This is a genomic window from Paenibacillus nuruki, assembly GCF_001721045.1.
In the GTDB taxonomy this organism is placed as follows: domain Bacteria; phylum Bacillota; class Bacilli; order Paenibacillales; family Paenibacillaceae; genus Saccharibacillus; species Saccharibacillus nuruki.
In genome coordinates, this window is record NZ_MDER01000086.1 from 346,028 (window position 1) to 403,698 (window position 57,671).

Annotated in this window: 56 protein-coding genes (2 of these 56 running past the window's edge); 15 read left to right on the forward strand and 41 right to left on the reverse strand. The window is 38.4% G+C overall.

The window, feature by feature from the left end; genetic code table 11:
- The 5 genes from PTI45_RS21600 to PTI45_RS21620 all read right to left on the reverse strand — a co-directional run.
- Nucleotides 1–329: the 5' portion of an SRPBCC family protein gene (locus PTI45_RS21600; RefSeq protein WP_069329646.1), read on the reverse strand. 133 nt of this gene lie to the left of the window's left edge; only the first 329 of its 462 coding nucleotides appear in the window; its start codon is at nt 327–329; its stop codon lies off the left edge, out of view.
- Nucleotides 330–364: 35 nt separating this feature from the next.
- Complete coding sequence (locus PTI45_RS21605; protein ID WP_139129304.1) at nt 365–829, reverse strand: SRPBCC family protein; 465 nt, start codon at nt 827–829, stop codon at nt 365–367.
- Between the two features lie 34 nt (nt 830–863).
- Nucleotides 864–1,721, reverse strand: a complete 858-nt coding sequence (locus tag PTI45_RS21610) for an aldo/keto reductase (RefSeq protein WP_069329648.1) — start codon at nt 1,719–1,721, stop codon at nt 864–866.
- Nucleotides 1,722–1,942: 221 nt separating this feature from the next.
- A complete protein-coding gene (aguB, locus tag PTI45_RS21615) occupies nt 1,943–2,818 on the reverse strand; it encodes an N-carbamoylputrescine amidase (RefSeq protein ID WP_069329649.1) in 876 nt (291 codons plus the stop codon).
- Nucleotides 2,819–2,863: 45 nt separating this feature from the next.
- The gene (locus tag PTI45_RS21620; RefSeq protein ID WP_069329650.1) at nt 2,864–3,892 is read right to left on the reverse strand and encodes an agmatine deiminase family protein; all 1,029 of its coding nucleotides are present in this window, start codon (nt 3,890–3,892) and stop codon (nt 2,864–2,866) included.
- Nucleotides 3,893–4,114: 222 nt separating this feature from the next.
- Here PTI45_RS21620 and PTI45_RS21625 point away from each other — a divergent pair, with 222 nt between their 5' ends.
- Nucleotides 4,115–4,738 carry a DJ-1/PfpI family protein gene (locus tag PTI45_RS21625; RefSeq protein ID WP_069329651.1) on the forward strand — a complete coding sequence of 208 codons (624 nt, stop codon included), beginning with the start codon at nt 4,115–4,117 and terminating at the stop codon, nt 4,736–4,738.
- 62 nt (nt 4,739–4,800) lie between these two features.
- Here the strand turns inward: PTI45_RS21625 and PTI45_RS21630 are convergent, their stop codons facing one another.
- The 8 genes from PTI45_RS21630 to PTI45_RS21665 form a co-directional block, all read right to left on the reverse strand.
- Nucleotides 4,801–5,658: a carbohydrate ABC transporter permease gene (locus PTI45_RS21630; protein WP_425415586.1), complete on the reverse strand. Its 858-nt coding sequence runs from the start codon at nt 5,656–5,658 to the stop codon at nt 4,801–4,803.
- A gap of 13 nt (nt 5,659–5,671) precedes the next feature.
- The gene (locus tag PTI45_RS21635; RefSeq protein WP_069329652.1) at nt 5,672–6,580 is read right to left on the reverse strand and encodes a carbohydrate ABC transporter permease; all 909 of its coding nucleotides are present in this window, start codon (nt 6,578–6,580) and stop codon (nt 5,672–5,674) included.
- A gap of 116 nt (nt 6,581–6,696) precedes the next feature.
- Nucleotides 6,697–8,058, reverse strand: coding sequence for an extracellular solute-binding protein (locus tag PTI45_RS21640; protein ID WP_069329653.1), 1,362 nt, complete (start codon nt 8,056–8,058; stop codon nt 6,697–6,699).
- Nucleotides 8,059–8,153: 95 nt separating this feature from the next.
- Entirely contained in the window at nt 8,154–9,470 is a 1,317-nt protein-coding gene (locus PTI45_RS21645; RefSeq protein WP_069329654.1) for a glycoside hydrolase family 125 protein, read from the reverse strand.
- A 176-nt stretch (nt 9,471–9,646) separates the two neighbouring features.
- Entirely contained in the window at nt 9,647–10,828 is a 1,182-nt protein-coding gene (locus tag PTI45_RS21650; protein WP_069329655.1) for a GntR family transcriptional regulator, read from the reverse strand.
- Between the two features lie 240 nt (nt 10,829–11,068).
- Nucleotides 11,069–11,287, reverse strand: a complete 219-nt coding sequence (locus tag PTI45_RS21655) for a cold-shock protein (RefSeq protein WP_069329656.1) — start codon at nt 11,285–11,287, stop codon at nt 11,069–11,071.
- Between the two features lie 106 nt (nt 11,288–11,393).
- The gene (locus PTI45_RS21660; protein ID WP_069329657.1) at nt 11,394–11,594 is read right to left on the reverse strand and encodes a cold-shock protein; all 201 of its coding nucleotides are present in this window, start codon (nt 11,592–11,594) and stop codon (nt 11,394–11,396) included.
- A gap of 366 nt (nt 11,595–11,960) precedes the next feature.
- Entirely contained in the window at nt 11,961–12,512 is a 552-nt protein-coding gene (locus PTI45_RS21665; RefSeq protein ID WP_069329658.1) for a DUF6985 domain-containing protein, read from the reverse strand.
- Between the two features lie 141 nt (nt 12,513–12,653).
- On the opposite strand from PTI45_RS21665, the gene PTI45_RS21670 reads away from it, so the two are divergent.
- Nucleotides 12,654–13,736 carry a GGDEF domain-containing protein gene (locus PTI45_RS21670; protein ID WP_069329659.1) on the forward strand — a complete coding sequence of 361 codons (1,083 nt, stop codon included), beginning with the start codon at nt 12,654–12,656 and terminating at the stop codon, nt 13,734–13,736.
- Nucleotides 13,737–13,810: 74 nt separating this feature from the next.
- Here PTI45_RS21670 and PTI45_RS21675 read toward each other — a convergent pair whose 3' ends face one another.
- Nucleotides 13,811–14,788 carry an aldo/keto reductase gene (locus PTI45_RS21675; RefSeq protein ID WP_069329660.1) on the reverse strand — a complete coding sequence of 326 codons (978 nt, stop codon included), beginning with the start codon at nt 14,786–14,788 and terminating at the stop codon, nt 13,811–13,813.
- Nucleotides 14,789–14,997: 209 nt separating this feature from the next.
- Complete coding sequence (locus PTI45_RS21680) at nt 14,998–17,715, reverse strand: copper amine oxidase N-terminal domain-containing protein (protein WP_069329661.1); 2,718 nt, start codon at nt 17,713–17,715, stop codon at nt 14,998–15,000.
- 365 nt (nt 17,716–18,080) lie between these two features.
- On the opposite strand from PTI45_RS21680, the gene PTI45_RS21685 reads away from it, so the two are divergent.
- On the forward strand, nt 18,081–18,635 hold the full coding sequence (locus tag PTI45_RS21685) for a hypothetical protein (RefSeq protein ID WP_069329662.1): 555 nt from the start codon (nt 18,081–18,083) through the stop codon (nt 18,633–18,635).
- Between the two features lie 153 nt (nt 18,636–18,788).
- Here the strand turns inward: PTI45_RS21685 and PTI45_RS21690 are convergent, their stop codons facing one another.
- Both PTI45_RS21690 and PTI45_RS21695 read right to left on the reverse strand, forming a co-directional pair.
- Entirely contained in the window at nt 18,789–19,208 is a 420-nt protein-coding gene (locus tag PTI45_RS21690) for a universal stress protein (RefSeq protein ID WP_069329663.1), read from the reverse strand.
- Nucleotides 19,209–19,245: 37 nt separating this feature from the next.
- Nucleotides 19,246–20,226, reverse strand: a complete 981-nt coding sequence (locus tag PTI45_RS21695) for a magnesium transporter CorA family protein (RefSeq protein ID WP_069329664.1) — start codon at nt 20,224–20,226, stop codon at nt 19,246–19,248.
- Nucleotides 20,227–20,431: 205 nt separating this feature from the next.
- Between PTI45_RS21695 and PTI45_RS21700 the strand changes: the two genes are divergently transcribed.
- A complete protein-coding gene (locus tag PTI45_RS21700) occupies nt 20,432–22,030 on the forward strand; it encodes a peptide ABC transporter substrate-binding protein (RefSeq protein ID WP_069329665.1) in 1,599 nt (532 codons plus the stop codon).
- A 78-nt stretch (nt 22,031–22,108) separates the two neighbouring features.
- Here PTI45_RS21700 and PTI45_RS21705 read toward each other — a convergent pair whose 3' ends face one another.
- Nucleotides 22,109–22,819, reverse strand: a complete 711-nt coding sequence (locus tag PTI45_RS21705; RefSeq protein ID WP_069329666.1) for a hypothetical protein — start codon at nt 22,817–22,819, stop codon at nt 22,109–22,111.
- A gap of 159 nt (nt 22,820–22,978) precedes the next feature.
- On the opposite strand from PTI45_RS21705, the gene PTI45_RS21710 reads away from it, so the two are divergent.
- The 3 genes from PTI45_RS21710 (at nt 22,979) to PTI45_RS21720 (ending at nt 27,122) form a co-directional block, all read left to right on the forward strand.
- The gene (locus PTI45_RS21710; RefSeq protein WP_069329667.1) at nt 22,979–24,796 is read left to right on the forward strand and encodes an ABC transporter substrate-binding protein; all 1,818 of its coding nucleotides are present in this window, start codon (nt 22,979–22,981) and stop codon (nt 24,794–24,796) included.
- A gap of 120 nt (nt 24,797–24,916) precedes the next feature.
- Nucleotides 24,917–25,441, forward strand: a complete 525-nt coding sequence (locus PTI45_RS21715) for a GNAT family N-acetyltransferase (protein WP_069329668.1) — start codon at nt 24,917–24,919, stop codon at nt 25,439–25,441.
- 265 nt (nt 25,442–25,706) lie between these two features.
- The gene (locus tag PTI45_RS21720) at nt 25,707–27,122 is read left to right on the forward strand and encodes a family 43 glycosylhydrolase (RefSeq protein WP_069329669.1); all 1,416 of its coding nucleotides are present in this window, start codon (nt 25,707–25,709) and stop codon (nt 27,120–27,122) included.
- A gap of 96 nt (nt 27,123–27,218) precedes the next feature.
- Here PTI45_RS21720 and PTI45_RS21725 read toward each other — a convergent pair whose 3' ends face one another.
- Nucleotides 27,219–27,563, reverse strand: a complete 345-nt coding sequence (locus PTI45_RS21725; protein ID WP_175425246.1) for a type II toxin-antitoxin system HicB family antitoxin — start codon at nt 27,561–27,563, stop codon at nt 27,219–27,221.
- Nucleotides 27,550–27,816 carry a type II toxin-antitoxin system HicA family toxin gene (locus tag PTI45_RS21730; RefSeq protein ID WP_069329670.1) on the reverse strand — a complete coding sequence of 89 codons (267 nt, stop codon included), beginning with the start codon at nt 27,814–27,816 and terminating at the stop codon, nt 27,550–27,552. The genes PTI45_RS21725 and PTI45_RS21730 overlap by 14 nt, the downstream gene beginning before the upstream one ends.
- Nucleotides 27,817–27,986: 170 nt before the next feature.
- Here PTI45_RS21730 and PTI45_RS21735 point away from each other — a divergent pair, with 170 nt between their 5' ends.
- Nucleotides 27,987–29,723, forward strand: a complete 1,737-nt coding sequence (locus PTI45_RS21735; RefSeq protein WP_139129306.1) for a glycoside hydrolase family 13 protein — start codon at nt 27,987–27,989, stop codon at nt 29,721–29,723.
- Nucleotides 29,724–29,814: 91 nt separating this feature from the next.
- On the opposite strand, the gene PTI45_RS21740 is transcribed toward PTI45_RS21735, so the two are convergent.
- The 12 genes from PTI45_RS21740 to PTI45_RS21795 all read right to left on the reverse strand — a co-directional run bounded on the left by PTI45_RS21740 (nt 29,815) and on the right by PTI45_RS21795 (nt 43,152).
- Nucleotides 29,815–31,056, reverse strand: a complete 1,242-nt coding sequence (locus PTI45_RS21740; protein WP_069329671.1) for a DUF445 domain-containing protein — start codon at nt 31,054–31,056, stop codon at nt 29,815–29,817.
- A gap of 255 nt (nt 31,057–31,311) precedes the next feature.
- Nucleotides 31,312–31,503, reverse strand: coding sequence for a PspC domain-containing protein (locus tag PTI45_RS21745; RefSeq protein WP_069329672.1), 192 nt, complete (start codon nt 31,501–31,503; stop codon nt 31,312–31,314).
- A gap of 146 nt (nt 31,504–31,649) precedes the next feature.
- Nucleotides 31,650–33,047, reverse strand: a complete 1,398-nt coding sequence (locus tag PTI45_RS21750) for a sensor histidine kinase (RefSeq protein ID WP_069329673.1) — start codon at nt 33,045–33,047, stop codon at nt 31,650–31,652.
- Nucleotides 33,038–33,700: a response regulator transcription factor gene (locus PTI45_RS21755; protein WP_069329674.1), complete on the reverse strand. Its 663-nt coding sequence runs from the start codon at nt 33,698–33,700 to the stop codon at nt 33,038–33,040. The genes PTI45_RS21750 and PTI45_RS21755 overlap by 10 nt, the downstream gene beginning before the upstream one ends.
- 15 nt (nt 33,701–33,715) lie before the next feature.
- Nucleotides 33,716–34,483 carry a lantibiotic immunity ABC transporter MutG family permease subunit gene (locus tag PTI45_RS21760; protein ID WP_069329675.1) on the reverse strand — a complete coding sequence of 256 codons (768 nt, stop codon included), beginning with the start codon at nt 34,481–34,483 and terminating at the stop codon, nt 33,716–33,718.
- 1 nt (nt 34,484) lies between these two features.
- Nucleotides 34,485–35,240, reverse strand: a complete 756-nt coding sequence (locus PTI45_RS21765; protein ID WP_069329676.1) for a lantibiotic immunity ABC transporter MutE/EpiE family permease subunit — start codon at nt 35,238–35,240, stop codon at nt 34,485–34,487.
- Nucleotides 35,237–35,953: a lantibiotic protection ABC transporter ATP-binding protein gene (locus PTI45_RS21770; protein WP_069329677.1), complete on the reverse strand. Its 717-nt coding sequence runs from the start codon at nt 35,951–35,953 to the stop codon at nt 35,237–35,239. The genes PTI45_RS21765 and PTI45_RS21770 overlap by 4 nt, the downstream gene beginning before the upstream one ends.
- Nucleotides 35,954–35,997: 44 nt before the next feature.
- On the reverse strand, nt 35,998–36,483 hold the full coding sequence (locus tag PTI45_RS21775) for a NisI/SpaI family lantibiotic immunity lipoprotein (RefSeq protein ID WP_069329678.1): 486 nt from the start codon (nt 36,481–36,483) through the stop codon (nt 35,998–36,000).
- 176 nt (nt 36,484–36,659) lie between these two features.
- Entirely contained in the window at nt 36,660–36,830 is a 171-nt protein-coding gene (locus tag PTI45_RS21780; RefSeq protein ID WP_069329679.1) for a gallidermin/nisin family lantibiotic, read from the reverse strand.
- A gap of 90 nt (nt 36,831–36,920) precedes the next feature.
- On the reverse strand, nt 36,921–38,255 hold the full coding sequence (locus PTI45_RS21785) for a lanthionine synthetase C family protein (RefSeq protein WP_069329680.1): 1,335 nt from the start codon (nt 38,253–38,255) through the stop codon (nt 36,921–36,923).
- Nucleotides 38,237–40,075, reverse strand: coding sequence for an ABC transporter ATP-binding protein (locus PTI45_RS21790; RefSeq protein ID WP_069329681.1), 1,839 nt, complete (start codon nt 40,073–40,075; stop codon nt 38,237–38,239). Before PTI45_RS21790 ends, PTI45_RS21785 begins: the two co-directional genes overlap by 19 nt.
- Nucleotides 40,066–43,152 carry a lantibiotic dehydratase gene (locus PTI45_RS21795; RefSeq protein ID WP_069329682.1) on the reverse strand — a complete coding sequence of 1,029 codons (3,087 nt, stop codon included), beginning with the start codon at nt 43,150–43,152 and terminating at the stop codon, nt 40,066–40,068. The genes PTI45_RS21790 and PTI45_RS21795 overlap by 10 nt, the downstream gene beginning before the upstream one ends.
- A 158-nt stretch (nt 43,153–43,310) precedes the next feature.
- On the opposite strand from PTI45_RS21795, the gene PTI45_RS21800 reads away from it, so the two are divergent.
- On the forward strand, nt 43,311–43,814 hold the full coding sequence (locus PTI45_RS21800) for an antibiotic biosynthesis monooxygenase family protein (protein WP_069329683.1): 504 nt from the start codon (nt 43,311–43,313) through the stop codon (nt 43,812–43,814).
- Between the two features lie 51 nt (nt 43,815–43,865).
- Here the strand turns inward: PTI45_RS21800 and PTI45_RS21805 are convergent, their stop codons facing one another.
- Both PTI45_RS21805 and PTI45_RS24300 read right to left on the reverse strand, forming a co-directional pair.
- Nucleotides 43,866–45,800, reverse strand: coding sequence for a TcaA NTF2-like domain-containing protein (locus tag PTI45_RS21805; protein ID WP_175425247.1), 1,935 nt, complete (start codon nt 45,798–45,800; stop codon nt 43,866–43,868).
- 30 nt (nt 45,801–45,830) lie between these two features.
- Nucleotides 45,831–46,622, reverse strand: coding sequence for a hypothetical protein (locus tag PTI45_RS24300; protein WP_069329685.1), 792 nt, complete (start codon nt 46,620–46,622; stop codon nt 45,831–45,833).
- Between the two features lie 291 nt (nt 46,623–46,913).
- Between PTI45_RS24300 and PTI45_RS21815 the strand changes: the two genes are divergently transcribed.
- The 3 genes from PTI45_RS21815 to PTI45_RS21825 all read left to right on the forward strand — a co-directional run bounded on the left by PTI45_RS21815 (nt 46,914) and on the right by PTI45_RS21825 (nt 48,254).
- Entirely contained in the window at nt 46,914–47,258 is a 345-nt protein-coding gene (locus PTI45_RS21815; RefSeq protein ID WP_069329767.1) for a TM2 domain-containing protein, read from the forward strand.
- Nucleotide 47,259: 1 nt separating this feature from the next.
- Nucleotides 47,260–47,745 (forward strand): NINE protein, encoded by a 486-nt coding sequence (locus tag PTI45_RS21820; protein ID WP_069329686.1) that lies wholly within the window; start codon nt 47,260–47,262, stop codon nt 47,743–47,745.
- Between the two features lie 146 nt (nt 47,746–47,891).
- A complete protein-coding gene (locus PTI45_RS21825) occupies nt 47,892–48,254 on the forward strand; it encodes a DUF1304 domain-containing protein (protein ID WP_069329687.1) in 363 nt (120 codons plus the stop codon).
- A 26-nt stretch (nt 48,255–48,280) separates the two neighbouring features.
- Here the strand turns inward: PTI45_RS21825 and PTI45_RS21830 are convergent, their stop codons facing one another.
- Genes PTI45_RS21830 through PTI45_RS21840 form a run of 3 tightly spaced genes read right to left on the reverse strand, consistent with a single transcriptional unit; the run spans nt 48,281 to nt 52,606 of the window.
- Complete coding sequence (locus tag PTI45_RS21830; RefSeq protein WP_425415589.1) at nt 48,281–50,101, reverse strand: ABC transporter ATP-binding protein; 1,821 nt, start codon at nt 50,099–50,101, stop codon at nt 48,281–48,283.
- A 28-nt stretch (nt 50,102–50,129) separates the two neighbouring features.
- Nucleotides 50,130–51,908 carry an ABC transporter ATP-binding protein gene (locus tag PTI45_RS21835; RefSeq protein WP_069329689.1) on the reverse strand — a complete coding sequence of 593 codons (1,779 nt, stop codon included), beginning with the start codon at nt 51,906–51,908 and terminating at the stop codon, nt 50,130–50,132.
- On the reverse strand, nt 51,905–52,606 hold the full coding sequence (locus tag PTI45_RS21840) for an FHA domain-containing protein (protein ID WP_069329690.1): 702 nt from the start codon (nt 52,604–52,606) through the stop codon (nt 51,905–51,907). Before PTI45_RS21840 ends, PTI45_RS21835 begins: the two co-directional genes overlap by 4 nt.
- A gap of 193 nt (nt 52,607–52,799) precedes the next feature.
- Here PTI45_RS21840 and pbp4 point away from each other — a divergent pair, with 193 nt between their 5' ends.
- Together pbp4 and PTI45_RS21850 are read left to right on the forward strand one after the other, a co-directional pair.
- The gene (gene pbp4 / locus PTI45_RS21845; protein WP_083243673.1) at nt 52,800–54,851 is read left to right on the forward strand and encodes a penicillin-binding protein PBP4(5); all 2,052 of its coding nucleotides are present in this window, start codon (nt 52,800–52,802) and stop codon (nt 54,849–54,851) included.
- A 170-nt stretch (nt 54,852–55,021) separates the two neighbouring features.
- Nucleotides 55,022–55,246 carry a hypothetical protein gene (locus PTI45_RS21850; RefSeq protein ID WP_069329692.1) on the forward strand — a complete coding sequence of 75 codons (225 nt, stop codon included), beginning with the start codon at nt 55,022–55,024 and terminating at the stop codon, nt 55,244–55,246.
- Between the two features lie 145 nt (nt 55,247–55,391).
- On the opposite strand, the gene PTI45_RS21855 is transcribed toward PTI45_RS21850, so the two are convergent.
- The 3 genes from PTI45_RS21855 to PTI45_RS21860 form a co-directional block, all read right to left on the reverse strand.
- Nucleotides 55,392–55,745 (reverse strand): hypothetical protein, encoded by a 354-nt coding sequence (locus tag PTI45_RS21855; protein WP_083243674.1) that lies wholly within the window; start codon nt 55,743–55,745, stop codon nt 55,392–55,394.
- A 255-nt stretch (nt 55,746–56,000) separates the two neighbouring features.
- Nucleotides 56,001–56,174 (reverse strand): hypothetical protein, encoded by a 174-nt coding sequence (locus tag PTI45_RS24305; RefSeq protein ID WP_161594288.1) that lies wholly within the window; start codon nt 56,172–56,174, stop codon nt 56,001–56,003.
- A 198-nt stretch (nt 56,175–56,372) separates the two neighbouring features.
- Nucleotides 56,373–56,618, reverse strand: coding sequence for a DUF6953 family protein (locus PTI45_RS21860; RefSeq protein ID WP_069329693.1), 246 nt, complete (start codon nt 56,616–56,618; stop codon nt 56,373–56,375).
- Nucleotides 56,619–56,756: 138 nt separating this feature from the next.
- Between PTI45_RS21860 and PTI45_RS21865 the strand changes: the two genes are divergently transcribed.
- Nucleotides 56,757–57,200 (forward strand): DUF6376 family protein, encoded by a 444-nt coding sequence (locus PTI45_RS21865; RefSeq protein ID WP_069329694.1) that lies wholly within the window; start codon nt 56,757–56,759, stop codon nt 57,198–57,200.
- 141 nt (nt 57,201–57,341) lie between these two features.
- On the opposite strand, the gene PTI45_RS21870 is transcribed toward PTI45_RS21865, so the two are convergent.
- Nucleotides 57,342–57,671 carry the 3' portion of a DUF4870 domain-containing protein gene (locus PTI45_RS21870; protein ID WP_069329695.1) on the reverse strand. Its footprint extends 6 nt past the window's final position, so 330 of the gene's 336 nt are visible here — the last part of the coding sequence; its start codon lies off the right edge, out of view; the stop codon is at nt 57,342–57,344.

Here is a 57,671-nt window from a genome sequence, read left to right on the forward strand (position 1 = left end):
TGCCAGTTGTAATGTAAGCGAGTGTATGCTCCGCTTTCTTGCAAACGAAATACGCCCTGTCCGCTCAAATCGCCATACGCTTCCAGACAAATCAGTGTCTCTTCTTGCTTTTCAGTCACAACGAAATCAAGCGAAATAGTGTACCATAGCTTGGTTCTCATATTCATTCTGTATTTATCGCCTATTCCATTTTTGCTTGTGCCTTCTTGTAAACGTTGAAAGGATACCCCTTGCCAGCAACGAAGTTGTTCAAAGTCTTTAATCAAATTCCAGACTTCATGTCTACTCGCTTCCAATAACCAGCTTTCTGTAAATTGGTATTTCCCCATAATGATGCCCCCTGTGTGCAAAAATGATTATATGATCAACGATAGATTTTGGTTGTATGAGAAGCTTCAGATACATGGGCTTGTAAATGGCGACCTACTCCTGCTACTCCTTCATCCATTACTTTATTATGACTCCATACATAGACAGGGCGCATCACAGGATTGGTCACTCGTAACATCGAATGATCCAGACGTACTTCCCAGATACAACGAATCAATGTCGCACGTCCATCATCCAATTCTTCCAAATAACAGGTACCTTCTCCAGCCAGAGGGCCTTCAACCCTTAATTTAAACGTAGTTGGTTTACTTTTATCCACGACTTTCAGAAAAATTTTGAGCTTAAATAGCATTTTAGTCCGAAAAGTACATTCGTACTCATCCCCTATTCCCTGTGCATCATCGGTTTGCTTTACTTTAGCAAAAGTGACGCCTTGCCAGAAATCGATATCTTCGAAATGATCTACAAGTTCCCATAATTTTGCTCTTGGCGTCTCCATCTTCCAGCTACTGGTGAACCGATAGTGGTACATATCAAATCATATCCAAAGAAACTTTGTGATCTGGAGCCGGGAAAGCTTGATTCAACTGGTTGATCTCATCTTCACTTAACATCAACTCTGCTGCTTGCGCATTGCTTTCCACATGACTACGACTAGATGCTTTGGGAATCGCCAGTACATTGCCATCGCGAATACACCATGATAGTAACACTTGGAAAGGGTGAACTCCATGTTGTTCTGCAATCTGTTGTACCGTAGCATCGGTCGTCAGTTCACTTCGTAATGATCCTGCTTGAGCTAATGGAGAATACGCCATAACAGGCATTCCTTGCTCTTGTTGCCACGGTAACAAATCTACTTCAATACCTCGTGATCCCAAATGATACAATACCTGATTGGTAGCACAATGATCTCCATTAGGTAATTTGATCAGTTCCTGCATTTCTTTCGTGTCTAGATTAGATACACCCCAACGGCGAATCTTACCATCTTGCACTAGCTTTTCCATTCCTTGAATCGTATCTTCCAGAGGAATACGTCCACGCCAGTGCAACAGATACAAGTCTAGAACATCAGTACCCAGTCGATTCAAGCTTTGTTCACAGCTACGAATCAGAGAATCTCCGCCTGCATTGTGAGGATAGACTTTGGATACTAGAAATACTTGATCTCTTATCCCTTGAATCGCTTCACCGACTAACAACTCGGAACGTCCTTCACCATACATTTCTGCGGTGTCGATCACTGTCATGCCTAACTCTACACCATATTTCAACGCGTCGATCTCTTCTTGTCTGCGAGAAGAATCATCGCCCATATTCCATGTGCCTTGTCCGATTGCAGGTAGAACGGTTCCATCTTTAAGTGTAATTTGTCGTTTGTGGGTCATCTGTAATCCTCCTTAGCAGTCTGTTCATCCTTTAATTTATTATTAACCGTTATTAAGGTATTAAGAACAATTCATTGACTTGGCATCTATTATAAAAAGAGTTACACCCCATATCAAAGTCTGGATAGCACAAAAAAACACCTTGTGATCTACAAAGATCACAAGGTGCTAGTATCAGCTAATACTTTAAATTGCTTTACATCATTACATCTATAAGTGAATTACAGTTTTTTCTCGCCATCATACGTACCGATAATACCGTACAATTCAGGACGACGATCACGGAAAATGCCCCATTCCAGACGTTGTGTTTCCAATTGATCCAGATCAAATTCAGCAACCAATACGCCTTCGCTGTTACGATCTGCTTCTTGAATTTTGTTTCCTTGCGCTCCTGCAATAAAGGAAGAACCGTAGAAGTTGATTGAAGAATCTTCGTCTTCTTCTTTACCGATTCGGTTCGATGCGATCACAGGAATCAAGTTCGCTCCTGCATGGCCTAGCATACATGCTTGCCAGTGATCTTTGGAATCGATCGATGTATCTTGTGGCTCAGAACCGATTGCTGTCGGGTAAAATAATAATTCTGCACCCATCAATGCCATACAACGTGCCGCTTCAGGGTACCATTGATCCCAGCAAATACCTACGCCGATTTTGGCATATTTGGTATCCCATACTTGGAATCCAGTATCTCCCGGGTTGAAGTAAAATTTCTCTTCATATCCTGGGCCATCTGGAATATGACTTTTGCGATATTTACCAAGAATCTCACCATCTGCATCGATCACAGCAAGTGAATTATAACGAGCATAATTTTTCTTTTCATAAAAGCTAATTGGCAAAACGACATCTAACTCTTTAGCCACTAGACGGAAATGGTTGATCGCTTTGTTTTGCTCAAGTTCAGTCGCGTATTGATAATATTCTGCTTTTTCTTTCTGGCAGAAATATGGAGTCTCGAACAATTCTTGTAGCAAAATAATCTGTGCACCTTGTGCCGCCGCTTCACGAACCAATTTGTCTGCTTTGCGGATGTTGTCATCGATATCCCAAGTACAGCTCATTTGAGTAGCCGCTACTTTTACATTTCTCATGATATTGTAGTCATCCTTTCTATAGTACGGTTATTGATTATGCTATTAAGCTTGAGCTGGAATTTGTTGCGTTGTACAGTGAACATTACCGCCTTCACGAATAACAGCCATACCATTAATCGCACGAATCTTACGATCCGGGAATGTCGCTTGTAATACATTCATCGCATGTTGATCTGCTTCTTCTGCTGTGCCACCGAATACCGGTAGAATAATACCACCATTGACGAAATAGAAATTCAAATAGCTTAGCGTCAAACGCTGTTCACCATGCATAACCATTGGTGGTTGCTGAATTTCGATAATTTCTAATTTGCGTCCTTGAGCATCGACAGCATCATTTAAGATACGTAGATTTTCTTGCGTAATCTCATAATTATCATCGGCAGGATCATGACACACTTGAATAATCACTTTACCCGGAGCTGCAAAACAAGCCACATTATCTACATGTCCGTCTGTCTCATCTCCAGCAAGTCCACGATTAAGCCAGATGATTTGCTCCACATTCGTAAAATCTTTAACATGTTGTTCAATTTCTGCGCGCGTTAGATCAGGGTTACGGTTCGTATTCAGCAGACATTCTTCTGTCGTTAACATTGTTCCTTCACCATCGACGTGAATTGAACCGCCTTCAAGCACAAGTGGTGCATCGAATTGACGAATATTAAGATGTTTGAGAATCGCTGGAGCCACTGCATCGTCCAGATCCCACGGCTCGTATTTGCCACCCCAAGCGTTAAAGTGCCAATTTACCCCTGCACGTTCACCTTTATCATTCACTACAATCGTAGGTCCATTATCACGTAACCAAGCATCATTATGTTCAAGTGGCAAAAAGTCTACCGCTTGACCTTCAAAGCGTTGGCTTACTTTTTCTAGATCATCTGGATTAACAATCAGTGTAACAGGCTCAAATTCAGCGATAGCACTGACTAATTCTTCATATCCATCACAGACTGTAGCATAATCATCAGGATAGACCATCGAATCCAAAATCGGCCATGATAATAATGTACGTTCATGTTGTTCCCATTCCGCAGGCATCTTATATTGCAAATCTATTGGTTTCATTGTATTTATTCACCTTGTCCATTCATAAGTATTAGGATGATTTCACAACCTACATCATACAATACCTGATCCTGTTGTACCAAGTGATTTCAGTAAATTTTATGTAAACACTCTAACAATCTTTTAGAATCTAATGAATACATTCAAAAATCACTGACATACTGTTGTCAGTATTAGAAAGCTATGATGAATTAAGAAAACATAGATTACTAGGAGGAAAAAATGAAATACGCTTATGCTTATATACTCGATTCGATGGCAGATTGGGAACTTGGTTATGTGATAGCTGAACTTAACTCAGGTCAATATTTTAAAGATAAAGGAAGTCGTATTCCTGTTAAATTGGTAGGAGCCTCCAAACATTCGATCAAGACAAAAGGAGGGATGACTATTGTTCCTGATCTACTTGTAGAAGATATCACACATGATACTTCAGCCATACTACTTCTACCTGGAGCAGATACATGGAAAGACCCCATACACTTACCGATGATCGAAAAAGCAAAACAATTGCTAGATAAAGGTGGCAATGTTGCTGCAATATGTGGAGCGACCACAGCGCTTGCCGATTCAGGTCTATTAGATGATCGTGCACACACAAGCAACGGGTTGGAGTATTTGACTATGTTCTGTCCTGATTATAGAGGAGCTGCCCATTATAGAGACGAAAAAATCGTTGTAGATGGTAATCTTATTACTACGAGTGCCGCAGGTGGTATTTTGTTAGCACGTGAAGTGATTGCCTTGCTAGATGTATTTAAAAAGGAAACGTTAGAAGCATGGTATACCTATTTCACTACAGGCGACAATAAATATTTCTATACTATGATGGAAACATTAGCTTAATAAAAAAACATCTTCTATATTAAAAATAGAAGATGTTTTTTTAACTTTTTATCTGCCTACAATCAACCTTTATTCGCTCCACCAAAGCTAAATCCTTGAGACATGTAATGCTGTCCAATAATGTATAAAGCTACGGCTGGAATCGTATAAATGATCGAGAACGAAGCAAGCGTACCATATTGTACCAGACCATTTTGCCCGAAGTATTGATAAATCGTAACTGCGGCAGGCAATTTCTCTGGACTTTGCAATAAAATAAACGGAACAAGGAAATTTCCCCAGCTTCCCGCAAAAGCGAAAATACCTACGGTAAAAATACCGGGTAACATCAACGGTACAACAACTAGCCGAAGTGTAGTCCAGATTGAAGCTCCATCGACCCATGCCGCTTCTTCCAGTTCAAGAGGCACAGAGTCCATAAAATTCTTCATCATCCAGATCGAATACGGAAGCGCCGATGCTGTCAAAAATAAGACGGTAAAAAAGAGCGAATCCTGCATTCTAAAATAGATAAAAAATTGATACACAGGAACCATTACTGCTGTAATTGGCAAGCCTGTAGCGAACAGAATAATATACATAAATGAACGCTTGTACTTCAATTGATAGCGGGACAATGGATACGAAGCCAGTCCAGCCACAATCACAACCAACAAAGCTTGACCTACTGCCAGTATCAATCCATTGCCAAATGATTTCTGATTATCGGTATTAGTAACAGTAGAAACGTAATTATCCAACGTCAATGCACTTGGAATTTTGAGCGCTAATGTTGCATTTTGATCAAGCGATGCAAACAATAACCATAACAATGGTAATAGAAATAACAAACCAATTAGAGAGAGAATAATATAAGGCAACGTGCGCGCGATCACAAACCGATTCATTTTACGCCGTTTGCCAAGATTTAGACTGCTCATGGTCTCTCCTCCTTTATAACTTCACTTTCAACATTCTCATGTACAATAGACTGGCTACAATCCCGATCACTAGCAACATTAGCGAGATTGCTGTGCCATAACCTAACTGATAATTTACAAAAGCTTGATGATACATATAGATTGGCAACGTCTCAGTCGCCATACCCGGTCCACCACCGGTCAACGCATAGATTAATGTAAATGAACCGAGTGTCTGTAGCGTAACCAGTACCATATTGGTAGTCACTGATCCGATAATCATCGGTAACGTAATACGAATCATACGTTGCCATGCCGAAGCACCATCGATCATAGCTGATTCTTCGACTTCTTTAGGGACATCTCCTAATGCCGCTTGGAATACCATCATAGAAAAGGCTGTTCCATGCCAGATATTAGCGACAATCACTGATACCATTGGAAATGTATACAACCATGCCACTGGCTTCATCCCTAGCGATTCAATTGCCGCATTGACTGTCCCTGTATCGTTCAAAAAAGCAAACCATACAAACGCACATACCACTTCGGGAGCGACCCAACCAGCAATAACAATCGAACCAATCACACTACGGAACCACTGTTTGCGACCATTCATCAATACAGCGATAATAAAGCCCATCACCTGTTGCCCGATCACTGCGGAGAAGATTAGAAAGATAAGGGTATTCCACACAGAAGTCCGAAAGTTAGCATCCTGAAACATATATTTAAAGTTCTCGAACCCGATAAATTCCGTTTTGGCTGCTGTTGCACCTGTAAGTGCCATATTCGTAAATGCAAAATAAAAGGTTAAAATCGTCGGTACAAAAAAGAACAGCAACAAAAGCAACCAGCTAGGCGATAAAAATAAAGCTGCCCGCCACTGCTCACCACCTCCGTTGCGTTTGGGTTTGGACACACGCGGATGTGACGCTTCCATCTGGATTCCTCCTTTAAACACAGCCTTCTATCCTCACGAGCAGATCAGGCTGATCGGCTATACTCTGCCGTTACTCAACCTGATCTGCCAGCGGATAGATGAAATGATAGGTTACTTTATTTGGTCTCTGTTTTATCTGCGCCTACACTACGTTCTACACTTTGCGCATATTGAGTCATAGCGTCTTGAGGGCTAGCTCCTTGGGTAACTACTTTTTCAACCATTTCTTGAATAGCTGTAGAAACGACAGGATAATCAGCAGTACTTGGACGAACATGAGTATACGTAATGAAATCTGCGGCTTTGGCATACAACGTGCCCGGTTGCTCGCTATACTCTTTGTCTTTCGCTACATCAAGGCGAGGTGTTAAAGCACCGTCTAACATCGCAAATTCTTTATTGTGCTTTTCATTGATCGCCAATTGGATAAATTCCCAACCCAATTCTTTTTCAACAGATTTGGCGCCTACAGCAAGTGTCCATCCACCGGACATAGAAGTGAATCCAGGTGCTTGTCCATTTTCGGTTGGCATTTTTACAAAATCATAGACGTCTAATGCTTCTGGCCATGGTTTGCTTCCTGAAGCTGCCCATGTTCCTGTTAACCAGTTACCATTTAGCGCGATAGCTACTTTTTGATTTGGCATTAGATCCGTTTCTAACACTTGCCCTGCTTGTGCAGTCAGTACTTGAGACAGTGGTGGTCCAAAGCCATTGGAATAGATATTGTTAATAAAGTTAAGTGAACTTAAGATACCCGGACTTTGTGTGATCCATTTACCATTTTCATATAATGGATTGGCTGTACCGTATAACAACATTTCAAATGTCTGCATCGTTGTAGCTTCTTGCCCAGCTTTACCGGAGTTCATCCAGAACGGAATAATATCTGGTAATTTCTCATGAATCGTCTGGGAAGCTGTCAAAATGTCTTGCCAGTTTTTAGGTTCCCACGGTACGGGTAATCCTACTTTTTTAAATAGTTCTTTGTTGTAATACAATCCACGTACATCTGTCGAAAAGGGGACGCCATACGTTTTATCATCTTTTCCTTTCGCTGCGGCTTTGATCGCTTCGTTAAAATTACTCCAATCTGACCAGCTATCTACTTTAAGCGGTTCCAAATATCCTGCTTCGCTATCTGCATTGATCATAAAAGAATCTTCAGCCAGTACTTCAGGAGCGCTACTTGGATCAGACATCAATAAAGGAATTTTAGTCGCATATTGGGCTCCTTGAATCGGTTGCAGTTCAACGGTTACACCCGGATGTGCTTTCTCAAATTCTGTTTTCACACTGGTTAGCCATTTGCCCCAGTTATCCGTTTCATTCCATTTTCCATAAGCGACTTTAACGACTTTGTTAGAAGAGTCTCCACCTGAAGCACTCGTTCCTGCACTGTTATTCGAACAAGCTGCTGTTAAAACGGTCAGACTTACCAATAAACCTGTCATCCATTTGCGTTTGCCTTTTGCCATTGTTATCGCTCCCTTATCGTTGGTTCTGGGTACAACATCATGTGACATCTAAGGTGTAATTTAAAATATGGCTTGATACTGATCGCTGATCTAATTTAGGATGACTGAATTTTACCGCTCGGCACCGTATACCCGCAGTAGGTTAAGATCACTTCGCTAAATAACGAATTGGCCCATGAAAACCATTCACGTGTATACTCCTCCGGTCGATCCATATGAAAACCTTCGTGTAAAAAATCAGTACCTGCATCTGTCTGTTCCAACGTGTGTAATAAAGAAAGAATTTCTTGTTGATCTTGGGATGTTAAAGCTTGCATCGCTAATGAAATATGCCATATATAATGAGGAGGAGTGTGAGGACTACCAATCCCTTGAGCAGCTGTACCGCTGTAATAATAAGGATTGTGCTGACTGAGTATAAACTTTCTTGTATTTTGATACAGTGGATCATCAAGTGCGCAATATCCTAGATAAGGAAGTGACAGTAAGCTAGGTACGTTCGCATCATCCATCAGATTGTGATTGCCCAGACCATCTGTCTCATACGCATACATCCGTCCGAATTCTGGATGATCTACAATCCCATATTGCTCGATACCTGCTTGAATCTGTGTTTTTAACAAAGAGGCTTTGACGACCCATTCCTGATCTTGATACACTTCGCTTGCGATCTGTTCCATATAACCGAGTACCACGACAGCAAACATATTCGAAGGAATCAAATATCCGTACTGACAAGCATCATCACTTGGACGAAAACCTGACCATGTCATGCCTGTAAATCCTACTGGATTACCTTTACCTTCATGTGGAAGCGTATCTGATTCAGGGCAATCTACACGTTCAAAGGTGTAAGGTGACTGTTCACTATGCCTCTGTTCTGTATGCCATAATGTCATAATAATATGACAAGCTTTTTGAAAATGTTCTTCGAAATGATCGGTTCTTCCTGTCGTGCGCCAGAGTAGATAAGCTAACTGAATCGGGTAGCAAAGCGAATCAATCTCATATTTACGTTCCCAGATCCATGCGGTCATCTGTGTCTTGTCTTCTTGATGTCCATTGTTATTGGCTTCTTCGTTAAAAGCATTGGCATACGGATCAAGATGAATATAATGTATCTGCCGCTTGACTACATTAGTAACGAGATCGCTTAACGCTTCATCTTTATTCGCCAGTATCAGATAAGGTCTGACCTGAGCTGCTGAATCTCGCAACCACATCGCTGGAATATCCCCTGTAATCACAAATACGGTTCCATCTTCTAAAGGCTTGAGCGTCGTCGTCAATGTATTACTGATCCCATTTTTGAACATTCGTGCAAGCTTGGGACGTTCTTGTAAATGTTCTTCGACCTCTGTAATTAATTGCTGGACAGATAATGGCAATACTCCATCTCCTATATCATTCATTGCAATCCTCCCTTTTTTAAGCGCTTACATTTATAGCTATATAATAGATCACAGCTTATTAACATGTCAATACATTATATTATGTTATTAAAGAAAAATATTAAGAACTATAAATGTATAGATATACAAAAAAGATGTATCCTCTGTATAAGCAAGATACATCTTCTAAACATAACTTATAAACGAACAGACGCTTTGGTCACGGAATGACCATGAACCAGATTAGCTTGTAACGAAATTTTACTCGGTAATGTTGCTCCTTCGATCAGTGCGAGTACATTTTCGATCGCCAGTCTACCTAACGATTGTTGGTCTTGTTCCATATGTGTAAACGGATATAACGCCGCACTGGCTTGAGGACTATCAAAGCAGATAATCGAGATATCTTGCGGTATATGAAGTCCCATATGTTCTATCGCTTCTTTGGCAAATAACGCTAGTTCATACTGCATAGCAAAAAGAGCCGTAATCTGTGGATGAGCTTCAATCATTTGTTGAATCATATCTACATTGTGTTGTACCAATACTTGTTCATCTTCTTCTTGATTACTATTCCAGTGCATATCGGTAAGCCATGAAGAGCGATCCAGTACAACTCCACGTTCAGCATGAGCTTGTACAAATCCTTCTATTCGTTCTTCAATCGCTACATTATCAGTCACTTTGGAGGTTAATAATGCTATATGACGATGTCCTTGATCCAACAAGTAATGTGTGCCAAAGCTTGCTGCTGCTACATTATCGGTACTAATCGACGTCGAATCGATGCCTTTGACATAACGATCAACCAGTACATGTGGAAAACGATCAATCACTAATTTTAGAATTTCAGAATTAAAAATCTGTCCGCGAGTTGGATAAATAATCAAGCCATCGACACCATAATCTCTTAACATCCGAATCGCATTTTCTTCAATATCAGTCTGTGAAAAAGAAAGTCGTAACATCAAATACACACCCATTTTCTGAGCGGTTCTTTCCATCTCGACCAACATTTCTTTCCCATAACTGTCACTGAAATCTTCCATAATCAATCCAAGAACAATCTGATCACTTGCTGTACGTAATCTAGTGTTATAATCATGTTTGCCAGCTTCAGCAGGTTCAATAGCTTCTATATGATTGCCATTATGAATAACAAAAGAACCTCTACCCGGTTGCCGTACAATGTATCCATCTTGTACTAACATGTCCAGTGCTTTTTTGGAAGTAATACGACTCACTTCAAATTGTTCCATTAATTCTTTCTCTGATGGAATCTTATCGCCTATTGTATATTCGCCTGAATGTAGACGATCACGTAATGTTAAATACATCTGCTCATATCGAGGTTTGAGCGATATTGAACTATCTGCCATACGATCACCTTCAATTTAGATTTACTATTATCATTTAGTATACTATGTTATATCATTTATGCAAAGAGGGATAGACTAAATATTTGGAATCTAATTATTATTTTTGGTTGTTTATGTAAAAGTATCCTCTTTAGTAGTCATAATGTCTATTAAAAAAAGCATTAGTCTACCTCTGGATTATGATCATCCATCAGTAAACTAATGCTTTTTTATGATTCTTACATAAACGTTCCATAAGAATTAACGCTTTTTGTTGGGTCTACTATAGCTTGTATTATCCAACACCGGCAATTCTTTTTGAGCGCGGGTCATGGGCGACTTGCATTGTGAACAAACCGGTACATCTGCAAGTGCAAAGTTATCTCTCATCCATCCTTTGCAATCTGGATTCGTACATTCCCATATATCGGTCATTGCTGTAGGAATCTCTTGCGATGGATTTTTCCGTGAATAGTACATGTGTAGTCCCCTCCCAGTAGTAATATCTATTTGTTCTTGCACAAGTTGCAAATATTTGAATAAAAAAACACCCTTAACTAACGTTAAGGGCGTCTTATAAACTGAATTACAGTTTTACAACGTTCTCAGCTTGTGGACCACGGTTTCCTTCAACAACGTTGAATTCAACGCGTTGACCTTCGTCCAAAGTTTTGAAACCGTCGCCAGTGATAGCAGAAAAGTGAACGAATACGTCGCTTCCGCCTTCAACCTCGATAAAACCAAATCCTTTTTCTGCATTAAACCATTTTACTGTACCTGTTTGCATTGTAGTACCTCCAAAGAAATTAAATTTACATGACCTTCTTTATTCAGAAGATTAACATCCGATAAAATAGAATAATCACATATTGTACAAGGCTCTTTGCCTTCCCATATAACAACCCTCTACAATATGTGAGTACCAGTCACGTTTTCGTTACTCTTATTATAACCGATTGCACGAATAAATACAACGTCTTTATCAGGTAATTTTTGTAATTTCACTAAACCGCATCTTTCATCTTAGATGGTGACATTTTTCGTCAGCAATCGCTAAGGTCATAAGGCTCACTTTATACTTATACCAGAGCATACAGAACTGAATCGCTTTCAAGCAATAAATGTAAGCGTATACTTTTAAAGTCAATTGTCTTTAATCTATATCATAAGCTGTATAAAAACTGCTCACATGAACAGGTTGATGATTGACCATTTTGACTCCTAATCCATGTTCTGTGTCCCATGTGCAATGAAAATTAAGGTAATACGTATCCCCAGATGGTGAATCTCCGATCAAAAAGCCTTGAAGTGTAATATAATCTGCAATTTGATTAACATTTTGGATATACGGAATCGATTGATCTCTTTCTTCTATTGTTGCAGGATCTTGCGGATCAATTTGCCAGGCTTGACGATATTGTTCTTCGATGTGTTGATAATGGTTGAATATAGCTTGTAATACTGGCTCCTGAATAGATTCGCAATGTTCTATATAATGCTCCCATAACTGTTGCTGTACTATAGAAGGAGCTGTTAGATGCTCAATCTCCTCTTCATTCGCAATACTCTGTATAAATTCAACATGAATGGCTAGCTGCTGATTCTTTATGTGCAAAGAATATTCGCCTTCAAAAGTCACCTCTTCTGTTACATCATATGCATAATCTTCTAGGGTGAGTTGTGAATACCATGTAGAATCGATCATCTATGAATACCTCCTATTTCAATGATATTTTTTATTTTGGTAAAGCTTGTCTTTTCTTATGATCCTATAATGATTTATACTTGTCTTTACATGAATGTGCAAGATTGCACATCTTAAATCTTGAGGCTGTATGGTGATGTTATGAATAAACAGTCCAAATGGATACATCAGTTTTTCAAAGTATACTGGATTGTCATTGGTGTCCACTTTTTCTCTCAGTGGGGTTCTTTTGTCTTTTTAGATTATGACGATGATGCTTATCATTTCTATATCTATATTCTAATTATGCCTACTCTTTTGATGAGCTTAGTCACTTTGATTACAAGATGGATATATATCCGTTGGAATCATTTATCTTTTTACGTGTTATTCAGTGCAAGTACGCTAATCACATGGACGATTATTTATCTCAACTATGATATTCGTATTATTACAGCACTATGTTTGTTACCGATCTTATCAGCTGTTGTCTTTTTCAGACGTCGCTTGTTATGGATTCCTTCTGTATTACAGCTTATCGCATTCACTTCATTGTATCTAGCCGATTCACATTTTCGCAACTATCTCTCGTCCTTTGACGTTATCGCTGTCATTTCTTTTATTATTGTAAGTACGTTTATCGCTCATATTATTGTAGCTAGCGGTATAGAAATTCTAGCTGATTTGCAGTTAACCATGTCTGCCAAGCAAGATCTAATTGTCAAAAATGCTATTATGAGCAAGCTTTCCAAAACAGATGGTCTGACTAATCTGTATAACCAGATTTCGTTTCGAGATTATTATAATACGGCTTTTGATTATGCGACCAAAGGTGCTAAGCTTCATCTAGCATTGATCGATATTGATGATTTCAAAGTCATTAATGATACGTATGGTCATCAAGCAGGAGATACTATTCTTGGTAAAGTCTCTCAAGTGATTCAGCAACATATGTCTTCTAGCGATATAGCAGCTCGCTATGGTGGCGAAGAATTTGCACTGCTTTTGTTCGATCAGACATTTGAAGAAGCGTATGCACTGGTTGAAAGTATACGAAGTAGTGTTGCCGAATTACAACATCTTGAAATGAATGGGAAGTCCGTTACTGTCAGTATTGGACTGCAAAGTTATGGCTCGGAGAAGACCAAAGAGCAACTCTTTGAACAAGTCGATACGTATCTGTATGAGGCAAAGCGTACGGGTAAAAATAAAACAGTGACTGCTCCTCATACGGAAGTAAGTTAAGTCACCAAGGTATAATAAACAAAAACACTCCAATCCTTCTGTGCAAAAGGGTTGGAGTGTTTTTTTGATTTATATTAGAATCCTGTGACAGGATGCGGAATATATGATTCTTCCAGACGGTTGATCTCGTCTTCTGTTAATACTATATCTACAGCAGCCACAGCATCTTGTAAATGATGTAACTTGGTTGCTCCTACAATTGGTGCGGTAATCGGCTCTTTTTGCAATACCCATGCTAGAGCGACTTGTGCGCGTGGAATATCACGTTCCGACGCAATCTCTGCCACCCGTTCTACCACTTTACGATCGGCTTCAGCACTTGCTTGATAAAGACTTTGGCCAAAGCTATCACTTTCAGAACGTGAAGTCTCTTCTTCCCAATCCCGGGTTAAGCGGCCGCGTGCCAATGGACTCCACGGAATAACACCGATGCCTTCTTCTTTGCATAAAGGAAGCATCTCACGTTCTTCTTCTCGATAGAGCAAGTTCACATAGTTCTGCATCGAGACAAAGCGTGCCCAGCCATTTTGCTTGGAAATATCTAAAGCTTTCATAAACTGCCATGAAGCCATAGATGAAGCACCAATATATCTTGCTTTCCCTGCTTTGACAACATCATTAAGAGCTTCTAGTGTTTCTTCTATAGGTGTATTCGGGTCCCAGCGATGAATCTGATACAGATCTACATAATCGGTTCCCAGACGTTGTAGACTGTGATCAATCTCCGCCATAATGACTTTGCGAGAAAGTCCTCCACCATTAGCTCCCTGACGCATTTTGCCATGGACTTTGGTAGCGATAACGATCTCATCTCGGTTTGCATACTCTTTGAGCGCTTTTCCGACGATCTCTTCACTTGTACCATCTGAATACACATTGGCTGTATCAAAAAAATTAATCCCTGCTTCCAAAGCTTGCTTGATAAAAGGACGACTGCTCTGCTCATCTAAGGTCCATGGATGTGCTCCACGATCAGGTATTCCATAACTCATACATCCCAAACAAATTCGCGATACATCGAGACCGGTACGACCTAACTTTACATATTGCATCAATGTCCCTCTTTTCCGCCCTGAGGCAAGTTTGCATGATCTAGCGAATAGATAGATGTTTACTTACTTATCATAACCAAAAATAGACATATTGAGCCACATTATTTTGATATCGCTAGCGATCTTTATCCAATCTGGAAATAGGAAAAAAGCAAGCTCTTTCGGTGAATACCGATAAAAGCTTGCTTAAAAAATAATCTTTTTTTCTTTTATTGAGTGATCATTTGAGCTTCTCTAGAAGCTACAGAGAGAGCATTGATTGTAGCTGAACGTCCATCAGCAATCGATAGAACAAACGCTTTGTACGTCACTCCTGAGCGAATAGCAGCACCATTTACATCTACATCTGTGGTTGTAAAGGCCCACTCGCTATATACCCCTTGCGTTACTGTCTTATAATTGCGTTCACTCACACGATTCGCATCTGCCAATGAGAAATTACTTGAGCTTGCAGACGGTACTAACATTACAGCATAGTTAGCAATACCGTTTTCACCTGCTGGTTTGGAGAATGTCACTTTGATTCCTCCATTAGTTGCACTAGCATTAATATTAGTCACTGGAGCAACCGTTGATGACTTGATCGTAAAGTCATTAGATGCGCCAGATAAGGTGTTAACCGAGCGTACCGAACCATCTGCTACGCTTAATACATAGACACGATAAGCTACCTCTTTCACAATCGTATTTCCGTTGTAGTCTTTCGTACTTGTGGTTAAAGCTTGTGTCACTTTAGTCGCTGTTTTGGCAATACGTGTATAATTGGCTGCGGCTGTATTGTTAGCTGTAGTGAGATTAAATGAACCGGCTTGGTCTGCACGTACTACATAGACACGATATTCCGAAATACCTGTATCATTAGCCGGTACAAAACTAAATGTAATATCAGATGCTGTATTAGTCGAAGCGCTATTGGTAGTCGCTACGTTAGTTACAGCTGATGTTGCGCCATTCGATGTTAATGTAATAACAGAAGATGCACTAGATAATGAGTTATTGCCAGAAGCACTACCTGTACCTGTTGTTAAGACAAACACCTGGTAATTGGTACCATTTTTAATAAGGTCACCGTTTACATCTTTTGATCCGGCACTGAACGCAACCGTACGATTCGAACCATTTTTGCTGATTTGCAAATAGTTAGAACTGGATACGCTATTTGCTGTAGAAAGATTGAATTTGCTCGCATTAATTGATTTAACGACCATAACACGATAATTATTCACTAATCCTTCATCACTTGCTTTGTTAAATGTCACTTGTAGATCGCGTCCATCTCCATAATCGCTAATATCACTAACAGCGATGCCACTCACATTGCCTACCGTCCGATCACCTGTCTCTAGTGTCAGTGTAGAAGATGCGGAAGATAAGCTATTCGCATAAGAACCTGAACCAAGCGCCATCACATAGATACGATAAGGTACATCATTCACAATCGTGTCTCCACCACTGTCTTTAAGCGATGTTGCTAGCGTCACAGTGCGATCGCTACCTGTTTTGGATACATCGATGTATCGACTAGATGCCAGACCATTAGCAGTCGCAATATCAAAATCTCCAGATACTTTACTTCGAACAACAAATACACGATAGCCACTGATTTTGGACTCTTCAGAAGACTTGGTAAAAGTCACTTGAATATCGCGTCCGTCGGCAAAATTACTTACATCTTCTACTTTAGTGATAGAAGGTGCTTCTACTGTACGTCCTAATGTTAATGAATTAGAACCTGCGGATATTCCAATATTATCGCCACCACTTGTGATCGAGATAACAAATACAGTATAGGCTGTTCCTGTTGTAATCAACTCACCAGATGTATCACGCGTTGTGTTCGTCAAGCGTGTAGTCGGGTTAGAGCCTGTTTTGTTAATCGTTGTATAGTTAGAATTGCTTATTTTAGCTGCTTCTGTTGTGCTAAAGCTTCCTGCACTTGTTGTTTTTACAACAAACACACGGTAATTGCTTAATTTACTCTCATCGCTTGCTCTGGTAAAACTGACTGAGAAATCTCGTCCATCGCCATTGTCAGAGACATCACTTGCTTTAACATCTGTAGCTATCGCAGAAGCTGTAGCCACAACGCCCAAAGATACGTTCGGTGAACTTACAGATAACGAGCTGTTATATCCACTTGCGCCTACTGCCAATACATAGACACGGTAATTTACATTTTTCTGAATCAATGCGCCGTCTGTATCACGGGCTTGAGGCATTAATGTGATTGTATAATTACTACTGCCTTGCGGAATGCCTGTATAATTCGCCGCAGGCACTGCTAATGCTGTATTGACGTTAAATGTATTACTATTAGCTTTGACTACCAGAATTCGATATTGACTGATTCCTTTAGTGCTAGCAGAAGCCGGAAAGCTAATTTCTAAATCATTTCCATTTCCTTGTTGTCCTACAACTTTGGCATTTACATAAGGTACAGGTGAGATAGAAGTCGATGGAGTGGTTGGTGTAGTGGGTGTGGTCGGCTTGGCATTCGTAGTCGTAATACTCACGGTCTTCGTAGATGCGTTCCAGCCTACTTTCTCGCCTAACGATTCACTAACAAAGCGTAACGGTACAACCGTTCTTCCTTTAATCGACTTAGCAGGTACATCCAACGTAACCTTTTTGCCATTGATCGTTGCTGTTCTAGATCCTAGCGGTAATACAATGGTTGTGCCATCTTTGATTGCAGTGACTGTTTTGGTACTTTGCTTCCAAAGTACTTTCGCGTCTAACGCTTCGAAAACACCTCTTAATGGTACCATCGTCCGATTCGCTGACATTACAGGTGCCTGATCTGTTGTTAGCTGAACTCCATCAATTGTAATTTTAATAGGTGTTGCTGCGCTGACGGATGGTGTATGTAGACCTCCGCTTACCGTCAAAGCTGTAACTAATACTGCTGAACAAATCTTCTTTTTCATTTGTATTCATCCTCGTTCCCCCGAAATAGTGCCAAACGCTATCTGCCAAGCTTGTCTTTTATTCCCCGTCTATTAGACGCACACCGCTCCTGAAAAGTTTCCATGTTTGTTTATTTATTTTGGAATCCTTTCACATGGATAAGTAGGATCTGTGTGTGCATATCTATCGACTATATGTAAGTTATCATCGTTACCTCTATCGAACAACCAAATCTTCGTCATAAATTAGCAACAGTTTTTTAATGATTATCGAAGTTATGATCATTATTTACAAGTTGGATACAATTGGCATTTAAGTTAGATACATTTAACGAGTAAGATAAAGGCAAGACAAACAAACCACCCCACAGAGGAGATGTACAATAATGAACTATAGTAAATGGATCGCTACTTCCGTGATCGCAGGAGTACTATTAACAGGTGCTACGACTACACATGCGGCAACAACTTCTACAACAACGCCCAAAGCAACAACATCTAGTTCTACCACAATGAGTAAGCAATACCCTGTAACCAATGTGAATTACTCTACCGCTCAATTGAAAAAAATCACACAAGCTTTTGCAAATTTTGATGGATTTGAGACTCCCTATGTACCTACACGTATGATCGAAGGCGATGCTTTCCGCAAAGTCAGTGGCATGGGCGACGGTGTAACTTTTCTTTTTAAATATATGACGGTATCTGTCTCACCACGTGATTATTCATATAGTTATAAAGGCAAAACGGTAACTCTTCCTAATTCCAATAATGTAAAAGCAAAATGGTACAAACCCGATAAAGTAGATATGTTAACATTCAAATTAGATGATCGGTATGTAACGATTTCTTCACCCTATCATTTATTAGGTAAAGCGAAGTTAGAGCAGGTTGCTGTAGATGTTGCCAAATACGTTCCTGTATCTGTTCCCAAGTCATAATATCTGGTTACAATAGAAAAGTGACAATTCAGAGATATGTACGGCAATCGTTAGCATTTATCGCTTAATATTAGACTATCCAAACAACTTAAAAACACGTATACAGAACAGGAGTATTCTTTACACACTCCATCTGTATACGTGTTTTTGGTATTATTTCACAATCAGGACAGGGCATTTCACACCACGAGCGACTTTATGACTGACACTTCCAAGTACCATTTCTTTAAAAGAACCCAATCCTCTGCTTCCCATCACCACTAGATCGAATCCATGATCATTGGCATGTCTGATCAAGCTTTGCCCGGGTTCTCCATGTAATACTTTGATCGTATATGTCGTTTGTTGCTGTTTGAGAAGTTCTTCGATGGGAAAAAGCTTTTGTCGTCTCGAAAGTTCTAATTCATCTATATCGCCATAGCGTAAGACTTCATCACGACTTTTACCGAAATCAGCGACAAACACTACTTCGATCTCACCATATTGTTGTAACTCCATTAATTTGAGCGCTTCTGTTGTTGCTCGCAATGAATTGTCTGAACCATCTACCGCTAACAATATGTTCTGATACATAAATCAACGTCCCTTCTCTAAGAGATATCCTATATATCTATTCGCTAGGGTGCACAGTCTTTTTACGTGTTTTTTTAGAAGTATGTTCAAGATTCATATCCAAAATATCGCCAGTCAGCCCTTTTCGTTTGAGCCACCAGTAGGTTAAGCCAGTAAGTCCAAAGATTAAGATAAGTGAAGCGAGGTAGCCCCATTTCCACTCTAATTCAGGCATATTTTTAAAGTTCATTCCCCAGATTGCGCCTAATGCTGTCATTGGTGTCAGTAGAACTGTAAATACAGTTAATGTTTTCATAATATTATTTGAACGGTAATTAGCAACATTATCATCAATTTTGAGCAATGTATCAATTTCATGTTCATATGCTGTTTGAAGCATTTGAATCCGTGCTAATCTGACTTTTAAAGTATGGAATGTCTGAGCATCTTTGACCAGAGCAGGAAAGACTTCTTCAATCGCAAACCGAATTTCTTTCAAAGCGACCGTCTGCACATTCCAGCGTGTCATCTGATTGCGCAAATCTACAATTTCACGTAGCAATTTCCCACCGTTATTTTCTTTCATTTGAAATTCGATCTCTTTCAATTGCATCTCAATCTCATCCATCCGTCCGAAAAAAGCACGAATAATCGCATTAACGACAAACATAAAGCCATCTACCGGATAATCACAACCCAGAATATACTGATTCCATTCGTGATTGTCCATATTATGAAAGAGCCATGTAGGATCTCCGATCGTTACCAATCGCTTCTCATCAATATAATAATGGAGAATATGAACATCTTCCCAGTGATCTGGATTCATATTGATTGCTAATGTTCCGCTGATATAATTTTCATTCTTTTCTTTATAATAAACAGAAGTAATTTGATTATGTGTACACATCAGACTTTCCTGTGCCCATTTTTGTAAATGTTCATCAAAATCAGGATGCTCCATCAACAGCTTAGCATCTCTCATTTGATACCATGTCCATTTGTCTTGCCCGGCTTGCATCACTTCTACTTTCGCCATTGGATCAGTACCTCCTTACTCTTACTTCTATCATTATGGTATTACCCTATTTCAGTCGTCTGTGACTTACCATTTTGCTAAAGAGGGATAGATATCAATAGCAATCAAAAGATATTTTATATTATTTAGTTCATCACCTAAGTTGTAGAATAGTATGTTATAACTAGAAGGAACGTACTTATTCTGAAGGAGGAACTATCTATTTATGAGAAATACCTACATCACGCGCATATTCATTGTGCTTACATTTGTGCTATTGTTCAGTACGATCACTCCCAGAATGTCACACGCCGAAAGTGATCCATTGCAAACGTTCCGCTTTAATCTGTATTTAGAACCGGTTACTCTTGATCCTGCATTGTCTAGTGATGGAACGACCAGTACGATTATTGAAGCTATTTTTGAAGGGCTTGTTCGCACCAATGCAAATGGCAAAGTGGAACCTGGTGTAGCTGAATCGTGGACCCTTTCACCGGATAACAAAACGTACACTTTCACATTACGTTCGAATGCTCGTTGGAGTAATGGCGATCCACTGGTCGCTGCTGATTTTGTAAATGCATGGAAAAGAGTGCTTACCCCTGCAACCCGTTCTCTATCTGCTTCGTTGCTATTCCCTATCGCACATGCTCAAGATTATTATAAAGGAACGCTTACTGATCCCAGCCAGCTAGGATTTCAAGCATTAGATGATCATACATTACAAGTTGTGTTGCAACAGCCACTCCCTTATTTTCTAGAAACATTAACGTATCCTGCTTATTCACCTATACATACATCAAGCAATACATCTATTCAGAAGAAGAATACCTCTGCTAAGGATATGATCAGCAATGGTCCATTTACTATTCAATCCTGGGCAAAAGGTCATTCCATAACACTGGCTCGTAATCCTCAATATGCACAAGCCGAAAAAGTTCATTTTGATCATGTATTTATTCGCTTTATTAATGATCCTAACAAAGAGTACACCATGTACCAATCAGGCGCTATTGATCGGTCAGGTCTGTCAGAAAGCAATATTCCTACGTTTAAAATGACCGAGCAGATGAAAAAAGAAATCGTTTATCCAGATACTGCATCCTTATACTATTATGCTTTTAATGTGAAGAAGAAGCCGTTCAATAATGTAAATATTCGTAAAGCTTTTGCTATGTCGATTGAGCGCAAACTGCTGATTAGTCCTAAATCTGCATATGGATTTGTACCTCCAGCGATCAAAGGAGCTACATCTACTTTCCGCAAAGAGTATCCAGTGACTAATTTTGAGATCAGTTCTAAGCGTGCTCGTCAATTATTACAACAAGGGATGAAAGAAGAAAAAATCACTTCTTTACCTGCGATGACATTACTAACGAATGGTGATGGTAATCGATATGTAGCGGATCAGATTACGGATATGTGGAAAAGACATTTAGGTATTACCGTTAAAGTAAAAGAAGAAAATTTCTATACTTTATTACAAGAAAAACAAAAGAAAAATTATCAGATTGTACGTGGTGGATGGTCAGCCGATTATAACGATCCTGCTGCTTTTCTAGATTTGTTCACCTCATGGAGCAATGAAAATACATCCGGTTGGAAAAACAATGCCTATGATGCTCATATGAAGAAAGCGTACAGTTTGACCAATGCCAAAGCTCGTATGAAAGAATATCGTGCTGCCGAAAAAATATTGACCGAGCAGATGGTTGCGATCCCACTTTACTATTTTAATACGTATTTTCTACAAAAGTCGAATGTACACGATGTGTATACCGATTACTCGGGTGCTCTCCATTTTGTGTACGGGTATAAAAAGTAATACATGTCTGAATCTAAAAAGCATAACTGCGCTATCTATAGCAGTTATGCTTTTTAATTATTCTATATGGCTTATGAGCTAAATAGATCGTCTATCACTGGTTGCACGCCATGCAGCAGCTATCATTTTAACAGATTGTTCATCAGGAACATGATCATTATCTTCTTCTCTAGCATCTTCCCATTCGACCATTCGTCCTAGATCTCTAAAATCCAATTCTAACTGTATTTCTTCTAACGTTAATTTTCCTTCTTCCCAAAGGGGGTCTTCTGCTTGATCTATGTATGCATATGCACGTATTAATGTACCTGATACTGCTTTGGCCCAGGCGTAATACTGGACTGTCCGATGATTGCCGAAATAATGAACTTCTCCAAATATCCTACTTAATTCTTGTACCAATTGCTTGAGTTGCATCACTTTCTGGATATCATCAGGAAAGGGAATATCATAACTGCTAACCAGTACCCAATCTTCTACTGTCGTCAAAATCCATTGTTCTCTAGTCTGTGGCTGTGGTGGAGAAACGTTAGTTATTTGAGCTAAAATAATATCTATTTCAGATTGAACGGCGATAGAGTCTGTACTTTTAACCCGTAACCATATAGCTTTGTGACCAAAATCGATAACGGTATCTTCTGTTGTGTCTTGCCAAAAGAATAATGCAGGTGGCGGAATATCTAATCCTATTATGACTTTGACTGGTGGCTTCAATGGCTTTGGCTTGATTTGCTGATAGATCCAGTAGCTTAGATAAGCAATAGCTGTGATGAGTAATGCGATCCACATGTATGGGTCTCCATTCGAAATCAATATCAGATATCTATCTATTATATCTATTTTTCTAATCATAACTTACTTTTCTTTACAATTCTTTTTTTGCTACGATGTTGTACATTAGAATCTATAGAGTATCCATTTGAAGATTATCGAAAGGAGCGGTCAGATTTGCGAATAGCAGAAGATTATGTACAGCTTCGATTGGCTTTTCACCATTATCCAGATCAGCAATCATTTCATATAGCAATGGAAGAAGTAGCACAGGCTTTATTTTGTACAGCTCGTAATGCCAAAATCATCATCACCAAAATGGTAGATGCGCAATGGATACAATTCCGCTCCGGTCGAGGTCGTGGACATACTTCTGAGCTTACCTTTTTGTTGCCAGTGACGACTGTATTATTAGATGAAGCCAAGCAACGGGTGATACAAGGAGAGGTACAGTCTGCTTTTGAGTGGCTACAAGAACATGAAACACTAGCTGTGGTACGCCCACAGTTTTTGGAATGGCTTATTCGTTATTTTGGATATACGACTCAGCAGATCGGGCAAGATCGTATCATCGAAACGTTGCGGTTGCCGATTTATCGACCGATTGTCTCGTTAGAGCCTGCTAATGCGCTGTATGCTTTTGATACGCATCTGATCGGTCAGGTCTTTAGTAGACTGGTACATTACGATCCTGTTCAGCGTACATTTACCAAAGACATCGCTCATCACTGGGAAAGTAATTCAGATGCTACTTGCTGGACATTTTATCTGCTCAAAGGTATTTCATTTCACAACGGGCAAGAACTGACGGCACAAGATGTATATACCAGTCTGATACAACTACAATCACCGACTGTGGTTCATCACTGGTTAGGTCAAGATATCGCTCATATTCAAGTGATCACCAGGTATCAAATCCAGATTCAACTACACCGACCGAATACTCAATTTCTTTTTTATATGAGTCATAGTGCTGCATCGATCTTCCCTTTATCTGAGGGAGATTCGAATCATGAATTTTCTTTACCTATCGGTTCAGGTCCTTATCAGGTCGTATCACGTCATGCTGGAAAATGTACACTGGAAGTCTTTCCATCGTATTTTGGATACCGTGGTCAGATCGATCGGATCGAGATTATTATTGTACCTGAAAATGAAGCAGAAGCTTGTTTGGGTACTAGCCCCGGGGTACTGACTGTAGTGACAGGAGAGTTCTCGATCCCAGAAAATTTGAAAATGCCTTTAACACAAACGATCACAGGGATATCCACCCTTACTTTTAACCTGCGAAAAGAAGGCATTTTGCAAGATAAGACATTTCGCAATGTGTTAGTGCATGCTATCGATCGCCAGCATATGGTACAAGAATTAGGGGAAACCCGTCTGTGCCCTGCGCAAGGATTACAGATCCATACAAACTCTCTACCAACAGCATCTACAGAACATGTGTCGGAGTCAGAAGAATCCATTTCCCTGTCTACATCACTGCTAGAACAACTCCAACACACTACATATGCTGGGGAAACGCTACATTTGTATACTTTTAACCGTCATGCTCAGGATGCCTACTGGCTTCAACAACAGTATCAGAATTATGGAATAAAGATTGACGTACATATTGTAGAATGGTCAGAAACGATTCAACTGGCAACGATGGAACAAGCAGATCTAATCTTATTCGAAGCTATGGTTAGTGAAAATCCGCTGCATCTGCTTGAATATATTCAGTCGGATCGTAATTTTATAAGACATTCATTGCCTTTAGACATAGTTGCTCAATTGGATGAACTCACCTATCCTATGCTTGCTTCTACAGATCAACATGCGCTCTCACATTGGTCTACTGCTGTGAATCGGCTATTGAGTGATACATGCACAAGTGCATTTCTAGTGGTACGCACAGCCAGTACCATTCATCATCACTCTTTGCGTGGCGTGGATGTTAATCACAAAGGATGGGTCAATTTCGATACGCTCTGGTTCCACCAAACGTAATTTATTAAAGCGATAGAGTCTACTCCGTACTAAAAGTGGAAATAATGCGTGCTTATTTTGCTATTTTTATGCTTACAGCCAGGCGATAGAATAAAAGGTATAACACGACAGATTTTATACATGGAGGTGGATATCTTGCTACAGACTGTTGTTATCGAACAAGTAAACTCTATTGAACCTTATCTGGATGAAATGTCAGATATGCTCATACAGATTGTAGATGCGGGTGCATCTATTGGATTCCTACCGCCTCTGGAGTACAAAGAAGCTGTAGCCTATTGGGAACAGGTGTTGCAACCTGCAACTCTTTTATACGTTGCTAAGATTAATGATGTGATTGCAGGAACGATTCAATTGCATCTATGTACCAAGCCCAATGGCGATCACAGAGCTGAAGTTGCTAAATTAATGGTACATCTGGATTATCGTCGTCATGGTATAGCAAGGCTGTTAATGGAGCATGTCGAACAACAAGCACGCCTGGCACAACGAATTCTACTCGTGCTGGATACCCGGGATGGCGACCCTTCTAATCGACTATATCAGTCACTAGGATACAGCCAAGCTGGGCAAATCCCAAACTATGCTAAGTCTGGAACAAGTAGTCTGGATGCTACGAACTTGTATTATAAGAATTTGGTATGAAGGTAGAGAAAGAGTGTGATTATTCGTTGATAAGACAGAATGATTACACTCTTTGGTTTTTACAATAGGTTTTCCGATTGGAACTTCTAATTGAGCTACTGTATTTTTATGTCATTATTTCGTTATTATTTTATTGTAAACGCTTACAAAAATACTTAGGATTAATTTGAAGTCTCCCTTCTTTTGTAGAGAGACTATCTTAGAATGACCGAAGGAGGTTTTTATTATTTTACAAATCTCTTGGCAATTTTCACGTAAAACGCTGATGTTATGGCTTAGTCTGGTGCTTGTTATCACTGGCTTAGGTGTTAACGGGCAATCTGCTCAAGCGGCTAGTGCTACGATTACCAATGGCACCAACTGGACAGATACCGCGGGTAATCCAATCCAAGCCAACAGTGGTAATATTCTCAAAGTCGGGGCTACATACTACTGGTACGGTGAACATGCAACCAACGGTAAGTTTGATAAAGTTAACGTATATACTTCCACTGATCTTAAAAACTGGACATTTGGCAACAGCATCCTCACCAAAAATTCCGCTACTGAACTTAATTCCAGTAAGATTGAACGCCCCAAAGTGATCTACAATGCAACAACGAAAAAGTATATTCTATGGGCACATTATGAAAATGGTAGTGATTATTCGCTAGCTCGTGTAGCTGTAGCGACTAGTGATACACCCGATGGTAATTTCACGTATAAAGGAAGCTTCCGTCCGCTCGATTATGAATCCCGTGATATGACGGTATTTGTAGATACAGATAATAAAGCTTATCTCATTACAGCTTCTCGTCAAAATAATGGTGGTGCCAACAACTCGATGGCAATCTTCCGCTTAACCGATGATTATACAGGTGTCGCTTCTTTGGTCGGTTGGGTATTCGAAGGAGCTTATCGGGAAGCACCTGCGGTTGTGAAAAAAGGAAGTAAATATTATCTGTTCACTTCTCAAGCTTCTGGCTGGTATCCGAATCAAGGCGGTTATGCAACAGCTTCTTCGATAACAGGTACATGGTCGGCACTGTCTCCTTTTGGCGATCCTTCTGCTTATGCGACACAGATCCATTCCATCGCTACCATTACAGGTAGTGCAGGTACCAGTTATATTTATATGGGGGATCGCTGGAATCCGCTTAACCTCAGTGACCACAAGTTTATCTGGTTACCTTTAACCTTAAATGATAGCAACAGCACAGCTACATTGAATTGGTACAGCAGTTGGAATATAGATGCCGCTACAGGTACAGTGAGCTTGCCAACGTTGACCAACCATGCTCTGGGTAAACCCGCAACTGCCATTTCTACCGCTTCTTCTTCTGCAACAAGCAATGCCAATGATGGTAATGCTCAGACTTCTTGGGCGGCTGCTTCTGCAACATGGCCGGCATGGTGGCAAGTCGATCTAGGCGCTGCGAAAAAGATTAGTGAAGTGGATATTTCATGGTTTATGTACAAAGGTTCTGAGGCTTATTATAAATACAAAATTGAATACAGCACCGATGGCATAAACTATACGACGATTGATCGCACAACCAATACCACCTATGGCTTTACAACAGATGCAGTGTCATTTACGGCTCGTTATGTACGTATTAATATGGTAAATGCTGTACTCCATAACAATCCCAACAACTGGTATACTCCAACTTTGCACGAAGTCCGATTGATGGGTAGTTAAGAGCATTGAGAACAGTTCAGTAATATAACAAAAGAACCTTAATCCCTCAGCATGTATGGGGTTAAGGTTCTTTTTACTATCTTTTGCTTACTCCTTTTATATCAACGTACCCACTTCTTTTTCTGCATCTTGTTGAATATGTTCTGCAATCCATTGATTCAGACTTTTTCCAGCTTTGTATGCTGCAATCGTAATCAACTGATGATTTTCTGGTGATATCCTAAGTGTTAACTGACCCGAATATGGCTTACTCGGTTCTTCTCCTCTTTCTGCACAAAAGTCTAAATAATCATCTACCGATTCTTGAAAAGCAATTCGAAGTTCTTCGACAGAAGTAGCTTGAAAAGTAACGACATCTTTGATATTCATAACTTCGCCATGTAAAATTTCAGCTTCGCTATCATATTGAGCAACACCTACATACCCTTTATATTTCATCATGATTATATACACCTGCCTCTATTAAAAATTTACGTATTGATTTTACTGCACCTTTATCTGTTTCCTTTTTAGGATGTGGACGGTGAAAAACAGCTCTAACTCCATTTAAATAGAAATGAACACGCGAACCATTTCCTTCTGTAATTTCTGCACCACAAGCTTTTAATAACGATTCAATATCTGTCCATTCAATATTAGAACGTAGAGGATCTTCAAAAATATCTATTAATGTATTACGTTGCTTATTGTTCATATTATGATACCATTCTTTGATACCATTATACTTAACCTGTTTTTATTTTTCTAGTCATATATAGTGAGAGCTCATTATTTCTTTTGAACGTCCTGCGATTGTTGTCATGTATGAAGGGGTAATACTTAGTAAGTAACTAGATATGTTACATCAGAACAGGAGACTGACAAATGAAGACGATTATGAAGCCAGAATTCTGGAAAGAAAGTGTTGTTTACGAAATTTATCCTCGTAGTTTTAAAGATAGCAATAATGATGGCATTGGCGATATTCCCGGAATTCGTTCGAAATTAGACTACTTACAACAATTGGGAGTCGATATTTTGTGGCTGACTCCTGTATATGTTTCTCCTAATGTTGATTATGGATACGATATTAAAGAACACCGTGATATTCAACCCGAATATGGGACGATGGATGATTGGAAAGAGTTACTGGACGATGTGCATCGTCGTGGAATGAAGTTGATTATGGATCTAGTGGTGAATCATACATCAGATCAACATGAATGGTTCCAACAAGCGATCTCTTCTCCAGACAATCCTTATCGTGATTACTATATCTGGCAAGCACCCAAAGAAGATGGATCAGCACCTAACAATTGGATCTCTTACTTGGGAGATTCTATGTGGAAATTAGATGAAGCTTCTAATGAATACTATTTGCATTCTTATAGTGAAAAGCAACCTGATCTCAATTGGGAGAATCCTAAAGTCCGTCATGATATGAAAGAAATGATGCGCTTCTGGCTAGATCTAGGCATTGATGGATACCGGATTGATGCTGTTAATATGATCTCCAAAGATACTAGCTTCCCGGATGCACCCCCATCTGACAAACTTCAAGCCAATGCTGAAGGATTTTACAAAAATGGCCCACGGATTCACGAATATTTACATGAATTATATACCGATGTTTTTTCTCACTATAAAATGTTTACCGCAGGCGAAGCGGCAAGCGTATCTATCGATGATGTTAAAAAATACACCAATCCAGATCGTGAAGAAATGAGCATGGTCTTGATGATTGAAGCATCCAAAGTCTGTGATGCAGATAATGATATGTGGCAAAGTAAAGACTGGTCGCTTCATGATCTCAAAGAAATCATCGCTAAATGGGAAGAAGATATTTACGGACAAGGTTGGATGGGAATCTATCTCAGCAACCATGACCACCCGCGTCTTGTTTCTTATCTAGGGCATGAAGGGGAGTATCGTACAGATTCTGCCAAAATGCTAGCGATGTTCTTACTGACACTACGTGGTACCCCTTATATTTATCAAGGTGATGAGATCGGAATGACTAATGCTGAACATATGAAAACGATCGAAGATGTCAAAGAACAACAAGCTCAAGGATATTACAAACAAATGGTGGAAGAAAAAGGAGAAGATCCTGAAGTCATTATGGAGCGTATTCGTGCTAAAGCTAGGGACAATGCTCGTACCCCGATGCAATGGGATGACAGCGAACATGCTGGATTCTCTACAGCAACGCCTTGGATACCTGCTCATTCCAACAAAGTAGAGATCAATGTAGCTCAGCAATTGGAAGACGAAGACTCTGTTTTTCATTTCTATCGTAAAATGATCGGGATTCGCAAAGAAAGTTCGGCTCTGATCTATGGTAAATATGCTTGCGAACTTTCAGATGATCCGTATATTTTTGCATACACTCGTGAATGGAATGACGAACACTGGTTGATCATCCTGAACTTCTCCAAATCTTCTACAGATCTGCAATTGCCCGAGCAACTGGTAGAGCGTATTCAGCACTCTGAATTAATGATAGGTACACATGGAGAACACTCCGAAGAAGTTGTACAAGCATTGAAATCAGGTCAACAAACAACATTACATCCGTATGAATCGTTAGCTTTCCGAGGATTGTCGATTTTAGATCAATAAATATATCATCTAGCACCATCTGCATATGTATATAACCAAAAAGGTATCTTTCGCTGTAGATCACAGTGAAGATACCTTTTCTTATGAGACATTAGATTAATTGAACAAGCGATAAAATAATACCGACTAAGAAACCACAGACCGCACCATTTACACGAATCCATTGCAAATCTTGTCCTACTTTTTCTTCTAACATATAGACCAATGCAGCATCGTCCATCCGATCCAGATTTTCTTTAACCAGAATTCCGATACGATAATGATTTTTCTCAACGGTACGAATAATCCCTTGTAGTAGACGATCTTCCCACACCGCTACTTTTTGCGGGTCTTTACCTAGATCGCGGATAATCGAGCGATAGATTGCAAATACATGACGACCGCCACCATCTCGCTCTTGTTCTAGCATAGAGATCAATAGACGACGTAGTTCTTCCAGACGCTCCATCATGAATGCATTCGCAAATTCACCCTGGATCAACTCTGCGGTCCAGTCCTTGATTTTCAGCCAGTTATCTTCTTCATCCACTACTTGGAACATCTGGATACGCAGTTCACGGATAATGGCTTCACGGTATTCACTATCTCTTTCCTGTAATTTGCCAACACCGGAAATGATCATATTTTGCAAAATGCTACCTAGACTTTCTTCATTCATCATGCCTGCGAAAGCTTGAAAAGCAAAACCTTTCAATCCACCCATGTTGATGTTAGCTAATTGCTCGTGCGCAATTTTGCCCATCGTATCACGACTTTGTGGACGAGCCGCCCATGTGCGTACTTCTTTCAAAATATGATCTAATGCTTTCTCATCATAACGCTCGTTAAGTGCATTCGTTAATACGGTTGTTGCCGCAGACTGTAAATCTGCTTTTTGTGTATAGTTCGCCAACCCTTTACCAATAAATGTAGCTACAGGCTCAAGAGGCAAACGTTCAATCGGTGGAATCATCATATTTAACAGCTCACGCCGCATTTTCTTTTTGCCCAATTGACGAGTTAACATCGACAGTGCAAACGGGAAAATACGGAATTGACGCAATTTATTTTCGATACTTTCTTTGTTGAGCAATTCATTCTCCATCGCTGAGATTAGAGAGCGAATAATTTTATCTCGATTACGGGTCAAAAGTGATGTATGCGGAATCGGAATACCGAGTGGATGACGAAATAATGCAGTCACCGCAAACCAGTCCGCGATCCCTCCGACAAGACCGGCTTCAAAGCCGCCTTGAATAATCAACAATAACGTTGTTTTCGGAAAAAACAGAGTGACTATAAATCCAAGCGCCATAATCGCTAAAGATCCACCCGCCAAATATTTTGATTTCATAACTTTCCTCCTCTTGATGGTGACAGCGCATGAATCTGCCGGGGATTTCCATTCCATAGTATAGCATATGAGCTGGTACTATATTAAATTATCAGGCAGATAAATACATAGATGACATTAGCTACTTTATCAATAGAGAACATGGAGAAAGTTAGAATAAGCTTATTTACATTATAATAAGTACAAAAACCAAAAATCGCATTCTTCTACATGTAGAAGAAAATGCGACTTTTGATCATATGCAATTCATATACATCAATACGTTGATTCTTTCGGTACAAATAATAAAGCAAGTACATAAACCAGCAAACTAGCACCACTTGTAGCAAATACACTAATTACAAATAAAATCCGTAACAGACTTGCATCAATATTCCAACTTTCTGACAGTCCACCAATTAAACCAGTAACGTACTTATCCCGATTAGAACGATACAATTTTCTCATTATTGATCTCCTCTTTCTTATTCTCTTTCTTATATCATAGAAAATAAGAGCCTTCTTTCCAACCGCCTAAGGACGGTTTTATGGTTTGGACTTTAGTCGGGGATCATACTAGTCAGATTGGAATTAGAATACCGATCTATATTTAATTAGATTGCAGAACTTACATTTAGTTCAACTTTTACTTGTCCACTTCCTGTAACAGGATCATTTTGAAGAAGTAGAGTACCGTTGTGCAATTTGATCACGTATTCTGCAAAAGTTAAACCCATACCGTAGTGTCCATCAGAGTTGCGGCTTTTATCTCCTCTGTAAAATAATTGAACGCCTTTTTCTAATGCTTCAGACGAAAATCCATTACCTTGATCGGTAATAGTGAAAAAAATCCGCTGATTTTGGTAAGCCATATCAAGCATTATTTTACCTTGTTCAGGTGTATAATCTACTGCATTTGTTAAGATATTCATAAGTGCACGATGTAATAAAGATGGATCAATATAGATATCAATATCATCTTGGTGTTCTGTTTTATATACAATCTCTACAGATTTATATTTACTGTATGCTTTGGTATCTTCAATCAAGTTATATACCAATGCGGATAAAGACACATTATTTTTCTGAACAGTCAGTGCTTCTTCTGTTTTGGACATCATAATTAATAAACGAATATGTTGTTCAATTTTGTCACCTGCATTTAAGATGTACTTTGTATACAAAGACTGCTCTTCACTTTGGTCAGACAATGATAATAATTCTGCATTTCCTTTAATAATAGTAACTGGAATTTTAATATCATGAGCCAAAGCGGCAATCTGTTCTTTTTTGGTATGCTCTAACTTCCACTGTGTTTCTAAAGAGTTTTTAAGTGCATCTCTCATTTCAATCAAAGATACCATCACGTCATCGAACTCTTGAATAGTAGAATGTTGCTGTTCAAAGTCCAAATCTTGATTTTTAATACTGTTTGTCATTTTACTCAATATATTTAAGTTTTTGCTAAATTGCTTAGCAAAAATAGTTGTAATGATAAAAGAAGCAGTAATAATAAGACCGATTAAAATGACGATACTCGTCCACTCGAAATCTGGTAAATATTTTTTTAATACAGGTGAACTAAATTGTGGACGTAAGTATGATTGAATAACACAATAATCTTGTTCTCGTTCGATCACACTGTATACCTTTTGCCCATAATATGTTGGAACGTTTCCTGCAACGACTTTTCTAGCTATAGCAATATCTTTTTCTTCCATATTGCCATACCATTTATTTTCATTTTTTTTGTCTAACACGATATATGCCGAACCTGGCGGAATAACAGCTTCCGTAACAACAGCTACAGATTTCACTTTTGGTGCAATTTGATTAATATATTGTTCATTATAATTCGCAGGTAAAATAAACCCAATAAGCATCGCTGCCCATGTAAAAATTAAATACAATACAATCATAACAATACAACTAATGCCTAGCACAGAAATATACTTGAATAATTCTCTACGCATTGTTGTTTTGCGGTAATTTTGCTTTCTTTTTATTCCCACTTGTATCCTACACCCCAGACGGTTTTGATAGGGATCTCATTACAACCTTTACACTTTTTGCGTATAGCACGAATAAATTCTGTAATCGTAGAATGCAGTGCATTTCCATCTAGACCGTATACCTCATCATAAATTTCTTCTCGCGTAAATACTCTTCCTTTATGCCTAGCAAGAAATTCACATATTTTATATTCGTTTTTAGTTAGTAATAATTTTTCTTCTGCAAACCATACTTCTTTACTATCAAAATCAAATGTAAAACCAGAAATAGTTTGTTTTGAACCTGCTTTATCCCGATGCTCTCTTCTTAAATGTGCACTTACTCTAGCACTCAATGCTTGCACACCAAAAGGTTTGGTAATATAGTCGTCTCCACCATTCATTAGACCTTGAACAATATCTTCTTCATCAGATTTAGCTGTCAAAAATAAAATAGGACAATCTACAAAGGAACGGATCTGTTTACAAAACGTAAAGCCATCCATCTCAGGCATCATGACATCAAGTAAAATCAGATCATATCCTTGTACGTTATCAATCGTTAACATGTCAGCTCGTTCTTCAATAGACACAAGATGATGATCCCGTTGCAAAATATTACGAATCAAAGCAAGAATATCTTTGTCATCGTCAATAGCTAATATGTTTGCCAATTTTCTTCACCTCAATTATTCATAAAACTTTTTGCCTTCCCATTTGCGAAACCATAATAGGCTAACAATGAAAACAATAACTGTGATTATCATGAACAAAATTTGACCTTGTTGAAAATCAGAATGAACAGCAGACTTAATATTCGAGTTAAAATTTCCTAGACGTAAGACACCTACACTGTCTGCAAAACGAACGCCCCACGCCCACGGTATGTATTTCCATATTCCATCACCCAACCCTGTAATCATTAGAGCCGATACCAATAACCCCAAGCCACCACATAAACTGGAGGCTCCTAAACCAAATGTAAAACTTACCCATAAATAGATCATATATAGTATAACACTACTCGCAATCAACCACCCTGCCCCTTGAAAAAAAACGAGATAAGGGATATTAGGTATATTTAAAATATAGCGCATACCCATAAGAAATGTGAAAATAGCCAAACCGACAGAAATAATATTCCCTATTACTAAAAATAATAATTTGCTGATATAACTCATTTCTTTAAGTGCAGCACTTCCTAATAACACTTGAAATTTGCCTGCTTTTTCCTCTTGAGTAGCTACAATACCGCATAAAATACTAATAGCTAAAGGTAAAATAACACCAATCGCTTCAAGAAAATTTGAATATGTATTCAGTGGTTGTGAAACGCGACCACTGATGTATGCCAAAAAAAGACCAGAACCTACAATAGGAGCAATAAGGTGTACCCAAAGAAAAGCAGTATGTTTCACCTTTTGAAAATCCGCTATTAAAAGTCTCCATAATACCATATTAGATTCCTCCCTGCTTTTTCAAATAGGCAGTTGCCACACGATTAAAGCTACTTGCACTACACAAAGTCACTATCACAAAAAAGCAAATAGATAATGCCAGACCCACCGGAACCACTTGTAGATTCCATAATGGGCTACCTACAGGCAGAGGCACTCCATTAGGATGAACACCTACGATTGGACTCATCATACGAATAGACCAACTCCAAGGACTTATCCACCATTGCGATTGTGTCGCTAAAGCAATACCTAACAAAAATCCCCCTGCAATATTAACGACCAAAGTCACCACAAATCCCCAACGTTTCGCAAGAAATAAACAAAAAGGAATCTGCCATAACGTAGATAGCCATAATACAGCACTAGCCTCTATGATTTTAATATACGATATAGAATTGCCTGGAAGTACCATACTAATGACCATCATCATAACAACAAAAAAAGTCAGCATTATAAACATATATAAAGCGATAATAATCGTTTTGCTATACCAGATCGTCGATAATGATACAGGCAACGTAAAGATTCCGTTATAGTTAGCTGCTTTTTGTTCTTTTTGATGAGACAAAGCACATAAAATAGCAATAGTAAGGGGAATAAATAAAATAGACCACCAATTAAATGTATTTGTGATTAAAAAAGATGGATTCATAAAAAAAGAAAACCCAATATTAAATAAAGGAACAGCAATCAATAATTTACGCGAAAAGGTTCTTTTAAATTTAAGGTTTTCTGATTTCAAATATTGCATCATACGACGACACCTACTTTCTGTCTGCTTTCTTTAACCACATTCATAAATAATTGTTCAAGATCTTCATCTGGATTTACTATTCCTTGATAGCCCAAAATACCATCACTAATAATACCGATATGATCTGCTATTTGTTCAACTTCTGATAAAATATGACTGGACAAAATAACTGTAATACCTGCTTGTGGAAAAGAACGAATTAAAGCTCTGAGTTCTTGAATACCGATAGGATCAAGTCCATTTGTAGGCTCATCCAAAACAAGTAACGTAGGATGATTAATTAAAGCAATCGCGATGCCTAGCCGTTGTTTCATCCCCATCGAGAAATGTCCTGCACGTTTTTTGCGTGTATGCGTCATATCTACTTGCTCTAACACTTCAGCAATGCGTTGATCTGAAAGACCGAGCAGAGTAGCATGTACTTTCAAATTCTCATAGGCCGTCAAATTTTCGTATAGCGGAGGCGCTTCGATAAGTGCTCCAATCTGCTTTAAATCTTTTCGACTCCATGGATGTCCATCAAATATAATTTCTCCACCGCTAGGATGAAGTAAACCTGTTAGCATTTTTAACGTTGTCGATTTACCTGCTCCATTAGGGCCTAACAATCCAAAAATACTATTTTTTTGAACTTGTAATGAAACATCTATGACTGCTTTCTCTTTACCAAATGTTTTCTGAAGATGTTTAATTTCTAATAAAGGAGTTGTCATGGTCTCTACCTCTCTCTTATATCTATCGTTTGACAGAAGAAGTTTTACGAATGTGTAATTAAAGTAGCACGATACAATTGGTGGTTAAATTCTACAATGATTTCTTCTTTGTCTTGTTTATTTTGGGATTTGATACTATACACCGATCCATAGACCATTGGTTTTTTTTCTCTTATTTTTTTGGGATCTTTGTACACATATGGCTGTTTAAGTTCATTAGCTGTCCATCGTTTTCCATTTTGATCCACATAGTAACTTTGACTTATTGTTCCGATCAATAACCCTTTACTGTTGTTATCCACTTTGTTTTGTAATTGATACGTTTTGTCTTCATATACAAACTGATCCACTTTTCCTTCATCAATCAATTGTTGAATAGTAGTCGTATGAGCAGAATCTGAATCCACAGTAAAATGTGCTGTTTTTTGCGTTTCTGTCACTACCTTGTGTGTGAATTCATCTATGCTTTGACATGCTGATAAAGTAAAAATAGCAGTCATTGCCAAAAAGTATAATCCTTTTTTGTTCATTGCTATGTCTCTCCTTTATCGAAAATTAAGATAAAAAAGCGAGTGAAGATAAAAGACCACTCCCCTAGAAATCTGGTTCGTATTCTTCCTCTCACTCGCTATCTGATAGAGTATAATTCGGGAATGATATATTCTATCGCTTATGTGTATACATATGTATGTATACCTGTACTATATTACTTACTGATATGACAGTTACATGTTGCAGTTTGAATGAAACATGTTTGCAAAACACCAGTTACACAGCCAGGCGTACAGAAACTTTGACTTTTCCATTGTGGTTCGATTTGATTCGATTGTTTAGGAGTTTGTACCAAATCAAGATCGAAATCATTAAATTTAGCCATTAGGGTTAGCTCCTTTCCTTTGGGATACCTTTATTATAAGAGCGATTTATCAAGATTCTATCAAGATTTCATATATTTACTAATTTGTAATTATAATGAAAACGCTTGATCCCACGGAGTCGCTTGCTTAAGTTCTAAGCCCAGTAAAGTTAGACATACCCCTGTAGCACCATCCAGCAACCCTACATAATCTACAGGGACTAACCCACTATTTTGGAAATGTTCATAGTTGTGAAATCCCAACAAATACTGTTTATCATAAAACACAGTAATCATGTTTTTTAGCAAACTGATTTCTGCTTCAAAATGGGGTACACTTGACTGCCTATCTATCGTTTGTAGAATTTGTAAAATGCCTGCATAGCCATGGCAAAATGTAGGTGAGAAAATACTGTGAATATCTTGAACCGTTTCTTTGAGGTTGGTAATTGCGAGATCGCTATATAATGGTTCCTCCAAGGCGTTGCCAGCATACCACAAAGCCAGTCCTATACCAGGATTCCCGTAACACCAAGCATCTCTTCTAAAGCTTTCTTCTGTTGATGCATGCCCAGACTCAAATTCTTTCCAGCTAATAAATCCTTTCCAAAATAAATGATGATCTTCTTCACTAGCAAATTGTAATAAAAAATCTGCCATTTTACGGATAGCTTGATCTTGTCCTTCTCGCTTAATTCCCTGTTTCCATGCTTTGGATAATAGTAATAATGGTCCTGAAATGCCATGAGATAATCCTAGATTGAAATTACCATCTGGATAGAGTTCACTTTCTTGTGCTGTAAATTGATGTGCAGAAGGAATATACCATCCTGGTACTTTTATGCCTTTCACTTCTTTGTCTTTACTTAATTGGATCAGATAATCTATAACATTGATTTGTAATTGTTGAATACGTTCCTCTTCAGGATGCAATAATAAATAATTAGCAATTCCACTTAATCCTTCAATCACATCATAATCACTAATAAAAGCATCTCTTTGCTGACATTCTGTAATCATCAAAGGTACATGTGTGCATAAATAATCATCAATACGCTCAATAAATTTATGATAGTATTGGAAATTTTGTGATAAACAAATAGCGGTTAAGCCAATTCCTGCTGCTCCAGAAAACATAGAGCTACTCTGGATGCCTTGCTCTGTTATTTCATTTACCAAAATAGATAAATATTGATGCCCTAGTTGATCCCAACCTTCTTCTGGGAAATGAGCATTTAATTCAGCATACAACATACATACACCGGGTATACCATGACTTAATGTAAGAGGATTCCACGGATTGACATGTTGACCATTCAAAGATAACTGTTGACGAGGGTGATTAACTACTTGTAGTAAAGCATCGTATTGCTTCATACGAATAGCTATATTTTTAACGGTAGAAACAATATCAAATTGGATCTCAGTTACAGTGCTTCTTTCCATTCCGTTTCCCCCTTTGTATCAATTTCATAATTTTCTGACTCATACATGTGTTTATAAATAGCGCAGTTTTGCATCAAGTGATCATGTTTCCCCTGCCCTACCACTTTTCCTTGATCCATCACAATAATTCGATCTGCTTGTTGAGCGGCAATAAGTCGATGTGAAATAAAGATTCCTATTTTTTCTCGCGATAATCTAAAGAATGTATCAAATGTTTCTTTTTCTGCTATAGGATCAAGTGCAGCACTAGGTTCATCTAGAATATAGAGAGACGCTTCTCTGAAATAGGTTCGTGCTAAAGCTACCTTTTGCCATTGTCCTCCTGATAATTGTCGACCGTCATCAAACCACAATCCTAATTGAGTATCTAAGTCGTATTCTGAGTGATTTTTTAAAAAATCAGCTCGAACGTTATTAAGTGATTTTTTAATCTGATCGGTTTGATCTATTTTTGTGATTTGGCCAAATCCTATATTCTCTTGTAGTGTCATTTCATACTTCATATAGTCTTGAAATAATACAGCCATTTGTTGCATATAACTTTCTTGATGAAGGTTTTTGATTGAAATATCGTTTAATTTGATATCTCCCTCTTGAGTTTGATACAGACCTGCCAGTAGTTTAATTAATGTACTTTTTCCAGAACCGTTAGGTCCTACAATTGCGACTCGTTCTCCAGCACGAAAAGATAATTCTACGTTTTGCAGAGATAATTGTTCGCTACTCGGATATTGAAAGCTTACATTTTGGATATCTACTGCATAAATAGGCTTTTCTAATCGTTGTGTCGTTTGATCGTCATTGGTATGTTCTTCTCTGTACTCTAGAAATTCAAATAATTGATTCATATACAAATTGCTATTATAGATCGAATAAATATTGTTAATAATGCTCTGTGAATTGCTTTGGACTAAACCTACAGAGCGAATATAACTTAGCACATTACCTACCATAATCTTTCCTGTATAGGCTGCCAAAATAGCAACCACAATCACAATCGCCCCTACGATTTGTACAAGTACTTCATAGATCAGATTAAAAATCGTTTTTTTGCGCAAAATATACGTATCTTGAGCCATAAATTTCTTTTTAATATTCCAATACCCTTCCAATATATAATCTTTCAAACGATACAATTTCACTTCTTTAAATGAAAAATCATGAGTCAAAATATAATTCAAATACCATGAGCGTCTTTCTTCTCCTGTACGCTTCCATTGCATAAAGAACTCCTGTTGACCTATTCTCAGAAAATAAAATAGTGAGATCACAGGCACAAGTAGCATTAACATCGACATCGTAGGATTCCACACCATCAAAAAAGTCAGTGCAGATATGAGCGTAACTATGGCAGTAATCATCGTAATAGCCGATTGAAAAATCTGATAAGGTTTGTATGCGACTTCTCTAGTGATACGCTCTAACTTGTCATAGACTTCAGGATTTTCGAAATCTTCCAGCGATAATTTACTACTTTTTTCCATAATGACGTAATTTAGTTTGTAATTCATACTGAACTGAAACTTAGTATTATAATATTCTGAGATTTGCGAAATAATATCCGAGAAAAAAGAAACAGCAATATAGATGCAGAAAATTATAAGAACTGTTTTGAGTTCTGTCTGAATACGAACTAAAGAGTTAATTAATTCCTGAGATACATATAACGAAATGATAGGAATAATACCTGTAATCAAACTCAGTATCACAATTTTAATAAAGAGTTTTTTTTCCATTTTAAATACTAGACTCAATGTTTTGGGCATTTGACAGAGTGTAGAAATGATATCTTTAAAATGAAGTTGCTCTTTTACTTCCATAATAGATTCCCTTCTGTCTTTTGATATCTTTGGGCATACAGCGTATGAGCGACTAAATTCATAATCTTATATTCTAATTCTCGATCCGTCCCTAACAAACGATTGCAGTGTAGATGAACAATACTCGAAATAATCTCTTCAAAACTAGTCGTCACTACAGCTTGTTGTTGCATCAGCTGTACATAATTCATAACAGCCGATTGACGTAAATCTAAAATAGAAAGTAATTGTTGACCGTCAGCAGTTTGTGCTAATGTTCTCCAATTCTGATCGGCATTACATAGTTGAAGATACTTTTCTTTATTTTCTTTAAATTCTTGGCGATATCGATTGTGATCTGTATTAAGCTGGATCAAACTCAATTGATTTTCAAAGTTCAAGCCTGCTTGCTCTAAATATTTAATAATAGAAATCATAGCGATTAACTCAATATCGATATCTAACTGTTTGGTACGCACAGCACCAATTAATTGTTCTACAACGATACTGTCGATACAGAATATATCCTCAGCCGCACTAATTAGGGCTATTCCCCCATACCGTTCGATTTCACGATCATAGGATCCAATAACAAAATCAGAAATGATATCGCGCTGTTGCAACTGCTGTAACCAGGCAAGTATACTCGGGAAAATTTCAAATAAATTCTGAGTATGACTATTTATTCGCAATCGAATATGAGGTTTGGGGTCCATATATCTCATAAAAAAGTGTTTGGTATCATAAGTCTGATTTAATTCAGTAAAAAAACGATCCATTTCAAAAGCAATTAATTCTTGTTCACGTGATTGTTTACCGTACAATTTAACAAATAGCCATTCATCAAATGGTATTTTTATCCGTTCATGTAACTCAATCATTTGCATATCACGAATAGGTATTGTTCTAGTCGGCTCCGGCTCCACCTTAAGAAGAGGAACAACAATTTCTGCAACGTAATACTGCTCATGTTGATCTTGGATTAAATTACTATTTTGCTCAACAGCTACAAGATGTAGTGCATGATCTTGCGTTTTTTTGACTTCAGCAAATAAAATGTGCATTGCTTGTTGATTAGAAGTATCAATAAAAAGGCGATGATCTGAATTGGCTATATAAAATTGTTGAGGAATATCAAATTTGTGTTGAAATTCAGCAAACTGTTTTAAAAAGTTTTCACAACTGGTCTTATCTGTCATTTCCAGATCGCGTTGTGTGATATACCATTGTTCACTCGATAAAACAATGTCGTTGTATTTGATCTCAGGTACATATTTAAAATCTTGATATAACTCTACCCATACAAATTTGTTCCATTGACGCTTACCATGTTCATTCATTTCTTGTAAAAAGCGAATCGCATTACTACTCATTAATGGATTTAACATATTATTTGATTCGAATACGACAATATCTCCTGATTGGCAATCACGAGCATAAAAAACATTTTGATTGATTCCGATTCGAATATCTTCTAGTCTCACTTCATCCGATGATGATTTGGAGCTATTTGTAAATAAAGACATTTCTTTATTCCGATAACTCGCATTCCGAGTGACATTACCTGAACGCATCTGATTAGGAACAAAACTCAATTCGCATAATGTGCTATTGCCGTTACGAACTCTTAATTCTTCTTGATGCAAATTTTCTAATGTATCCGTAATTTGCGAAGATAAATAAGAGAAGCGTCCAAATGTTTTGCCTGCTAAAATAGAGCCTACATTAGGACCTAAATGTAACACTGGATGATGATTATGCTGTTTGACGATAAAATTAAGTTCTAAAGAAACAGGCACCTCTTGCGGATCAATATTCTGATCTAAATATTGTTTGAATTGCGAATCATTTAATTGAATAGCGTGTTTATTTTGAACAGCTTCCCAATATTTTAATAAAAAGAAATTTTTGAGTTGTGCAGAATATTGGTCATTAAGATGTACATTTTCATAAAAATCATTGGCAGGTTGCTGGTAAGATACAGGTGCACCAATTCCAGAACTGGTATCTAACATTTCCATCAAAGGAATCTCACGATCAATTCCATACTTCTCTATAAATTTGTTTTTGTATTCTTCTAAATAAGTCGATTGCTTGGCAAATGGAGCAGCTAATCGGGTAAGCGTGCTTGCAAGTTCATTAATCGTTTGCGCCAGATTTTCATCTATAGTGATATGCTCATCTGCTAATCCTAAATCGACTTGTAAAGGTGAAGTAGACTTCATCACTTGGTTCATTTGCTGGATCAACTGTATGTATAGATGTTCTCCTTCTCCCAAAGGAAGATGGTTATATACCTCAATCTGTGATTGAATATCTTGTAGCTGTTCTAACCACAGCGGTGCAATATTGCTTGCCTGGAGTTGATCGATAACATATTGATATTGATCGTCCACAGTTAAAGGCGGTCGCACATTAGAAATTAAAAATTCTTTATTGATGAGTTCCATCAAATACATTTTTATTCGATCCACTGGTGTATCTGGATAGTGCGCTTGTAATAAAGTAGAGATTTGCTCAAAACTCATTAATTGTTGACAGTGTTGATGTAACAACAAAAAGACAGGTGTGGCTCGAATATGAATTTCCTCGGATTGGTTATCTGTACTGTATAATAAGAAAGCACGATCTCCTTTTAAATAACAAGCTGGATTTAATTTAAAATTCATTTGATCGGCATGCTCTTTTTCTATTTTTTGAATACAACGAAAAAGCCACTCTAAATCGACTCGTGCTTTTTTGTAAAAGGTACTTTGATCAAATTTCCAGTGATTATGAGAATCAAATGAACCTACACCTACTGCGGAAAATAACCCAAATGGAGTTGTACGTGTAGATCGACGATTAGCATACTTAGCGATAGCTAGAATAAAATTCCGTTTCTTCTTAGCAGATAATTTTTCAGGAGAATTCAAATAAATATGGATAGTATCATATAATGTTTTGCTGGATATCAAAATTTGTTCTCTAAATAATGGATTTTGGCATAAGTCTTTCAACCAAATTTCCTGTTCATCCGGTTGAAGTTCTGCACTCGAATTAGGGGAAAGTGGAATACGGATCATATATTTGTTAATGTGATGATAGAGATTATCCATATATTCTACCTCTCTTTCTATATTGTGAGATTATAATTTGTATATACTGGTAATCTATAGGATAGAGTTCATAAACATGCTAAATTATAAATATCAAGTAATTATCAAGATAGGTAAAAATCATTTAAACTATTTTTTAATATGAAGGGTGGATCACGATGTATATTTATATTAGCTCGCACTTGCTTGAAGAACATTTTCCAGAAGCGGCTGAATTGCCACAAGCGGTTACGTTGCAACATGATGATGAGACTCGTTATGTATTAGAGATTGATGAACCGCTGGATTTCCATACGGAAAATTCATCACGATATGAAGTGCTTGATAGCAGTGGAACGATTGGTGGTAGCTATGCTGTACTCAACAATATTCCTGTGACTGCGGATGGTCGCTCTACTTTTGAAGAACGATTTAGCAATCGTGCGCGCAAAGTAGAAGATGAACCGGGCTTTGTCGGCATTCGGGTTATGCGTCCACTTGATGATGATACATATGTCATCATGACGCTATGGGCATCAGAAGAATATTTCACAGCATGGCAAGAATCGCAAGCCTATAGCCACGCACACCGCAAACGGGATTCATCGGAAGGGATTACTGCGCAACAACCCTCTATCTTCCCACGTCCTTCTTTTGTTAAAAATTACACGGTTATGGCGTAATTAATCATAAAAAAAGAACCTCTCCATGTTACGGAAGAGGTTCTTTTTTATTTAGATTTCTTTCGTACTCACCAATTGGTACGCTTTAAGTTCGTTATTGATTAATTTCAGTGTATAGACAGAATGAAATGATTTTGTTTTGAAAGTACCGTCTTTAGCGATAATCTTGTACGTTTCTGTTGTATTTACGGTATACGTCTGATCTGTATTCGCTTTGAAAGATTCTACACCTGAGCTTACTAACTCCTCTGTGATCCCTTTACTTTGGAGATGGTCGATATAACTAGAAGATTCTTTGTATACAGGTCCTTGTGCATCCAATAATGAAGAAACCATACTAAAATCGCCTGCATTGATTGCTTCTACTGAAGTGCTTAGATATTCGGTCATAAAATCATGAATCGATGTATCGGTTACTTCCGAACTTTCTGATGATGCTTCGTCTGTAGATGCTGTACTTGTAGATACTGTATTGGCAGATACTTGATCTGTAGAGTCTATTTCTGCTGATGTAGTGGTTGCATTGCTTGCTTTTTCAATCGTATTTTTAGCATTTAGCGCATTCGTCCAACTTGTGTACGCCGAATCAATCCACCATTGTTTTTGATTAGGTTGTTGGGTAATCTGATAAGTCCAATTTACATTTTTATCATTGGATGTTCCATCTTCGTTTTTGGCTGTATAGACTTGTGTAGCTGAAATCTCGATAGATTCTTTGTTGATTTGAATAGAATCGAGATCGATCACTACTTTTTGCAACGTATATTTCGGTTGCGTAAAGTAACTATTCATTTCCCATGTCGCACGATTGTAATAATCTGAATCGGGATTAACGCCTTTGACCGCTTTGGCATTGCTCGTATTGATTGCTTCTGCTAGACTGGTCGAAGCATTATAGATAAGATCTAAAGACTTTTCAGCAATAGGCTTCTGTAGAAGAGTATTCAAGTCATATCGATCTTGTGCATCAGCTTGAAGTGTTGCTTCTCCTGTGATCTCATATCCTTGTGCTTGAGTCGTCACGACAAATTTAGCTTGCGCTGGTGTTGGCAAAATATTGATATAATCTCCAGGCGTACCTGTTACTTTTTTATTATTTAGCGTTATCGTCGATTCTACCGTCGGAAGATGTACTTCCAGTGAAGCAAGCTTTGTATAATCTAAGATGGCTTTGTTATTTTCTCGTATATTAAAGGCTTCTACCTTATCAGTGACCGGAACCTCAGCGAATTCTCCACTAATCATCCCTTTGTACGTATATACAGAAGGCCACAAATCTAAGATAAGATTATCTTGTGCCACTACACTACCAATCGTCATCGAAGTGGTTAGATTCTCATTCAGATAAGGTAGAGTGGCTTCGATCTGTACAGGCTCAATATGAGCAGTCCATTTGGTGCCACGCCATGAATCTACAGGAACGAATGTCAGCCAGTGTCCCCCGCTTAGACTTTCTTTAATCTGTTTTTTCACAGAATCGGCTATCGAAGAATGTTCTGCATCAAGATCTTCTGCATTATCCAAAGCTTCCGCAATACCTTCTGTATAGGCTTTTTTAGCATCGTCCGTTTGAAGTGTCTCGGTAAATAAAGCTATTCGATCAGCTTGATGCAATGGTGAATCTGGATCATCTAAATAACTAGCTAACGTATTCACATCTCCTGCTTGAACCGCTTTGTCCATTTGTTGAGCAAGCTCTTCCGCAGATGAAGGACCATATGTTGCACGTAATACTAGAAAAGTGATGAGCAACAATACAACGACTCCTGCTCCAATACCGCCCCATATTTTGGTTTGGCGAGATAATTGAATAGGTTGACGTGGTGCTTTAGCCGCTACAGGTACATGTTCTGGCACGCTTATTTCGTTTGCAGATGCTTCTGGTTGTAACCGATGTCCACATTCTTTGCAAAATACCCAATCTGGCTGTGTCTTTGTTCCACAATGTCCACAATACATAACAGATAATATCCTTTCTTTGATCACTATTTATTGATTAGAGTAGCTCTATATGATTTAAAATAAATTACGACTAATTCGTTGAGCTTCTTCGATTAATTCGCTACCGAAGGAGTTAAAAACAACAAGAATAGCACACACTTGAATCAATACGACAAGTCCAATAAACAAAGCTATACGATCACGATGTATACGGAACATTTCGATACCTGCAACCAATGTTAAAGCCAATGTAGCTAGTAAAGTGGTAAATAATAGTACAAATGATAATTTGATCGATATAAACATCATAAGAGCTGCTACTATAAATCCAATACCTGAAATGAGTTGTAATCCGCCTAGCTGTACCATGCTATCTTTCCAGTGTAGTTTATGTAATCCCATTTTGTTGCCTAATAACAATGTTATACCTACAAGTACGATTAAGGAGATCAGACCTAGTAACAACATATGATTCACAATAGGTAGATACTCACTAGCTTCACGATATGATTCTTTTTCATCGTTAATCAAACTTCCAAATCCCAAAAGCATTAGCTTGATCAATTGATGCTTAAATGACCATGCCCACAAAACAAAACCTAACAATGAGACGACCAATCCTAGAACTCCGTACAGTAAATCGCTTTCTGATCTTAATTGCAAAGCAGACATTGGGTTTTTGATTAAATTCAAAATCTTGTGCTTGTCTACATTTGCTAAATGATCTCTTGCTGTTGTCAATATGGGTGATGGTGTTGATGGTGTAGAAGAAGATAAAGTAGCATTTACAGAAGGCTGTTCTGGCGAAACACAAGTATGTATTTCATTCGGTTGGAGCTGTTGACCACATTTTGTACAAAAAGACATTGTTAATCCCCCTAAGAATAGTTAAAATGAACTAGGTAATATTATCTATTTTTAAATTCGTTGTCTATAGTACCATGTATAATGCAGAGTTACCAACTATTTTTATAATTAGAAGAAAAAGAGATTTGAGAGATTTATTCCAACTTTTTTTAAAAGATTGTGCTACATATCAGTCACTTTCCTCGTCTAACAACGTAGAATACAGTAGATTAAATAGGATAATCTTGTTAAAATGGCAGTGTTGATGGAAATGAACGATGATATCAAAGTAAAGGGGTTACGCATATGGGCATGAGTTATAACAACTGGCAACGTAAAGCTCAACTAGATACAAGAGAGCTGATGTTACTGGAATCAGAAGTCAAAACGTACGGTAAAAACATGGTGGTTGCTTATATTTTGTGGTATTTTCTAGGCATATTTGGAGGACACCGCTTCTATATGGGGAAAACAGGATCGGCTATTGCTCAATTAATCTTGACGCTTACTATAGTCGGATCGATTGTAACCAGCATATGGTGGATTGTAGATGCATTCTTGCTTCACACATGGGTTAAAGATCGTAACGATTATGTAGAAAGTAATATTATTGATCAGATTCTTATTCAAAAACCGATTGATCCACCGAGTTATTAAGATGGCTATATCTCGATACGAATTATCTGCGCAAGAAATGATGCTATTGAATTCTGAAATGCGAGGCAAAGAAAAGTCGCTAGGTTTAACGTATGTGATGCTACTTGGTGGCCATTTAGGTATACACCGATTTTATTTGAAACGTATCCCTAGCGGAATTGTACAACTGGTTCTTTTTTTGTTTACGATGATCTTTTATTTTTTGCTCGCTTTTATGTCGATTGTTGAAAGTGAAACCGGTACTATGGTGTTCACGATATTTATGATTCTATTTGGATTAGCTTTATTTATCTGGATCGTTATTGATTTATTTATGATCCCGAAAATGGTCAAAGAATTGAATGATCAGACAGAAGCTTATATTTTGTCTCAGATCGAGTACTTACGTCAGCATCCTATACCAGATCGTCATGCTCACGATACGACATCTGCTTCGCCTCATCCTAATGTCATTCCACCGTCAATCTCATTGGATAAGAACGAATAATAGATGTTGCTACTGTAACATAGAAAAAGATGCCCTTGAACAAGGCATCTTTTTTCGTGTTATTATTCATTATATGAAGCAATTCTGTTACGCTAACACTGCTTCTCCAAGAAAAATGACTATTTTTAAGAAAAGAGGAAATACGTATGCATTTACTGGCAATAATCTTTGTTGTACTGGTTGCAGTTGAACATCTGTATATCATGGTGATGGAAATGTTTCTATGGACCAAGCCACGTACACTAAAAACGTTCAATCTTACCCCTGAACTAGCCGAGTCTTCCAAATCACTTGCTGCCAATCAAGGATTATACAATGGCTTTCTTGCCGCAGGATTGATATGGGGACTGGTTCATCCGACAGCGCAGTTTGGTTACCAGATTCAATTATTCTTTATTATCTGTGTCTTGATCGCAGCTCTATATGGCGGTGCAACCTCTAGTCGCAGAATCTGGTTAATGCAAGGTGCTCCTGCTTTGCTTGCGTTACTTTTTTTACTGCTTAGCTAAGTTGGATGATAACGGTAGATTTCAGATCAAGCTTGCCGGGCATCGGACGAATGAAGTTGACTGTAAAATAAGTCGCTATAAAATCCGCCGGTGTCTAGCAACTGATCATGAGAACCTTTTTCCAAAATCTGACCGTCTCGTAACACTAGAATCTGGTCGGCTGCTCGAATCGTATTTAGTCGATGAGCAATGACAAAGCTCGTTCTACCTTCCATCAAGCGCTGTAATCCTTCTTGAATCTTAATCTCAGTCACAGTATCTATACTGCTGGTCGCTTCGTCTAATACTAGAATCGAAGGATCGGCTAACAACGCGCGAGCAATATTAATCAATTGCCGCTGTCCCTGACTAATTCCTCCACCATCCCGGTTCAAACGATGATTATATCCTTCTGGCAGACGTTCAATAAAGGAATGAGCATTCGCTAATCGTGCGGCATCTTGTACTTCAGCATCTGTGGCATCCAGTCTTCCATAGCGAATATTATCCATAACCGTTCCTTCAAATAAAAACGAATCTTGCAAAACAAAAGCCGTATGTGAACGTAGACTTTCTCGCTTAATACTCTGAATATCTCGCCCATCAATTGTAATCTTTCCTTGATCAGCGTTATAAAAGCGGGAAATCAATTGAATTAATGTTGTTTTACCAGCACCTGTAGGTCCTACTAGTGCAATCATTTCACCTGGCTCTGCGGTAAATGAAATATGCTGTAATGTATTATCACCATCTCCTGTATCATAGGCAAATGATACATCATCAAACACAACAGCACCCTCGATATGATCGACATGGACAGCATGCTGTTCATCTTCTGCTTCTACCGATTCATCCAAAATTTCAAAAACACGCTCTGCTCCGGCAATAGCTGATAGCAATGTATTCCACTGATTGGCAAGATCATTTAACGGGCGGGTAAATTGACGCGCATACTCAACAAAAATCACGATCACACCCACAGTGATCATACCTTTGATTGCTAAGATACCGCCTACTCCTGCTATCAGACCAAAGCTCAAATTGTTCAATCCATTCATCAATTTGGGAATAAATCCCGAAATCGTCTGCGCCCAAAATCCAGATAAACGGATACGATCATTCCGCTCTCCAAATTCACCAATCACTCGTTGTTCTTGAGCAAACGCTTTAATAATCTTTTCACCAGATAATGTCTCTTCAATATAACCATTCAGATCACCCAAATTTTTCTGACGTTCTCGATATAAAGGCCCTGTACGCTTGGTAATCCAGCGCATTCCTAAAGCCATCAACGGCACTACGAGAAAAGTAATTAACGTCAACAATGGACTAAGCCACAACATGACGACCAATGTACCGATCAAGGTCAATACACTGGAGAAAATTTGGATTGCCGAACTGTTCAACGTAGAGCTAACATTTTCAATATCATTGGTAACCCTGCTCATCAGTTCCCCTTGCTGTCTTTTCCCGAAAAAAGGTATCGGCAATTGATGCAAGTGAGAAAATAAATCGACTCGCATCCGGTAGACCGTTTCTTGTGCAATCTCTATCATCCATATATTTTGAAGCCATGAAGTTACCGAGTTCAGAATATAGACAACAGCTAATCCAACAAGAAACCATACCCACATCTGACCTGCATCACGAGCGAGAAAATCATCTATCGCTATCCCGATAAGATAAGGTCCGAGCAAGGTTAGCGCTGATGTTAGCAGTACCATAAATAGAACTAACATTAACTTGAGTTTGCGTTCTGCAAGGTAGCCCCAGATTCGTGCTAGCGTACCTTTCCAGTCTTTAGCACGCCTTTTTTTGCTAGGAACAGGTTCAACTTTGGCAGACTTGTTCGCTATCGCTTCGGTCATAACCGCTGGCTTAGGATACCGTAAAGGATCAGTTAACGCTTTCCACATGCTCTAGTTCCTCCTTTCCAAATTGAGAGGCATAGATCTGTTGATATAACTCGGAGGTCGCTAGCAAGTGAGTATGATCGCCCTGTGCAATCAACTGACCATCACTTAGCAATAACACTTGATCTGCTCGAATCGTTGAACTGATCTTTTGTGTAATCAATAAGGTTGTACATGACAATTCACGTAGTGCATCAAGCAACAATGATTCTGTACGTACATCTAGCGCACTGGTACTATCATCCAACAGTAAAATCGCTGGACGGCGTACTAATGCTCTAGCGATAGAGATCCGTTGCTTCTGCCCACCTGATAGATTGACACCCCGTTGTCCGAGCAATGTATCATAGCCATGTGGCAAATTCATAATCGTATCATGAATCTGTGCAATGCGAGCGGCTTCTTGAATCTCTTCAAGAGTGGCATGTTCATAGCCCCATGCGATATTTTCACGAATACTGCCGGTAAATAATACAATCTCTTGCGGTACATACCCGATCAGACCACGTAATTGATGATCATCTAGCTCTTGGATACGTCGATCCAGTACATCGATCTCTCCTTGATCACTATCGTATAATCGCAAAATCAATTGCACGAGTGAAGACTTTCCTGAACCGGTAGAACCCATAATTGCTGTAGTTACGCCTGCACGAGCCGTAAAATCTATATTTTTGAGCACTTGAGCTTCTGTACCGGGATAATGGAAACTCACCTGACGGAAAGCCACACCTACTTCATAAACATCTGATGATTGTGATGCGCTTACAGAAGACGATCCTGCAACATATTGATCTTGATTATCTAGTGGACGTTCATCTTCCACTGTAAACATCACTTCTTGAATCCGTTCTGCTGAAGCTTTAGCGCGAGAGAACGAAGCTACAATCATCGAAAATGCAGATAAAGCGCCCATCGTACGCATTGCATAGTTAATAATCGCTACCACTTCACCTACGGAAGCTTGACCAACAATAATATCAAGATGACCATACCAGAGCACTGCAATAATACTGGCATTGGTAATTAACAAAATAAAAGGCATTGTCGTTTCAGTTAAACGTAAAGCAGACACAGTACCTTGCATAAGATTGCTACTGCGTTCTTCAAATCGCTGACGTTCGTGATTTTTACGGACAAACACCCGAATCAAACGCATTCCTGTGAGATTCTCTTGCATTACACTATTTACTGTATCCAAGCGACGCTGTACTTGTTGGAACAATCCTGAAGCCTTACGCATAATAATAATGACAAAGAATAAAAGAATCGGAATACCCACAACTAATAATAATCCTAACTTCACATTTACAAGTAGAGCCATTACACTACTACCGACAACTAACAATGGCATCCGTAACATAAATCGTAATCCCATAAAGACCATATCTTGCAATTGGGTAATATCATTGGTCAATCGTGTGATTAAAGAGGAGGAAGAGAAACGGTTAAATAACGCATACGAAAAGGATTGCACTTTGTTATAGACTGCTTCCCGTAGATCATAACCTAGTCCCTGACTGGCATGAGCAGCATAAAAGGAACCAAATATCCCTGCAAAAAAAGCAATAATCGTTCCGCCTGTTAGAATACCGCCCCATAATAATACAGTCGAAATATCTTTTTGCGTTACACCGTCATCAATAATTTTGGAGATCAAAAAAGGCTGTAACAATTCAAGCGCCAATTCGACCAGCATCATACCTAGCGCTAAAAATGCCGCAACCCGATATTTTTTCAAAAAAGAAAAAAGTACTGTCATATGTAGTCCCCTTTGTGATTGACTTCCTGATGTATACTTCTCTTCATATATACCCCTTTTTTGTAGACTGACTTGATCATAAAGTGTTTATTTAGTTTTTTATTTGTGCGATAGATCAACGAATTGACTTCATCTATTCCTACTAGATCGACATTTTCGCTATAGCGTTCTGACCATACTTCTTCAATAATCTGCTCACGAGTGACAAAATGATCCAGACATCCATACAATAACCGGAACAACTGATATTCTTTTTTCGATAACGTTATACTTTCGCCACTTACTTCGATCCGTTGGAAAAAGTCATTTAATTGAATACTATGATCAACCAGATCGCTTAATACATACTCACGTGTTTCTTCTAACAAGTTACCTTGTTCTACTTGCAACCCTACTAATCCATTGACCAACGTTAATTGATCTTGGGCGGTTAACGCATAACGCTGATATGGAACCAATCGTTGCCCGTTCAGCTCTGTCCCATTTTTACTACCGAGGTCTTCAATATATAGTTGATCGCCTACACGGTGGATCGTGCAGTGTTGCTTGGAGACTAATTGATTGTAGATAGGTAGATCCATCTGTCCTGTTCCGATATGTCTACCGATTTGAATGCTTTGTCCTCTTTGGATATATACAAAAGAACCATCGCCTTCTTGACCGGCAGTGTGGATTACGATTTTGATAACGTCCGGCATGGAATCTCTCTCCTTCTATACGTAAACAATGATAATTTCATCAGATTTGTTCTATTGTTTGCTAACGTACATCCTTTTATAGTGTAAACAGGCGCTGGTATCGCCTTATCTTATTATACTAAAGTGATTTCAACAAATCCTACTGATCATCAGATTTATTCTGAATAAGATCAATATAAATGAGGTGTCTCGATTGAAAACCAAACATATTATCATTTACGGGTTGCTTTCTTTTCTGATTGCAAGCGGGCTTGGTCTATATGTATATATGCAAAGTCGCTTTCAAGAACAACCAGATACAACGATTCAGAAATATATCAATACGCTACAAACTCAAAATTATGACGAGCTTTATAACTTAATGACACCAGAATCATTACAACAATCCGGTATGACCAAAGAACAATTTGTACAAAAATATAAATTAATCTTCGACGGTATGAAAGTTTCTACGATTGAAGTGAATGCTGGCGCACCCGTTCCTGTGCCTGACGATAAGCATCAATACACATTAAATTATTCAGCTCAAATGAATACATTTCTCGGTAATATTGATCCGAAATATCAACTGAAGCTAATCCAGCAAGATAGTGATCATGGCAAAACATGGCGTATCCAGTGGCAACCGTCACTCATTTTACCTGAAATGGAAAAAGGCGATAAAGTGAAAGTACAGATTCTTCATCCCGAACGTGGTGAAATCCTCGACAAAGATGGATATCCTTTAGCCACCAAAGGCACAATCTTTGAATGGGGAATCGTTCCTGGCAAATTAGGTACAGATGATACGACTAAAGCAGCTTCTATGACAGCAATCAGTGAGTATTACAAGGTTCCTGAAGCTACGATTGAAAAAGCATTAGGGCAATCATGGGTTAAAGACGATTATTTTGTGCCTATAGGTACGACTACAAAACCGGATATTCCGACTGAATTACATGGTGTCTCTATGCAGACCAAAGAAGTACGTACTTATCCTCTGGGCACTGCGGCGGCTCATCTGATTGGTTATGTCCGTCAGACGACAGCTGAAGATTTGGAAAAAGATACCGAAGGCTATTACAGTGCGCAAGATTGGATCGGCAAAGCAGGGCTTGAGCAATCAATGGAAAAGCAATTGCGTGGAACCAAAGGTGGACGTATCGAAATTGTAAATGAAGCCGGTAAAAGCAAATCGGTGATTGCCGAAGAAAAAGAGGTCAATGGTGAAAATATAACGTTAACGATCAGCTCCTCTTCACAACGAGAACTTTATACCACGATGGCTAGTGATCAAGATGCCGGTTCAGCTGTATTAATGAATCCAACCAACGGCAAGTTGCTTGCTCTCGTGAGCACTCCTGCTTACGATCCCAACCAAATGGTAACTGGCTTATCTGAAGCAGAGTGGGATGCCTATTCAAATGATCCAAATTTACCTTTTACCAATCGCTTCACCAATCGTTATGCTCCTGGCTCGGTATTCAAAGCCATTACAGCGGCAGCAGGCTTAACCGAAAAAGTCACTACACCGGATAAAGTGCATACGATTCAAGGATTACAATGGCGCAAAGATAATAGTTGGGGTGGCTATTACGTCACTCGTGTCAAAGATGTGCTACAAGTCAATATGAATGATGCACTGATGTATTCAGATAATATTTATTTTGCTCAAGAAGCAGTCGAAATGGGTAAAGCCAAATTTATCGAAGGCATTCAGAAGTTCGGCTTTGATACTCAGTTTGGATTAGATGCTCTATATCTGAAGCCAAGTCAGTATGCGAATAAAGATCATTTGGCATTGGATTCAGAAGTTCTTTTAGCTGATACGGCTTATGGACAAGGCGAGATGTTAATGTCTCCGATTCATTTAGCGGCTTCATTCACACCTTTTATTACAGAAGGCACATTAATCAGCCCTATTTTGTTTGAAAATCAAGCATTAAACAGGGCTACACCTGCGAATAAACGTATTATTACGCCAGAAGTAGCTGATACAGTCAAAAACGCTTTGCTACAAGTCGTTAGCAATTCAGGCGGAACGGCTCATGCTCTAGCTGATCTTCCTTATCAAGTTGCCGCCAAAACCGGTACAGCCGAATTAAAATTAGCCAAAGGTGAACAGGGTCAGGAGAATGGATTTGTGATTACATTTGATACTAAGTCTTCCTTTGTACTGGCTGCGGTGATTGAAAAGGTGAACGGCCGGGGTGGCAGTCATTATGTCGTGAACAAGCTTCATCCATTTTTGCAACAGTATCGTTAAGCATAATCATCATAGATGTTGTCTAGAATCAATCGTTCTAGACAGCATTTTTTTGTCTAATCTTTTATTCGTTTTGGCATAAAGAAACATATCTTCCAATTATATTGTAACTGTCTGAGCGATATAGTATAGTCAAGGGGCAAGACACTATACTTTGAGGAGATGAGCCAATGGATAAAATGTGTATGCAAATGATGATGGGTATGTCTATGGAAGATATGATGAGCAAAATGACTAACATGAACATGATGATGACACAATGTAAAAACATGGACATGAACATGAAAGATATGGGCATGGATATGGATATGATGATGAGTAAATTGCAAGAGTGCGACGAAATGATGACTTCTATGATGACAATGATGCGCGACATGAAACAAGCTAGCATGTAATTCACAATATCCATGTGAAATACAGCTAGCTTGTTGTGTTTAATCAGATCTACGAAATCCAATTACTTATTTCATCTATTATTACTTGTGTCAGATCATGTGCGAAATGATCTGGCACTTTTTTGTATACATACAGTGTAAAGTATTAACATTCTATATTAGAAGTTTCGGATTTAATTTGACGAGATACATCAATGCGTTGCATTTTAAGCTCCCACATTTGTTCCAATAAGCGCTGCTTATCTGCATCATCTTTACTGGCTCGGATCGAATAATAGATTTCGGTAAGTCTGGAATTGATCTTATCAAATTGTCTCCACAGGTCTTCGGTTGTTGCCCATTCCTGTTGCGTTTCTTCTGAAGCGTTCAACTTGCGCATCGATTCCAAAATCTCCTCTTGCCACTGTCCATCATCCAATTGGATCGCGTAATTCAATAGATCCAAATAATCATCATTACGTTCGGAAATCATTGCTTGAATACGATTCACAGTTACCATCACCTTCATCCTTTTCTATATACCAAGTATTATACTCGGAATATACGGCTTTGCAATAGTTAAAGATCATTTTTTGAAATTTTTTTGCTTATTTTTAATATTCGTACTATCCATTCATTCCATAACATACAAAAAAAGCATCTACCTGTGGCAGACACTTCTGATTTATGCTTTATTTTATGACTACTCTATTATGATTCACATACTCCTATGTAAGAGCAGTACAGACGATATTACTTCGTTGTACCTGATGATCTAATCACGCTTATGATTGATCTCGCGCTGGTTTTGATGCCATTCTTTTACCATCGTATGATAAAAGCTACTTTCTTGACGGCTTAGACCATTTTTGTTGTTTTTAATCGTCATCGTTTCAATATTGCGTCGTAAAATCTCATTTTGGCGTTCTAATACTACTGTTGAGTTCAATGTATTTCCCTCCAATTAATAGTGATCATTTCAACTAGAGTAAAGTATATCGAATATGCCAACAGATGGAAACTTGGCTTAGCACGCCAGAATAAGTGTGATGTGGACTGAGCTTGGATAAACGCTTTCTCATCTACCGTGTCCATACAATTACGCCATGATCCTGCTTTTAACAGCTACATACGATTGTGATCACTATTATGTCCATGCCCAGAAAAATCCGTCTCGATCCCATGCGACTCTACCTGCATGGTGCTTGCGAAAAGCTTTTTTGATTTCTTTGGACAATGAGACATTTCCACTTTCACTTGTAAATATATACTCTTCTCCATGCTCTGCACGTACATAAGCAATCGCATCTTCTTGCTTTAATGTACCGTTGTTTTTGATCTGTTCTACCATCCATTCAGCGATATGCTGTTCGATCGTTGTTGAATCTGTCATTTGTTTTGTCCCCTTTATCTGGTCGCTCTAAGATTGGCTTGTATATTTATGAAACCATTGTGTTCCTCTCAGAGTAGTATACGTTAATAACGATACTTTGCAAAAAGATTTCGATATCTGTCAAAGGAGTGACCTACCATGAAAAAAGGATTATTGTTACTTATTTTGAGTATAAGCTTGCTATCGGGTTGTTCTGCACTCGATCAAGTCAATCAATCCGTCAATTATGTGAGTGAAGCAACATCTTATATCGATCAAGCTTCTCAATTTTCTAGCCAACTTCCTGAAATGACACAACAAGCTGTGGTCGATACAGAAGCACGAACTCAACTGGTGCAAGAGTTACAGCAAATGCAGACTCAGATCAATCAATTCGCCAATCTTGAAGCCCCTGGTTTTGCTCAAGATCTGCATCAGAAGCTTGTTGGTTATAACGAAACATTAGGTACAGAGATCAACGGACTGATCGATCAAGTTCAAGCCGGACAGATTACACTAGAAAAAGTAAATAACTCGCAGATTTTTCAGACAATCGATCAGATTAATGGGCTGATGAATCAGTTCCAGCAGTTAGGGCAGTAATTTAAATACGATTTTGAGTTATACCCGTATAAATCAAACGCTTAATATATTTGGATATCGCAAAAAAACCTTCACTGCATAATAGAGCAGTAAAGGTTTTTTTGTGATTTCTGTATACCTATTGAACTGTGAAGTTATTTTTTATTTAAGCAATTGAACATTACCCATCAATGGCAACGGTTTGCGTTCGCCTTTAGAAGCATTAACAATACCGATAATCATAAATGCGAAAATAGCTAAGCTTACAAAAGGAAGTAACAATCCTAAAAATGGAATAATGGAGAATACTAAATTTGCCGCTACAGCGACTAAAAATAACGTTAATCCTTGATTCGCATGATACATGGCAAATGGTGAATTACGAGCAGCAAGCAAAGGAATAAAGAAGATGATATACGCTAAAATAGCCATCACTTTATTGTCTTGCACATCTTTAGAATCGTTTTGAGGATACGGTGGTGGTTGAAAGTC

Bases quoted from the DNA above. Each gene is read 5' to 3' on its own strand.
- PTI45_RS21675 (WP_069329660.1), bottom strand. From the start codon at position 14,788: ATGCAATATGTAAAGTTAGGTCGTACCGGTCTCGATGTATCGCGAATT.
- PTI45_RS21655 (WP_069329656.1), bottom strand. From the start codon at position 11,287: ATGTACTATTCACGGAAAAATCCATCGCAAGAGATTCCTACAGCAATG.
- PTI45_RS21830 (WP_425415589.1), bottom strand. From the start codon at position 50,101: ATGACCGAAGCGATAGCGAACAAGTCTGCCAAAGTTGAACCTGTTCCT.
- PTI45_RS21625 (WP_069329651.1), top strand. From the start codon at position 4,115: ATGAAATACGCTTATGCTTATATACTCGATTCGATGGCAGATTGGGAA.
- PTI45_RS21860 (WP_069329693.1), bottom strand. From the start codon at position 56,618: ATGACAGATTCAACAACGATCGAACAGCATATCGCTGAATGGATGGTA.
- PTI45_RS21680 (WP_069329661.1), bottom strand. From the start codon at position 17,715: ATGAAAAAGAAGATTTGTTCAGCAGTATTAGTTACAGCTTTGACGGTA.
- PTI45_RS21765 (WP_069329676.1), bottom strand. From the start codon at position 35,240: ATGATGCAATATTTGAAATCAGAAAACCTTAAATTTAAAAGAACCTTT.
- PTI45_RS21635 (WP_069329652.1), bottom strand. From the start codon at position 6,580: ATGGAAGCGTCACATCCGCGTGTGTCCAAACCCAAACGCAACGGAGGT.
- PTI45_RS24300 (WP_069329685.1), bottom strand. From the start codon at position 46,622: ATGTCTTTTTGTACAAAATGTGGTCAACAGCTCCAACCGAATGAAATA.
- PTI45_RS21660 (WP_069329657.1), bottom strand. From the start codon at position 11,594: ATGCAAACAGGTACAGTAAAATGGTTTAATGCAGAAAAAGGATTTGGT.
- PTI45_RS21730 (WP_069329670.1), bottom strand. From the start codon at position 27,816: ATGAACAATAAGCAACGTAATACATTAATAGATATTTTTGAAGATCCT.
- PTI45_RS21740 (WP_069329671.1), bottom strand. From the start codon at position 31,056: ATGAAATCAAAATATTTGGCGGGTGGATCTTTAGCGATTATGGCGCTT.
- PTI45_RS21650 (WP_069329655.1), bottom strand. From the start codon at position 10,828: ATGGCAGATAGTTCAATATCGCTCAAACCTCGATATGAGCAGATGTAT.
- PTI45_RS21605 (WP_139129304.1), bottom strand. From the start codon at position 829: ATGGAGACGCCAAGAGCAAAATTATGGGAACTTGTAGATCATTTCGAA.
- PTI45_RS21695 (WP_069329664.1), bottom strand. From the start codon at position 20,226: ATGGCGAAAGTAGAAGTGATGCAAGCCGGGCAAGACAAATGGACATGG.
- PTI45_RS21815 (WP_069329767.1), top strand. From the start codon at position 46,914: ATGAGTTATAACAACTGGCAACGTAAAGCTCAACTAGATACAAGAGAG.
- PTI45_RS21850 (WP_069329692.1), top strand. From the start codon at position 55,022: ATGGATAAAATGTGTATGCAAATGATGATGGGTATGTCTATGGAAGAT.
- PTI45_RS21795 (WP_069329682.1), bottom strand. From the start codon at position 43,152: ATGGATAATCTCTATCATCACATTAACAAATATATGATCCGTATTCCA.
- PTI45_RS21640 (WP_069329653.1), bottom strand. From the start codon at position 8,058: ATGGCAAAAGGCAAACGCAAATGGATGACAGGTTTATTGGTAAGTCTG.
- PTI45_RS21770 (WP_069329677.1), bottom strand. From the start codon at position 35,953: ATGACAACTCCTTTATTAGAAATTAAACATCTTCAGAAAACATTTGGT.
- PTI45_RS21865 (WP_069329694.1), top strand. From the start codon at position 56,757: ATGAAAAAAGGATTATTGTTACTTATTTTGAGTATAAGCTTGCTATCG.
- PTI45_RS21800 (WP_069329683.1), top strand. From the start codon at position 43,311: ATGTATATTTATATTAGCTCGCACTTGCTTGAAGAACATTTTCCAGAA.
- PTI45_RS21855 (WP_083243674.1), bottom strand. From the start codon at position 55,745: ATGGTAACTGTGAATCGTATTCAAGCAATGATTTCCGAACGTAATGAT.
- PTI45_RS21620 (WP_069329650.1), bottom strand. From the start codon at position 3,892: ATGAAACCAATAGATTTGCAATATAAGATGCCTGCGGAATGGGAACAA.
- PTI45_RS21785 (WP_069329680.1), bottom strand. From the start codon at position 38,255: ATGGAAAGAAGCACTGTAACTGAGATCCAATTTGATATTGTTTCTACC.
- aguB (WP_069329649.1), bottom strand. From the start codon at position 2,818: ATGAGAAATGTAAAAGTAGCGGCTACTCAAATGAGCTGTACTTGGGAT.
- PTI45_RS21725 (WP_175425246.1), bottom strand. From the start codon at position 27,563: ATGATGAAATATAAAGGGTATGTAGGTGTTGCTCAATATGATAGCGAA.
- PTI45_RS21775 (WP_069329678.1), bottom strand. From the start codon at position 36,483: ATGAACAAAAAAGGATTATACTTTTTGGCAATGACTGCTATTTTTACT.
- PTI45_RS21790 (WP_069329681.1), bottom strand. From the start codon at position 40,075: ATGGAAGTAAAAGAGCAACTTCATTTTAAAGATATCATTTCTACACTC.
- PTI45_RS21735 (WP_139129306.1), top strand. From the start codon at position 27,987: ATGAAGACGATTATGAAGCCAGAATTCTGGAAAGAAAGTGTTGTTTAC.
- PTI45_RS21700 (WP_069329665.1), top strand. From the start codon at position 20,432: ATGAGAAATACCTACATCACGCGCATATTCATTGTGCTTACATTTGTG.
- PTI45_RS21825 (WP_069329687.1), top strand. From the start codon at position 47,892: ATGCATTTACTGGCAATAATCTTTGTTGTACTGGTTGCAGTTGAACAT.
- PTI45_RS21665 (WP_069329658.1), bottom strand. From the start codon at position 12,512: ATGATCGATTCTACATGGTATTCACAACTCACCCTAGAAGATTATGCA.
- PTI45_RS21690 (WP_069329663.1), bottom strand. From the start codon at position 19,208: ATGTATCAGAACATATTGTTAGCGGTAGATGGTTCAGACAATTCATTG.
- PTI45_RS21760 (WP_069329675.1), bottom strand. From the start codon at position 34,483: ATGGTATTATGGAGACTTTTAATAGCGGATTTTCAAAAGGTGAAACAT.
- PTI45_RS21715 (WP_069329668.1), top strand. From the start codon at position 24,917: ATGGAGGTGGATATCTTGCTACAGACTGTTGTTATCGAACAAGTAAAC.
- PTI45_RS21835 (WP_069329689.1), bottom strand. From the start codon at position 51,908: ATGACAGTACTTTTTTCTTTTTTGAAAAAATATCGGGTTGCGGCATTT.
- PTI45_RS21705 (WP_069329666.1), bottom strand. From the start codon at position 22,819: ATGTGGATCGCATTACTCATCACAGCTATTGCTTATCTAAGCTACTGG.
- PTI45_RS21670 (WP_069329659.1), top strand. From the start codon at position 12,654: ATGAATAAACAGTCCAAATGGATACATCAGTTTTTCAAAGTATACTGG.
- PTI45_RS21745 (WP_069329672.1), bottom strand. From the start codon at position 31,503: ATGAGAAAATTGTATCGTTCTAATCGGGATAAGTACGTTACTGGTTTA.
- PTI45_RS21685 (WP_069329662.1), top strand. From the start codon at position 18,081: ATGAACTATAGTAAATGGATCGCTACTTCCGTGATCGCAGGAGTACTA.
- PTI45_RS21840 (WP_069329690.1), bottom strand. From the start codon at position 52,606: ATGCCGGACGTTATCAAAATCGTAATCCACACTGCCGGTCAAGAAGGC.
- PTI45_RS21610 (WP_069329648.1), bottom strand. From the start codon at position 1,721: ATGACCCACAAACGACAAATTACACTTAAAGATGGAACCGTTCTACCT.
- PTI45_RS21780 (WP_069329679.1), bottom strand. From the start codon at position 36,830: ATGGCTAAATTTAATGATTTCGATCTTGATTTGGTACAAACTCCTAAA.
- PTI45_RS21820 (WP_069329686.1), top strand. From the start codon at position 47,260: ATGGCTATATCTCGATACGAATTATCTGCGCAAGAAATGATGCTATTG.
- PTI45_RS21720 (WP_069329669.1), top strand. From the start codon at position 25,707: ATGTTATGGCTTAGTCTGGTGCTTGTTATCACTGGCTTAGGTGTTAAC.
- PTI45_RS21645 (WP_069329654.1), bottom strand. From the start codon at position 9,470: ATGAATGATATAGGAGATGGAGTATTGCCATTATCTGTCCAGCAATTA.
- PTI45_RS21630 (WP_425415586.1), bottom strand. From the start codon at position 5,658: ATGAGCAGTCTAAATCTTGGCAAACGGCGTAAAATGAATCGGTTTGTG.